Below are 57444 nucleotides of genomic sequence, written 5' to 3'. Positions count from 1 at the left end.
ATGCGAGCCACGCCGGAATCACTCGTCACAGCCGTCACCGACACCGAGGCGCTGCTCGAAGCGGTACCGCGTTGACTCCCGCGGCCGTCGAAACGCCGGAACCCGTCATGGACCGGGGAGAAGCGCCGGGCCGGCCACCAGGACCGGAAGAGAGCCGTGGAACGCACCCCGGACCGGGCCGGGACCACCTGAACCGGACGGTGCCTACGGCCGCCACACGTACCGGACGTCCGGCTCCCGCTCCTCGTTCCCGGACCCGTCCGTCCACTCCACGGGTGTGAAACCGTGCCGCTCGTAGAAGCGGTGCGCGGGCGCGTTGACCTGGAAGGTCCACAGGGAGAGCCCTTCGGGGCTGCGCTCCTTGGCCAGCGCGACGAAACGGTCACCGATCCCGCGCCCACGCCACTCGGGGGCGAGGTAGAGCTGTGCCAGTTCCTCGCCGTCCAGCACCATCACGCCGACGACCTCCCCGCCCGCCGCCTCCGCCACCCACGTCTCGCGCAGGGGCACGAGGACGTGACGGAAGTAGCCGTGCACCTCGTCGTCGGACCGGGGCCGGACCACGTCCGGCAGGGCGGCGGCGAAGGAGCGCAGCCAGACGTCGGCCGCGGTACCGGCGTCGGCGGGCAGGGCCCGCCGCACACGCACCGCTCGGTCACCGGTCATCACGCGGACTCCGATCCATGGGCTGCGGGCAACCCACCGATCATGCGGGTCCCGCCGCTCCGGCGCACCCGTATTTCCGCCGGACCGGCCGAGCGAGCCGAACGACGCGGGTCGGCGGGGAGTTCAGGGCCAGACGCCGGTGAAGTCGATCGCGCGAGCCCACTCGGGATGGTCTATCAGCGGATTCCGGTTGCCCTGGATCGCCGCGATGGCCGCGTTGCGGTGCAGTTCGTACTCGCTGACCGCCTCACCCTCGTGCCACTTCAGCAGGACGGGCAGCCGTTCCGCGGGGAACTCGCGCGCCGCGTCGCCGACCTGGCCCGGATAGCGGAGCAGGAAGTACAGCGTGGCACGGGCGACCGCGCCCCTGCCCTCCTCGGGCTCGAACCCCACGTCCTCGCGCATCCCGCAGTCCTCCCGGACCGCTTCGTCGAAGTCGGGGAAGTCGAAGTACGGGAAGTTGCCGCGGAAGCTGTTGCAGCCGACCTCGCACGCGAACAGGTGGTGCAGGTCGCCCCGCATCGGCTCCTTCCTGGTGAACCACGACTGCGGCACCACGTGCTCGCAGTTGAACGGCATGGACGCCTCCAGGGCGTCGAACTCCGCCTCGAACTCGGCCGGTCCCGCCGTGCTCTCCCGCAACAGGAGTTCCTGCACGCGGGCCAGCCGGGCCTCCGCCACGGCCGCGTCGGCCCGTATGAGCTCTTCGGCGGAGAAGTCCTTGCCCGAGTAGATGCTGCGCAGCCGGCCGTCCTTGTGCAGGTCGACCCACGGATAGACCATGCTCATCGGCTTGTACCGGGGCCGGGGCTCGTGGGTGTCGGTCAGCAGCCCGGTCAGCGCGCGGCGCAGCGCGCCGCCGCCGCTTCCGGTGTCGACGTCCGCGTAGTACGCGTCGCGTGCGGCGATGTCGGCGGTCCGGTCGTAGTAGGGGCCCTTCTGCGCGAGCCGGTGGCTGGTCAGGGCCGCGTCGACGTCCTTCTCGACCGCCGACACGATGTCCGGCCGCCCGGCCCGGGGCGGCTGGGGCGCGGCCGTCGGCGTCGGCGTGACCGGCGAGGCGACGAGGGTGACCGGCGAGGACAAGGGCGTGCCGAGACCGAGGCCGAGGGTGATCCGCAGGGGGATGGTGAACTGGGCGGCGCCGTCGGCCGCCTGCGCCTGTGCGCCGTCGGTCCCCGGCAGGGCGGACGTGCCGAGGGGGGAAGGCACCGGCGGCGCGCTCTCCCCGGGGGACGGGGCGAGCCCGGTGGTGAACACCTCGTCCCGCAGCCGGGCCGCCTCACCGGTCAGGGGCATCGCGCGCAGAGCCTCCAGCACGCGGCTGATGCGCACCCCTTCGTTGGCCCGCCACGCCAGTCGCTGCTCGCCCATCTCCGGCCGCCACACCGTGCCGTCGACGCTCAGGGGCCGGCCCTCGGCGTCCGTCTTCGGAACGGCCGAGTGGTGCAGCGCGACGACCTCCCACTGGTCGTTGAAGACCGCGGATCCCGAGGAACCCTCACGGGTGTCGGACTCGTAGTGCAGGAACCGGTCCAGCAGGTCGACGACCTGGTTCTCGCGCAGCGCGATCTGCTTGGGTTCGCCCCTGGGGTGCTGGATGATGTTGACGTACTCCCCGATGACGACCTTTCCCTGCGCCTCGCTGAGGGCCAGCCGGCCGAACGACGACAGCGCCTCGCCCTGCGCGCCGCGCGGGGCCACCGCGACGAGGCTGAAGTCCAGCGCCCGGTCGGTGACGAAGAACCGGAGCGGCTCCAGCTGGAAGACGGCCGGTACGAGGGGGCCGCCGTCGACGCCGTCCTGGAACGCGAACGCGACCTTGCTGCGGTTGGCCTCCTGCGCGCCGGGCAGCACGTGGTTGTTGGTGAGCAGCAGGGAGGGGGACACCATGAAGCCGGTGCCGTGCCCGCCGCCCGGTCCGCTGATGGTGATCCGGCCGACCGAGCGGGAGACCTGTACGCCCTCCTCCAGGAACGCGATGGGGGTGAGGTTGTTGCGCCCGATGAGGCGTTCCAGCCCCAGCACCTCGCTGGTGACGGTCTCCGGCGGCAACCGCAGGGTGCTTCCCGCGCTGCTGGCGGGTTCCGTCGGCGTCCGCTCGATCGCCCGGGCCATGGCCCAGTCGGTGCCGAGACGTGCCAGCCGCTTCTCGACCCGCTCGGGGGTGTCCGCGTACAGCGGTCCACGTGTCTCGAGGACCGCCCGGTTCCGTTCCCGTCGTTCGGTCCGGTTCTCATAGCGTGTCGCGGCCATCGTCAGTTGCGACAGATAGTCCGACTCTCGTTGGGAAGCGAGTTCCGCCGTGGCCATGATCCGCCTCCTGGCCTGTTGATGGTGTCGGCGATCGGGGGACAGGACTCTTCCGAGCCGTGTCCGAAGCTACGGAACCGCCGTCAGCGCGGCGTCATCGATCCGGTTGCACGGCACGGGCGGGGGGCCGAAACTGGTGACGACATCTCCTCCTCGGAGGACGCGGCGCCCCGGAGCCGCACCAGGACCAGGCAGACCACGAGCAGCGATGCGCCGGTGGCGAGACCGGACAGCCCCCGGAGACGCTCGCGCGGGACACGGTGAGCGAGGCGATGAGGCCGGTTCCCCCGCCTCTCCAGCTGCGGTTGCTCGGCCAGTTCCGGCTGGAACTGGGTACCGAGACCGTCGAACTGTGCCGCAACGGCCAGCGGCTCCTGGCCTTCATGGGGCTGCGGGGACGGGTGTCCCGCACGGTCCTCGCCGGCACGCTGTGGCCCGAGGCCACCGAGGAGCACGCCCGGGGCAGTCTGCGCACCACCCTGTGGAAGCTGCCGCGCGGGGAGCCTTCCCTGATCGGATGCCACGGGGACACACTGCTGGTCACCCCGGCCCTGCGCGTGGACGTCCACACCCTCACACGGACGGCGCTCGGCGTCGTGCAGGACCACGGTCCACCGCTCCACGCCCCGCCGCCACTGGAAGCCCTCACCGGCGAGGACCTGCTGCCCGGCTGGGACGAGGACTGGGTCCTGGTGGAGCGCGAACACCTGCGGCAACTGCGGCTGCACGCGCTCGACGCGCTGGCCGGGACCCTGACCCGGCAGGGCAGACCCGCTCTGGCGATGGAGGCCGCGTGGGCGAGCGTACGCGCGGAGCCCTTACGGGAGAGCGCCCACCGGGCCGTCGTGTCGGCGCACTTGGCGGAGGGCAACGTCAGCGAGGCCGTGCGCCACTACCACGCGTTCTGCCGGATGCTGAACGAGGAACTGGGCGTCGCGCCCTCACCGCAGTTCGCCCGGCTGCTCCCCGGGCGGCTGCCGGAGCGGACCGGGTGGACCGGGTGGACCGGGTGGACCGGCTGAGCGTCAGCCGGTGAGCGGCGGCGGCACCGCCCCCGGGTCAAGGGCACCGTGTCAGTGCCGTGCGAACTGGACGCGGGTCGGCTGTACGGCGTCCGGGCGTACGGCGATGCCGTCGACGGGCAGCTGCTCCCCGTAGACGTCGGTGAGCCTCAGGGCGCCGCCGCACCCGGTGCCGTCGGGGGAGAGGAAGTAGTTGTACTCGGTACGGGTCAGCCGCTGCCACCCGGAACCGGTGCCGACCTCCAGCCGGGCGAGCGGGTTGCGGTGGCCGATCGCCTGGATGCCGCACCAGTGGCTGCTGGAGCCGGTCTTGTAGCGGATCGAGACGGTGTCGGACGTGCCGGGGCTGAGCAGGCTCCACGTGACCGGGATCTTCCCGGCGGAGAGTCCGGCGAGCTTCGCGAAGGCCTCCCTGCTCAGGTCGAGCTGCCCGGGGGCGCAGGGCGCGGGGCACTCGTTGGTGATCCGGACCGTCACGGAGGCGCCGCCGGCCGCGCGGACCAGGACGTACGCCCCGCACGCCCTGGACGTCTCGTAGTCCGCGGTGTTCATGGCCGCGATCATGAGGTCGGGGCTCGGACCGTACAGGCAGGCGCCGTCGCCGTCCCCGGCGTCGTAGTGGGTGGCCACTCCGCTGTAGGTGGTCCCGGGCCTGATCCGCCCCGCCAGTGGTGCCCCGCCGGAGGCCGGGCGCGGGGCGGTCGCGGTCGTGGGGGTGCTGCCGCGCGACGGCCGGGCCGACGGCGTCGTCGCGGAGGGCTCGGGGGTCGGGGACACGGTGGACGGCTTCGCCTTCGGTGCCCGCCCGGTCGCCGTGGGCGGGACGCTCGGTCGCGTACCGGCATCGGTGGGGGCGGACGTGGCCGTGGCCCGCGCGGTGTCGGGCCCGTCGTCGGGAGTGAGGGCGACGGCCAGCGATACGAGGAGCCCGACGGCGGCCACGGCGACGGCCGGAACCAGGAGGCCGCGCCGCTTGCCGCGCGGGCGACGGTGGGAGGGGGATGCCACGGATGAGTCCTTACGCGGTACGGGAGAACACACGCTTCCGACCCGGTGGTCGTCACAGCCGCCGGAAAGGTTGCCGGGCTTTCAGATGCGGCCGGTTACCGCGCAGGCCGCGGTCGCGGGCGTCAACGACGTCACGCACAGCGAGGATTGGGTTACGGTGGGGGCATCGTTGCGGAAGTTCGGGGGGCTGTGATGGATCCCTATCTGCTCACACTGGCCGGTACCGCGGGCACGTCCCTGGTGGGACTGCTCGTCGCCGAGGGGTGGCAGCAGACGCGGGACGGGGTGGTGACCGTCTGGCGCCGCTTCCGGCCGGGGGCCGCCGAGGAAGTCGAGCGGGAGCTGGAAGCGTCCCGGACCGCCGCGCTCGACGCGGGTGAGGGGGACGGGCCCGACCCCGCCAGGCGGCTGGAGGGCCAGTGGGTCGGGCGGTTCGCCGCGCTGCTCGGTGAGCACCCGGAAGCCGCCGACGAGCTGCGGGACCTGGTGGAAGGGTGGCGGCAGCGGACGGCCGGTGGCCAGGAGATCCGCGGCGACGTGCACATGGAGGCGCGGGCGGAGGGCAACGGTCGCGTCTACCAGGCGGCGCGGGACCAGTACATCACCGAGCGATGAGTGAGCCGGGGAACTGGGAGGGCGACGCGCTGAGACCCGCCCGGACGTACGGCCGCGCCTCGGACAACGCACAGGTGATCCAGTCCGGCGGCAATCAGTACGTGACCAACATCCACATCGTCGAGGCCCAGGGCGAAGACGTTCGAGAGGCGCGTACGAGGGCCGACAAAGTGGTCCAGGCGCTTGCCCACGCCGTCGGGGAGTGGATGGCACGATGCCAGGAGCTGGAGGAACAGGCCAAGAGGGCCAAGGCCGAGGGGCGCGCCGAGGCGCACACCGAGTTCGCCGGGAAGCTGAGGGACGCCGAACTGCGCGTCATGCAGGCCCAGCGGATGATGCGGCAGGCTGAGGAGGAACGGGCCAGGGCCGAGGCGCTGCTGGCCCGGACGCAACAGGAGCTGGCACGTCAGCGACGGGAAGCCGAACGGGACCGGGACACCGCCCCCCGCCACGAACCCGTCGGCCTGGCGTCGGACCGGCAGGACACGGAAGAGTTCTCCGATCTCCTGGAGCGGGCCGAAAGCGAACTGGGCGCCGTGCGCGAGGAACTGCGACAGCTCAGTGAGGAGATCAACGGCCAGGGCGGCGAGCGGGACACCCCGCAGGTCATCGAGGGACAGTGGACACAGCGGTCCGGGACGGCCGAGCAGCCGACTCCCGCTCGGCTGGTCGCCCCGAACGGCGACGGTGGTGTCCCCGTCGGCCGCGCGCCGGGCGGGACTTCGAAGCGAACGCCCGTACCTGGTCCGCCCCGGCGGCTCCTGATCGCCGGGGGGTGGGCGCTCTGTGCGCTCCCGCCGTGGATTCCCATGCTCGCCGTCACGGTCAACCGGGCCGCCTATGCGTCGGACGCGAGCCTCTGGGAAGTGGTGCCGTTCACCTTCTTCACGGCACTCGTGGGTGTGGTGGGATGCCTTCTCGCACTGGTGTTGGCGGCGATCGTGACCTTGGGCTGGCTGGACCGGGACTCCGAGACCAATGCCGGCGTCTTCGCCTTTCTGCTCAGCGTCGTGGCGTCCGTGGCCCTGTTCGTGGCCGGGTTCTTCACGCCTCTCGACTGGCCGGGTCCCGCCGGAGCGTGGGGACGGGGCCTCGCGTCCTTCATGGGCCTGGGGTAGGCGCGTCCGGTTCCGCCCGCATCGTCACATCACGGAAACGTGACCGTTCGTTCCCCTTCCACCCCACCGATTACCGTGGAAGGCACGTTTCCTCCCGCCCGGTCGCCGTCGCCCGTGAGCTCGACCCGTTTCCGATGCGACGACTGGAGCCCCGTGACCCGCCCCGCCCGTGCCGTACCCCCGTGGCTGGCCCACGCCCTGCGCGCCCAGCGCGGACCGGTTCCGTGGAGCGCCGTCGTGCGCGGCGCGCTGGGCGGCGGGCCGCTGCTGCTCGCCGCCGTCCTCGCAGGGCGGCCCACACTCGGGGTCGTCGCCGCCATCGGCGCCATGTTCGCCGGGATCAACGACCGGCCGGGCAGTCGTCGCGCCTCCGTCGGACGCATCGGCGGGCCCGCGCTCGCGGGGGCGACCGGGCTGGTCGTGGGGACGTACGCCGGGGACCACGTCTCCGCCGTCCTGCTGACCCTGCTGCTGACCGGGCTCGGTCTCGTCGCCGGCGCGGTCAGCGCGCTGGGGCCCGTCGGGTCCTCCGTCGGTACGCAACTGCTGGTCGGCGCCGCCGTCGGCGCGGGGATGCCGCTGCCCGAACCGGGCTGGCAGCGGGCGCTCGCCTTCCTCGCCGGCGCGGGGTGGCTGCTCCTGCTGCGGCTCGCGCTGCCCACGCCCGGCTCGCTCGCCGGCGGCTTCCGGTTCGACGGGGAGCGGAACGCCGTCGCCGGGGTGTACGCCGCCGTCGCCGACCTGCTCGACGCCACCGGGACGGACACCGCCACCGCGCGGCGGGCCGCGCTCACCGCCGCGCTCGACCACGCGCAGGACGCGCTCGCCGGACCCCGGCTGCGGCGGTACGCCTCCTCCGCCGCCGAACGCCGGCTGCACGCCCAGTACGCCGCCGCCCTCCCGCTCGCCGAGGCCGCCACCGCGCTGGCCTGGGCCGGGGAGCCCGTACCGTCCCGCGCGTCCGAAGGACCCCGCCGCCTCGCCGCCGCCGTACGGGGCAGCACTCCCACCGGCCCGCTGCCCGCCCCCTCCCGCACCGTCCCCGCCCTGCGCGCCCTCGACGACGCCCTGCTGCGCGCCGTCGAGGCCTTCGACCGAGGCGACGGCGGCGACCTGCACAGCCGCAGGCGCTCCCGGACCGCCGGGGTGCGGACCGTCCTCGGCGCCCGGGGCCGGGAGTACGGGCTGCGGGTCGCCCTCTGTTTCGGGGTGAGCGCCGCCCTCGCCCAGGCCCTCCACCACGCCCGCTGGTACGGGCCGCACGAACACTGGTACTGGCTGCCCGCCACCGCCGTCTTCCTCGTCAAACCCGACCTCGGACCGCTCGCCTCCCGCGTCCTGTCCCGGGCCGCCGGAACCCTCCTCGGGGCGCTCCTGTTCGCCGGGTTCGCGGCCGTGCTGCCCCGCCCGGAGGGACTCGTCGCGCTGGTCGCGGTCAGCGGCGCGCTGATCCCCGTCGCCGCCCGGCACTTCGCCGCGCAGACCGCCGTCGTCACCGTGCTCGTCCTCGCCCTGGTGATGGCAGGCGGCGAACCCCAGGCCTCCCTCGGCCGCATCGCCGAGACCCTGCTGGCCTGCGCCGTCGTACTCCTCGTAGGACACCTCCCGACGCCGGGACAACGCGGCGACGCCATCCGCGCCCGGCTCACCGAAGCGGCCGGCGCCGCCCAGGCGTACCTCGACCACGTGCTCGGCGAGTCCGACGACCGCGCCGGCCGCTGGGCGCTGCGCCGCGAGGCCTACCGCACCCTCGCCGAGGCCCGCGCAGCCATCGCCCTCGCCTCCGCCGAACTCCCCCCGCTCGCCCGGCACGCCGACGGCACCGACGAGACCGCCGCCACCCTCGAACTGCTCGTCGACACCGTCACCGCCGGCGCCGTCCACCTCGACGACACCGGCCGCCTCGACCCCCGGCACGTCCGGCGGCTGACCGAGCTCGCGGACCGCCTGGGGAGCCGAGGGGATGTCGCGGTTCGGCTCACGCCGGGCCACGACCGCGCCGTACGGTGACGGGATGACGCCTGCTGCCACGGAGAGCCCGGCCGACCTCGTCATCACCGGATGCACCGTCCTCACGCACGACGACCGGGAACGGATCGGATTCACGCAGGACGCGGCCGTCGTCGTACGTGACGGGATCGTGGAGGAGGTGACGAGTGCCGGGGCGGCCGAGGGGCGGGCGGCCCGCGAGCGGATCGACGCGCGGGGGCAGGTCGCCCTGCCCGGACTGATCAACTGCCACACCCACGCCCCGATGGCCGTCCTGCGCGGCCTCGCCGAGGACCTGCCGACCGAGGAGTGGTTCAACGACGTCATCTGGCCGGTCGAGTCCAACCTCACCGGGCGGGACGTCGAACTGGGCGCGCTGCTCGCCTGCGCCGAGATGATCCGCGGTGGCGTCACCTGTTTCGCCGACCACTACTTCGCCATGGACGCGGTCGCCGCCGTGGTCGCCGGGTGCGGGATGCGGGCGCTGCTGGGGGAGACGTACTTCTCCTCCCAGGGGGCCGAGGGGCGGGAGCGGTCGCTGGCGTTCGCGCTGCGGCATCGAGGGGCCGCCGACGGCCGCATCACCACCGCCCTCGCCCCGCACGCCCCCTACACCGTCGACGACACCGACCTCGCCGCCACCGCGCGGCTGGCGCACGAGCACGGACTGCCCGTGCATCTGCACGCCGCCGAGAACCGCGACCAGACCGAGGCCAGCCTCGCCCGGCACGGCGTCACCCCCATCGAGGTCCTGCACCGCACCGGCGTCCTCGACACCGACGTGCTCATCGCCCACGGCACCGGCATCGTCGACAGCGACCTGCCGCTGCTGGAGCGCGCGGACGGCCGTACGGCCGTGGCCACCGCGCCCCGCGGCTACCTCAAGTTCGCCTGGCCCCGCACCACACCCGTACGCGCCCTGCGCGACATCGGCGTTCCGGTCGGACTCGCCACCGACGGCGCCGCCTCCAACAACTCGCTCGACGTGTGGGAGTCGATGGCGCTCACCTCCCTGATCCAGAAGTCCACCGAGGGCGACCCCCGGTGGCTGACCTCCCGGCAGGCCCTCCACCACGCCACCCTGCAGAGCGCCCGCGCGGTCGGCCTCGGCGAGAGCGTCGGGAGCATCGCGCCGGGCCGCCGCGCCGACCTCGTCCTCGTCGACCTCACCGGCCCGCACACCCAGCCCGTGCACGACCTCGCCGCGACCCTGGTGCACAGCGCCCGCGCCGCCGACGTCCGCACGACGGTCGTGGACGGCCGGATCCTCATGCGGGACCGGGAACTGCTCACGATCGACGTGCCCGAGGTGGTGCGGGAACTGGGGGAGCGACTGCCCGCACTGGTCGACCGGAGTCACGGGCGGCGGATCCAGGAGTACGACACCTGACACGGCAGGTACGACACCTGACACGACCGGTACGGCGACCGGCACGGAAAGTAGCCGTTTGGTGCGATCGGCCGAGAGTCCGGTCACACTTGGCGGTGAACGGGTGTCAACTACGTCTCAGTACCGTCACCGGGCGAGGCGCTCACCCCATGGTTGGCGTTTAACTCATACGAGTACAACGCAGCATGGAGGTGGCAGGGTGAACGGGCGAACGGTGATCGAACGCTTTCCCGCAGGTGGACCGCGTGGCTCATGGCCGGCGGAGGAGTTCGCCCACGCGCGCCGCCTGGAGGGTCTGCCCGCCGAGGTTGTCATGGACCTCGCGACCGACATGTTCCTGGTGATCGTCCGGGGGGACGGCGGGGGCGGTGACGTCGCGGCGTAGCGGGGCCGGGGGTGTCCGGGGGCGTACGGCTACGCGGTGACGGGGCGTGACCAGGTGGGGGTCGTGCCCGTCAGGCGGCACAGGGCGAGATAGAGCGGTATCGGCGGCGTGTAGGGGAGCGTGCCGTCGGGGCGGTGGATCAGACCGGGGAGGTCCGGGGCGCCGAGGGCGTCCGAGGGGCCGGGGAGGACCGCGCCGGTGGCGTAGTGGGCGGGGGCCGGCCACTCCAGGGCGTAGTCGGAATCGGACGGGACCAGCCACCACCAGTGCGCGTCATCGGCGTACACGCAGCCCACGCGGGGCAACCGGGGCATCACCAGCGGGCCGAGGCGTGCCGGTACCGCCACGGCGTCGCAGCCCATGGGCGCGGTCATGCCGTCGGGGACGGGGAGCCGCCGGGGGGCGGCGGGAGTGTGCCGTCCGCGCTGGATCCGCACCAGCGAGTCCAGGCTCAGCACGCGGGTGCCGGGTATGCCCGTCACGCCCGGCCCCGGGGGTGGGGGGTGCGCTGGTGCGGGGGGAGCGACGGGTTGTGGGTCCGCTTCCCCGCCGGGCCGTGGGTCCGGTTCTCCGCCGGGCCGTGGGACTGGTCCGGTTCGTTGCCGGTGTCGTCGTCCGGGGTGCCGGGCGGGCCCGGCTTCGGACGGGCGCCCCAGCCCAGGTCACCGGTGGGCTCCGCGGGACCGTGTCCGGTGTCACCGGTGTCCGCCGTGCGGGGGAGGTCGGCCCAGACCAGCAGTCCGGGGCCGTTCTCGTGCGCGCCCCACGAGTGACACAGGGCGTCGACGAGGAGCAGTCCCCTCCCGTGCTCGTCCTCCGGCCGCTGCCGGGTGTTCGCCCGCGGCTGGCCCGGCGCGCACCCTTCGTCGCGCACGGCTATGCGCACCAGCTCGCCACCGTCGTGCAGCTCGCAGACCACATGGCTGCTCGCCGTGTGCACGATGGCGTTGGTGACCAGTTCGGAGACGACGAGAGCCGCTGTGTCGCAGGTGTCCTCGCACACCGACCAGCCGGTCAGCCGTGCCCTCGTCAGGCGTCTGGCCTGAGCCGGGGAACCCGGATGAGCGGCCAGTTCGAAACGGAACCGGCGCTCGGCGGCGGACCCCGAGGGGTCGGCTGCCGAGGCGGCGCCGAGGCCGATGGACCCTGCGGCGGCGTCTGTTCCTAAGGGCGCGGACGGAATCACGCTTGCCACTATCGCCCCGCCGTGAACACTTGGCAAGTGTCACTCTGAAAAATGCAGAGTGCGGTGTGACGGTCTGGACGGGCGTGGCACACTGCTCGCAACAGCACCTCGGGCGGCGCCAGTTGGGATCGCCGAAGATTTGTCCGGATGTGAGTTCGGGCGAAACGGGTCTTCGGGTGGATCTTCGAGTGGCGCCGCCGGGCTGTCAGCTTTTGTTCGAGTCACGTTCGAGGGAGGTGGAGTGTGAGCGAACCCCGGTCCGCGCCGACGGTGGGGCAGGTCGTCCTCGGCCGGCGCCTGCTGGACCTGCGGGAACGCGCGGGGCTCAAGCGTGAGGAAGCGGCCCGCGTCCTCCGTGTCGCGCCCGCCACCGTCCGCCGCATGGAGATGGCCGAGGTCGCGCTCAAGATCCCGTACCTCCAGCTCCTGCTGAAGGCGTACGGCGTCTCCGACGAGGAGGCCGAGGCCTTCGTGCAGCTGGCGGAGGACGCCAACCGGCCCGGTTGGTGGCAGCGCTTCCACGACATCCTGCCCGGCTGGTTCTCGATGTACGTCAGCCTGGAGGGCGCGGCCTCCCTCATCCGCAGCTACGAACCCCATTTCGTCCCCGGGCTGCTCCAGACCGAGGACTACGCGCGCGGTGTGCTGCGCTCCGGGGCCGTCGGGCAGACCCGGCCCGAGGACATGGAGCGCCACGTCGACCTGCGCATGCAACGGCAGGAACTGCTCACCCGCGAGGACGCGCCCCGGATGTGGGTCGTGATGGACGAGACCGCGCTCCGCCGCCCGGTCGGCGGCCCGGAGGTGATGCGTGCGCAGATCGACAAGTTGCTCGAGGCCACGAAGCTGTCCAATGTGACGCTGCAGATCGCGACGTTCGCCGGCGGGCCCCATCCCGGCACGTACGGGCCGTTCGTGCTGTTCCGATTCGCCATGCCCGAACTGCCGGACATGGTCTACAGCGAGTACCTGACCGGCGCCGTCTACCTGGACGCGCGCGAAGAGGTGGCGACCCACCTCGAGGTCATGGACCGCATGGCGGCGCAGGCCGCTACGGCACATCGCACGAAGGAGATCCTCCGGGATCTCCGCAAGGAGCTGTGAATGGAACTCATGAAGCCCCTGAAGTCCCTGAAGTCCCCGCCCCGCCCGCGGGCGCGCACCCGAAGGATCTACAACGGCATGCCCGCGCGGGAACTGGGCAGCGAGGGCTGGCACAAGCCGTGGAGCGGCGGCAACGGAGGGAACTGCCTGGAGGCGATGAAGCTCGAGGACGGCCGGATCGCCGTACGCCAGTCCACCGACCCGGACGGGCCGGCGCTCATCTACACCTCCGCCGAGATGACGGCCTTCATCGAGGGAGCGAAGGCGGGAGAGGCGGATTTCCTGTTGTCCTGAGCCCTGTTGCCCGCTCCACCTTTTTGTTTTCCCTTTCTGAACGTGGCACCGACTTGATCACTAACAGTTGCAGAGACTTATGGAGTCCCTCATGACCGGGCAGCACCCCGTGGAGATCGACACGAGCAGGCCGCACCCCGCGCGGATGTACGACTGGTACCTCGGAGGCAAGGACAACTACCCGGTCGACGAGGCCATGGGCAAGCAGATGCTGGCCCTCGACCCCCGGGTGCCGGTGATGGCGCGGGTGAACCGCGCGTTCATGCAGCGGGCCACGCGCTGGCTGGCCGGGCAGGGGGTACGGCAGTTCCTCGACGTCGGCACCGGCATCCCGACCGAGCCCAACCTGCACCAGGTGGCGCAGGAGGTCGCGCCCGACGCCCGCGTCGTGTACTGCGACAACGACCCCATCGTGCTCGCCCACGCGGCGGCCCTGCTGCGCGGCACGGACGAGGGGGTGACCGAGTACCTCCAGGCCGATGTGCGCGAACCGGAGACCATCCTGGAGGGCGCGCGGAAGATCCTCGACTTCGACGAGCCGATCGCGCTGTCGCTCATCGCGCTGCTGCACTTCGTCTCCGACGAGGACGGGGCGCACGAGCTGGTCGGGCGACTGCTGGGCGCGCTGCCCTCGGGCAGCTACCTGGTCGTCACCCACGCGACGCCCGACTTCACTCCGGAGGAGTCGAAGGCGGCCACGGACAAGCTCAAGGCGGCGGGCGTCACCCTGGCGCTCCGCTCCCGCGAGGAGTTCACCCGCTTCTTCGACGGCCTGGACCTGATCGACCCCGGCGTCCAGGTCCCCCACCAGTGGCATCCGGAGCTGGGCGACCCGATCCCGGGCCAGGACGACGGCGTCATCCCGGGCTACGGCGCGGTGGCCCGCAAGCTGTAACCCGGCTGGAGTGGTGGGACCGCGGGTTCTTCGTTCCGGTACCACTCCATCAACGGCGGCCCGCTGTACCCCACGGCGGGCCGCCGTCGCGTCCGCCGCTCCCGCGGGCCGCCGCATGCCGCCGTTCCCGCGGGCAGTCGTGCCGCTGGGGCGGCACGGGTGGGCGCTGGGGGCACCCCCTCTGGGGGAGGCACCCCGGCAAGCGCCGGGCCGCGCAACCCCACCCCCGGCCCCCACCAACACGGCGCACCCCGCAAGCGCCGGCCCGCACCACCACCGGGCACCGCGGGATCACACCCTCATCGGACGATCGTCCGGAGCGATCGGTGCCGGCAGACGACTGGGCGCATCCGTCAGATAGCGGTCGACCGCCGCCGCGACCGCCCGCCCCTCGGCGATGGCCCACACGATCAAGGACTGGCCGCGAGCGGCATCCCCGGCAGCGAAGACACCCGGCACATTCGTGGCGAAGCCCGCATCCCGCGCGACCGTGCCACGAGGTGACAGCTCCACTCCCAGCCGGTCGACGAGCCCGTCCCCCCGGTCCGGCCCGGAGAACCCGAGCGCGAGCAGAACGAGATCCGCCGGCAGCACCCGTTCCGTGCCCGGCACGGTCCGGCGTCCGGCGTCCACCTCGACCAGGTGCAGCGCACACACCCGCCCGCCCCCGTCACCGGTGAAGCGCAGCGTGGACGCCGCGAACAGCCGCGCGTCCGCGTCCGCCGCCGGCGCCGTCCGCAACTCACCGGCCTCCTCGTGCGCCGCGGACAGCCGGTACAGCCTCGGATACGTCGGCCACGGCTCGGCGTCCTCGTCGCGCTCGGAGCCCGGCCGGGCATAGATGTCGAGCTGGGTGACCGACGCGGCCCCCTCCCGCACCGCCGTACCCAGACAGTCCGCCCCCGTGTCACCGCCACCGACGATGACGACATGCCGGCCCGCGGCCGACAGCGGCGACGACTCCAGATCCCCCTCGCACACCCGGTTCGCGAGCGGCAGGTACTCCATCGCCTGGTGGATCCCCGCCAGTTCGCGCCCCGGCACGGCGAGCTCCCGCCACGCCGTCGCCCCCGTCGCGATCACCACCGCGTCATACCGTGCCCGCAGCTCCGTCGCGTCCACATCGCGCCCGACCGCCGCGGACGTACGGAACTTCGTCCCCTCGGCCCGCATCTGCTCCACCCGCCGCTCCAGATGCCGCTTCTCCATCTTGAACTCGGGTATGCCGTACCGCATCAGCCCGCCGATCCGGTCGCTCCGCTCGTACACGGCGACCGTGTGCCCCGCACGGGTCAGCTGCTGGGCCGCGGCCAGCCCGGCCGGGCCCGAGCCGATGACCGCGACCGTCCGGCCGGAGAGCCGCTCCGGTGGCGCCGGTGGCGCGAAACCCTCCTCCCAGGCCCGGTCGGCGATGGCACACTCGACGTTCTTGATGGTGACCGCCGGCTGGTTGATGGCGAGCACACAGCCCGCCTCGCAGGGTGCCGGACACAACCGGCCGGTGAACTCCGGGAAGTTGTTGGTGGCGTGCAACCGCTCCGCCGCCGCCCGCCAGTCCTCCCGCGAGACCAGGTCGTTCCACTCGGGGATGAGATTGCCGAGCGGGCAGGCCTGGTGGCAGAACGGCACACCGCAGTCCATGCAACGGTCGGCCTGCGCACTGACGATGGGCAGCAGCGCTCCCGGGACGTACACCTCGTTCCAGTCGCGGACCCGTTCCTCGACGGGCCGGCGCGGCCACTCCTCGCGGGGCGTGGTCAGGAAACCCTTGGGATCGGCCATGGCCGTGTTCCTTGCGTGCGCGGGTGACAGGCCGTGCGTCGTCGGGCGGCACTCCTTGGCCACGATACGTCCGCTCACCCGCCTCCGCAGAGCGCCGGGACAGCGCTTTCCGGGAGCCGGCCGGCCGAGTCCCTCAGACGAGGGCCAGGAGGTACGCCACCGCCGCCCCGGCCGAGGCGAGCGCGCGGACGTGGTTCCACATCGTCCACTCGCGCACGTAGACCGGCCAGTACGCGACCGCCTCCGGGCCGCCCGGTTCGAGCCGGGCCAGCGCCTCGTTGCGCGGTATGTTCGCGACCACGGTCAGCCCGAACGACCCCGCCAGGTACAGGACACCGCCCACCAGCAGCTCGACCGTCCCCTCGTCCGGCCACAGTACGAACGTCACCACCGTGACCACCGCGCACAGCATCGCCGTACCGAGGAACAGCAGCATGAAGGCCGGACGCACCGCCGCCACGTTGACCGCCTGCATCGCGGCCACCCCCTGCGCCGGCGGCAGCGCCGCGAGCCCTCTCATCACGAACGTCGAGAAGGCACAGAAGACCCCGGCCGTCAGCCCGGTCCCGAGCACCCCCAGCACCGTCAGCACGAAGTACGGCCCGTCGATCACGTCGTCACCCCCGTTTCCCGGCCGGGCTCCTTCCCGGCCACCACCGTCACCATCAGTGAACGCGCCCCTCGGCACTCCGGCCATGGCCCAGGAGCGCGGGCGCATGCGCGAACGTCCAGGGGCGTCGGACGCGCCCCGGGCGCCACCCGGTCCGCCGGGCATCGGACCCGTACAGCCGGGCGCCACCCGGTCCGCCGGGCGCCCCTGGTCCGGCCGGGAGACCCGCGCGGCCGGGGGACCCGCGCGGCCGGACGGGCCGCCGGCGCATCATGGCCGTGTGCGACTCGAAGCGATCACCTGGGACCGGCTCGGCGACCTCCTCGCCGAGCGCCTGCTGGAGCTGAAGACGGCCGACGGCGGACCCTGGCCGCGGGTCGCCCTCGACGGTGCCCCCGCCGCGCGTCCGGGGGATCTCGCCGAGCGGGTCGCCGAGGCGCTGCGGCTACGCGGCAGGCCCTCCCTGGTCGTCGGCACCGAGGGCTTCCTGCGGCCCGCCTCCGTCCGGCTCGAGTACGGCCACCAGGACCTGGAGTCCTACTACGGCGGCTGGTACGACACCGGCGCCCTCTGGCGCGAGGTGTTCGGCCCCCTGGAACCCGGCGGGAGCGGACGCGTCCTGCCCGACCTGTGGGACCCCGTCACCGACCGCGCCACCCGCAGCCCTTATGTCCGACTCCCGCCCGGCGGAGTGCTGTTGCTGCACGGCCCCCTTCTGCTGCGCCACTGGTTCCCCTTCGACCTGAGCGTCCACGTCCTCCTCTCCCCGGGCGCCCTGCGCCGCCGTACTCCCGAGGCCGAGCACTGGACCCTCCCCGCCTTCGAACGCTACGAGCAGGAGACCGACCCCGCCGGCGCGGCCGACGTACTGGTACGGGCCGACGACCCGCGCCATCCGGCCTGGCGGGGCTGACACCGCCGGGCGCCACCCACGGGCCGTCCGGTGAGGACCGAGGACGCCAGGACCGCGGAAGGAGTCCCGAGGCCGGTCTCAGAGCCAGCGGCTGCGCCGGAACGCCCGGTACAGCAGCAGACACGCCACGGATATCACCCCGATGACCATGCCGTAGCCGTACCGCCAGTGCAGCTCCGGCATGTGGTCGAAGTTCATGCCGTACATCCCGCAGACCATCGTCGGCACCGCCACGATCGCCGCCCAGGCGGTGATCTTGCGCATGTCCTCGTTCTGCGCGACCGTGACCTGCGCCAGATGCGCCTGGAGGATGGAGTTCAGCAGCTCGTCGAAGGCCGCTATCTGCTCCTTCGCCCGCAGCAGATGGTCCGAGACGTCACGGAAGTACGCCTGTATCTCCGGGGCGACCACCCGGATCGGCCGGGTGGCGAGCTCCTCCAGCGGCCGGCCCAGCGGCACCACCGCCCGCTTCAATTCGAGGAGTTCACGCTTGAGCTGGTAGATGCGACCCGGATCGACCCGCTCGCCGTGCTCCGCGAACACGTCCGTCTCGACGTGGTCCATGTCGTCCTGTACCGAGTCGATGACGGTGAGATAGTCGTCGACCACGTGGTCCGCGATCGCGTGCAACACCGCGGACGGGCCCTTGGCGAGCTGTTCGGGATCGGATTCCAGCCCCTCGCGCAGCGGTCCCAGCGAGCCGTGCCGGCCGTGCCGCACCGTGACCACGAAGTCCTCACCGAGGAACACCATGATCTCGCCGGTGTCCACCACCTCACTGTTCGCGGTGAGTTCCTCGTGCTCGACGTAGCAGACCGTCTTGAACACGGCGAACAGCGTCTCCCCGTACCGCTCCAGCTTGGGCCGCTGGTGCGCCTCGACCGCGTCCTCCACCGCCAACGGGTGCAGATCGAACAGCTCCGCGATACCGGCGAACTCCCGGGTGGTCGGCTCGTGCAGCCCCAGCCAGACGAAACCTTCGCCGCTCTTGCGCACCTGCTTCACCGCGTCCACCAGATCGCCACGCGCGGCGGTGCGGTGACCGTCCTGGTACGTCACGCAGTTCACCACCGAGGAGCCCAGCGGGGACCGGGCCGGATGACTCAGGTCCACACGGGGCCGCCGCCGGGCCAGCCGCGCCACCCGGCGCAGTCCGCCGACCCTGCCGAGGTTCGTGACCTTCCGCAGATTCCCTGCCATGGACATCCGGCTCTCCTTGCGTGGTTCCCCCGCGCCGTTCTGCTTCCCGCGCCTTGCCGCGCCAGTCTGCCAGCACCGGACGAGTTGCGTGCGGGGCTGTGGGCAGGGGTCATTCCGCTTTGTTCCCGCCTGTGGACAGAGGCGGTTCGCCCCTTGTGACACCCGTTCGTCAGACGGGCGCGGGCGGGCGGCCCCCTATGTGTTCCACCGCCTGCGCGCCCGCCCGGCACCCCTCCTCCACCGCCTTCTCCGGGCCGGCACCCGCGAGCAGGGCCGCCAGGAACGCGCCCGTGAACGCGTCACCGGCGCCCGTGGTGTCCCGGGGCGCCGCCGGTACGGCCGGGACACGGGCGTACACCTCCCCGGACCGGGCGAGCAGTGCGCCCCCGGCACCCTGCTTGGCCACCACCAGCGGAACGTGCCGGCTCAGCCGCGCCGCGGCGTCCGCGACATCGGACGCCCCCGTGAGCAGGCACGCCTCGTCACGGCTGGGCAGCAGGACGTCCACGCCCTCGACCAGCGACAGGAACCGGTCGGCACCCAGCCGCGCGAGGAACCCAGCCGACGCCGGATCCAGACTCACCGGCACCCCACGGGCCCGCGCCGCCTCCAACGCCACCGCGACCAAGGCCCTGCCCGGCTCGGTGAACAGCAGATAACCCGACAGGTGCAGCCGCGCCACCCCGTCCAGCAACGCGTCCGACCAGTCACCGGGCTCCAGCCGCAGCGACGCGCCGCTGTCGGTGAGGAACGTCCGCTCGGCCGCCGCGCCCTCGTCGACCAGGCAGATCACCGTCCCCGTCGGCGCCTGTCCGTCCACGACCAGAAGCGGGCGGACCCCGCAGGCGGTCAGCTCCCGTTCGTGCCAGGCCGCCGCGTCCTCGCCCACCCGTCCGAGGAGCCGCACCTCCGTACCGTCCCGACGCGCCGCCCAGCAGGCCACATTGGCGCCCGCGCCGCCCGGCAGCGTCCGGATCGCCGCCGCCGTGTCCGTCCCCGGCGCGAGCGGCTCCCGGTGCCGGGCGACCACATCCGTGATCACATCGCCGGCCACCAGCAGCGCCCCGCCCCGCACGGCGTCCGTCACTCCCGGCCGGCCCAGGACGCCGCGACCCGCGCGGCCAGACGCACGTTGCCCCGGACCGCCGCCAGGTTCGCGGCGAGGGACGCGCCGTCGGTGCGGCGGACCAGATGGCCGAGCAGGAACGGCGTGACCGCCTGCCCGGTGACGCCCTCCGTCTCGCACGCGTGCAGTGCCTCGTCGAGCACGCGCGCGTGCAGCCCGGGATCCAACTGCTCCGCCTCGGGAACGGGGTTGGCCACGATCAGCGCCGACTCGGGCCCGCCCAGCGCGTCCTGCGCCCGCATCACCTCCGCGACCTGCGCCGGAGTGTCCAGCCGCCAGTCCACGGGGTGCCCCGAATCGGACAGGTAGAAGCCGGGGAAGCGGTCCGTGCCGTATCCGGCGACCGCCACCCCCAGTGTCTCCAGCCGCTGCAGGGTCGCGGGCACGTCCAGGATCGACTTCACGCCCGCGCACACCACGGTGATCCGCGTCCGCGCCAGCAGACCGAGATCGGCCGACTCGTCCTGGGTCACCGTCCACTGCCGGTGCACACCGCCGAGGCCTCCGGTCGCGAACACCCGTATGCCCGCGAGCGCCGCCAGCAGGGCCGTGGCCGACACCGTGGTCGCCCCACTCGCCCCGGCGGCCACCGCGAGCGGCAGATCACGATGGCCCAGCTTGCGGATGCCGTCCTCGCCCGCGACCCGTTCCAACTGTTCCTTGCCCAGGCCGATCAGGGGCCGCCCGTCCAGCACGGCGATCGTCGCCGGTACCGCGCCCTCCTGCCGTACGGCCGCCTCCAGCTCCAGCGCCACCTGGAGATTGCGCGGCCGGGGCAGTCCGTGGGCGATGATCGTGGACTCCAGGGCCACCACCGGGCGGCCCGCGGCGATCGCCTCCCGTACCTCTTCGGACACCATGAGCACCACGCGTCTGCCTCCTGTCTGCCGGTTCTCCCTCATCTCTGGCGGGTCGGGCACGGGGCCAAACCCCTTGCGCGCCGTCACGGACGTCGCGGAGGCTGGGGGCCATGACGGACAACACGACTCGCCTCGACCACATCGTCCTGTGGGTGAACGACCCCATCGCCGCCGCCGGTTTCTACGAGAAGGCCGTGGGCCTGGAGCCCGTCAGGCTCACCGACTACTCCGTCGGTGAGGCGCCGTTTCCCTCGGTGCGGGTGAACGAGGAAACGATCCTCGATCTCATGCCGCGGGCGAAGGCGGAACGCATGGGCATGGTTCCCGGCGCCGCCGAAAGCTCGGGGCATCCCGTCAACCACGTCTGTCTGTCCCTGCCGGCCGACGCTTTCGATGCCCTCCGCGACCGCCTGGAGGAGAGCTCCGTACCGGTGTCGGACGTCTCGCGCGACTCCTTCGGGGCGCGCGGCCTGGCCAAGCGCAGCTTCTACTTCCGCGACCCGGACGGCAACGTCTTCGAGGCCCGCCACTACGACTGACCCAAGCCCTCGCGATCGCGGGCAGTCGTGCCTCCCCAGTGCCCCAAGGGCCTGGGAGGCACCCCGGGGCGGCACGGGTGGGCGCGACGGCGCCCGGCGAGCGCAGTGAGCGGATCCCCGAGCCGTCAGAACAGGGGCTCGGGGAGGACGCCCTCCAGGGCGAGGAGGTGGCGCTTGGTTTCCAGGCCGCCGCCGAACCCGCCGATGCCCCCGCCGCTCTCCACCACCCGGTGGCACGGCACGACCACCGGCAACGGATTCGCGCCCATCGCCGTGCCCACGGCCTGGGCCGCGCCGGGCTGGCCGACCCGCCGGGCCAGATCGCCGTACCCGACGACCGAGCCGAACGGCACCCCGGAGGCCAGCTCCCGCAGCACCTCGCGGTTGAAGCCCGAGATCAGCGACCAGTCCAGCGGCAGCTCGAAGTCCCGCCGCTCACCCGCGAAGTACGCCTCGACCTGGCGTATCACCTCGGCCAGCAGCGGGGAGCCGGGCTCCTCGACGGGCTCGGCGCCGAGCCGCGACGCCAGCCGCTCCAGCGCACCGTCGCGCACCTCGTCGGTGGCGTGGAACACGACGTTGACCAGGCCCTCACGGGTCGCGGCCAGCAGCAGCGGGCCGATGCCGGTGCCGACGACGGCCCACACCACCCGCTGCTCGTACTGCCCATGGCTGTCCATGCGCACCACCGTACGGCCCGCCACTGACAACGCCCCGAGAGCGTGGCGGACGCCTCAGCCGCGCACCGCGTCCCGCACCACGTCAGGCGTGTCGGTGATGATCCCGTCGACCCCGAACCCGGCGACCCGCCGGGCGGCGGCCGCGTCGTTCACGGTCCAGGCGCACACCTCCAGCGGCTTGCCGTGCGCCCCCTTGAGGGCGTGCACGGCGGCGACGTAACCGGCGGAGAGGGAACCGTGCGAGGGATTGATCTGGTCGGTGAAGTCCGCGTACGCGGGCAGGTCCGACACGGGCGGCGTCCCGAGGAAGCCCGTCTTCACCGCGGGCCGCAGATCGTGGACCGTCCGTACGCTGTCCGCGCTGAAGCTCTGCACGATCAGCCGGTTCCGCACGTGCGGGCGGTCCAGCCAGCCCTCGTTGCCCAGCACCTTGACGATCTGCCGCTCTATGCCGGGATACAGCTGAGGGTTCTTGATCTCCAGCAGCAGCTTCTGGCGGTGCCGCTCGACGCGGTGCAGGAACTGCTCCAGCGTCGGCACGCGCGCGCCCGCGTACGCGGAGCCGAACCAGCTGCCCGCGTCCAGCCGGGCGATCTCCGCGGCGGTGAAGTCCTTCACCTTCCACGGAGCCCGGTCGGGGAAGACCTCCTCGACGTCGGTGGTGCGCTGGAGGCTGTCGTCGTGCAGGACGACGAGTTCACCGTCCCTGGTGCGCTGGACGTCGTTCTCCACCCAGTCGACGCCGAGCGCGGCGGCCTTGTCGACGGCCGCCAGGGTGTTCTCGGGCGCATAAGCGGACGCGCCCCGGTGGGCTATCACCAGGGGCCGCGCGGAGCTTTCCGCGGCCCGCGCGGGGGAGAGCGGGAGCAGGAGGGCGGCGGTGCCCAGGAACGCGGCGGCCGAGGCGGTGACAGCGCGTGCGTGCATGTGTACTCCTCGCGTCGAGCGATCACGGTCGGCTCAACTGTGACAGCAGAGGGTCGACGTGAGGCGAGTGCGGGATGGCCGCGGATTGAACGGTGTCGCCCGAATTCCGCACACTGGTGCCACACACCTGGGGCAAGGACGTGTTTCTTTGCCGGAAAATCGTTCGACCATTCCGGTGGGGTCATACTCTCTGCGTCATCCCTGGCCGCCGTCACGGCGCCGGGAGGGGGGTATATCGGGACGTTGCGGGATACACGGGTCGGGAAGGGCAGCCGCGCATGCAAGGCACGGTCGACGGATTCAGCTACGGCCTGGTCACACCGCTGGTGGCCTTCCTCATGGCCTGTCTCGGCGGTGCCCTGGGCCTGCGCTGCACCGCCAGGGCCGTCAGGGGGTCCCGTTCCTGGCGCCCCGGCTGGCTCGCGCTGGGGGCCGCGACCATCGGCTCCGGCATATGGACGATGCACTTCGTCGCGATGACGGGCTTCACCGTCGAGGGCACGCCGATCCACTACGACCGGCTGATCACGTTCGCGAGCCTGGCCGTCGCCGTCGTCATGGTGGGCATCGGGATCTTCATCGTCGGCTACAAGGGCGCCTCCGGAACGGCTCTGTTCACCGGGGGCACCATCACCGGCCTCGGCATCGCCTCGATGCACTATCTCGGCATGGCCGGCATGAGCCTCGACGGACGCCTGGAGTACAACGTCCTCACGGTCGCCGCGTCCGTGGCCATCGCCATGGTCGCCGCCAGCGCCGCCCTGTGGGCGGCCGGACAGGAGCGGGGCCTCCGGTGGAGCGTGGGCGCCAGCGTCGTCATGGGGCTCGCGGTCACCGGGATGCACTACACCGGCATGGCCGCACTCGAGGTGCACGTCCACGGCGCGGCCGAGCCCGCCGCGGGGGAGCCGGCGGCCGCCCTGCTCGGGCCGATGATGGTCGGCCCGCTCGCCTTCCTCGTCCTCGCGGGCGTCGTGGTGGTCTTCGATCCGCTGATGGTCGCCGGCGGGTCCGCCGCGCCCCCCGCCGAGCACAAGCCCGGCGTCCCCGCTCATTCCCCGGCCCACCACTCCCCGGCGCGCTCGCGGCTGCGGGCCCGCGGCCCCGTGGAACACCGCTCCCGGACCCCGCAGCGCCGCTGATTCCGGACCCGTTGTCAGTGGGGGGCCGTACGGTGGATGGCATGCGGCCCGTTTCCCAGATCGAACGCACGGTGGCGCCCTTCGAGGTCGTCAGTCCCTACCAACCGAGCGGCGACCAGCCGACGGCCATCGCCGACCTCGCCCGGCGCATCCAAGCAGGTGAGAAGGACGTCGTCCTGCTCGGCGCGACCGGCACCGGCAAGTCCGCCACCACCGCGTGGATGATCGAGAAGCTCCAGCGCCCCACCCTGGTCATGGCGCCGAACAAGACCCTGGCCGCCCAGCTGGCCAACGAGTTCCGCGAGCTGCTGCCGAACAACGCCGTCGAATACTTCGTCTCGTACTACGACTACTACCAGCCCGAGGCGTACGTCCCGCAGTCGGACACCTACATCGAGAAGGACTCCTCGATCAACGAGGAGGTCGAGCGGCTTCGCCACTCCGCGACCAACTCGCTGCTCACCCGCCGCGACGTCGTCGTGGTCGCCTCCGTCTCCTGCATCTACGGCCTGGGCACCCCGCAGGAGTACGTGGACCGCATGGTCCCCCTCCGCGTCGGCGACGAGCTCGACCGGGACGAGCTGCTGCGCCGCTTCGTGGACATCCAGTACACGCGCAACGACATGGCCTTCACCCGCGGCACCTTCCGCGTCCGCGGCGACACCATCGAGATCTTCCCGGTCTACGAGGAGCTCGCCGTCCGCATCGAGATGTTCGGCGACGAGATCGAGGCGCTGTCCACGCTCCACCCGCTCACCGGCGAGATCATCAGTGACGACCAGCAGCTGTACGTCTTCCCGGCCTCCCACTACGTCGCGGGCCCCGAGCGGCTGGAGCGCGCGGTCAACGACATCGAGAAGGAGCTCGGCGAGCGCCTGACCGAGCTGGAGAAGCAGGGCAAGCTCCTGGAGGCCCAGCGCCTGCGCATGCGCACCACGTACGACATCGAGATGCTCCGCCAGATCGGCTCCTGTTCCGGCGTGGAGAACTACTCGATGCACTTCGACGGCCGCTCTCCCGGCTCCCCGCCGAACACCCTGCTGGACTACTTCCCGGACGACTTCCTCCTCGTCATCGACGAGTCGCACGTCACGGTCCCGCAGATCGGCGCGATGTACGAGGGCGACGCCTCCCGCAAGCGCACCCTCGTCGACCACGGCTTCCGGCTCCCCTCCGCCCTGGACAACCGGCCGCTGAAGTGGGAGGAGTTCCAGGAGCGCATCGGGCAGGCCGTCTACCTGTCGGCCACCCCCGGCCAGTACGAGCTCTCCCGCGCGAACGGCACCGTCGAACAGATCATCCGCCCCACCGGCCTCGTCGACCCCGAGGTCGTGGTCAAGCCCACCGAGGGCCAGATCGACGACCTGGTGCACGAGATCCGCACCCGCGTGGAGAAGGACGAACGCGTCCTGGTCACCACGCTCACCAAGAAGATGGCCGAGGACCTCACCGACTACTTCCTGGAACTCGGCATCCAGGTGCGCTACCTGCACAGCGACGTCGACACCCTGCGCCGGGTCGAGCTGCTGCGGGAGCTGCGCAGCGGCGAGTACGACGTCCTCGTCGGCATCAACCTGCTGCGCGAGGGCCTCGACCTGCCCGAGGTGTCCCTGGTGGCCATCCTCGACGCCGACAAGGAGGGTTTCCTGCGCTCGGGCACCTCCCTGATCCAGACCATCGGCCGCGCGGCGCGCAACGTCTCCGGCCAGGTCCACATGTACGCCGACAAGATCACCCCGGCGATGGAGAAGGCCATCGACGAGACCAACCGCCGCCGGGAGAAGCAGGTCGCGTACAACCAGGCGAACGGCATCGACCCGCAGCCCCTGCGCAAGAAGATCAACGACATCGTCGCCCAGATCGCCCGCGAGGACATCGACACCGAGCAGCTGCTCGGCTCGGGCTACCGCCAGACGAAGAAGGACGGCGGCACCAAGGCGCCCGTGCCCTCCCTGGGCACCAAGGCGGCCAAGGGCGCGAAGAGCACCAAGGGCAAGGCCGCCGAGACCGTGCCGACCGACCGCCCCGCCGCCGAACTCGCCGAGCAGATCGAGGAACTCACCACGCGGATGCGGGCCGCCGCGGCGGACCTCCAGTTCGAGATCGCGGCCCGGCTGCGCGACGAGGTGTCCGAGATGAAGAAGGAACTGCGGCAGATGCAGGAGGCCGGCCTGTCCTGACGGCCGCGCACGCGATGTGTTGCAAGAACGACACAAAGTGCGGACCTGGGTACGTCGCTGTCAGTGCCCCTGCGTAGTGTTCTGGTCAACCGCGATTGCGCGGCAACAGGGGAAGTTCGAGAGGGGAATCAGCGCGTGACCGTCAACATGACCAAGGGTCAGGCCATCAGTCTGCAGAAGAACGACGGCGGCAGCCTGACCGCGGTGCGCATGGGTCTCGGCTGGCAGGCGGCTCCCCGTCGCGGCCTGTTCGGCTCGCGCACCCGTGAGATCGACCTGGACGCCTCGGCCGTCCTGTTCGCGGACAAGCAGCCGGTCGACGTCGTCTTCTTCCGCCACCTGGTGAGCGACGACGGCTCGGTGCGCCACACCGGTGACAACCTCGTCGGCGGTGTCGGCCAGGGCGGCGACGACGAGGCCATCCTCGTCGACCTCTCGCGCGTCCCGGTCCACATCGACCAGATCGTCTTCACCGTGAACTCCTTCACGGGCCAGACCTTCCAGGAGGTGCAGAACGCGTTCTGCCGCCTCGTCGACGAGACCAACGGCCAGGAGCTCGCCCGCTACACGCTGGCCGGCGGTGGCGCCTACACGGCCCAGATCATGGCGAAGGTGCACCGCACGGGCACGAACTGGACGATGACGGCCCTCGGCAACCCGGCCAACGGCCGCACCTTCCAGGACCTGATGCCGGCGATCCTGCCGGTCCTCTAGGCACCGCGCCCGAGGCCGGGCCGGGACACGGCACGCGACACACCACACGCGACACAGGGGGACGAAGGCGATGACGGCCGAGCTGGTGCGGGGACAGAACCACCCGCTCTCCCAGTCCCGTCTGGAGATCCGGATCTCGGCCGGCACGCCGGTCGTGGCCGTGGCCGCGCTCGGCGACGAGAATGGCCGGATCCACGGAGTGGAGTGGGTGGCCCACCCGGGCGCACCCACCCAGCCCGGTCTGGAGGTGTCGCGGCAGGCGGCCGCCGACCACCGTCTCGCGGTGGACCTGGACGCCATGACGGACGCGGTCCACCGCGTCAGCGCGCTGCTCGCCCTGCCCACCTCGGGCGGTGGCCCCGTCCGGTTCGGCGCCGTGGCAGCCCCCTTCGTCGCCGTCACCGGCCTGGACGGCAGCGAGATCGCCAGCTACACCATCACGGGCCTGGAGGCCGAGTCGGCCGTCGTCGCGCTGGAGCTCTACCGACGGCAGGGTGCCTGGAAGGTACGCGCCGTCGGCCAGGGCTACGCGGGCGGTCTGGCCGACCTCCTCACCGACCAGGGCCTGCCCGAGGCCGTACAGCTCGCCGGGACCATCAACGAGGCCGTCGCGCGGGGCCTCGCCCGCTCCGTGCAGGCGCCCCCGCCCCGCCCGGCCGACGGTGACCGCTCCCGTCAGCCGGCCGCTCCCGCGGTCGGCCCCGACCAGGGCGGCACCGCACCGCAGGGTGCCCCAGGCCCCGTACCGCCGTCGTACGGCGGGCAGCCGGCCGGCGGACCGGGACAGACCGGACCGCAGCCGTCGTACGGCGGAACCGGTGCCGCGGACCCGTCCGCCACCACCGGCGGCCCGATCGACTACAGCCACCCCGGCCGGCGGAACTCCGCCCCGCCGCCGCCCCCGCCCACCGCGCCGCCGGCGCAGCCCGGACAGCCCGCGCAACCCGTCGCGGGGGACGCGACCGGCTGGTCCATGGAGGAGCGGCTCTACAACCAGGTCTGGGGCATGTTCGAGGACCTGGCCCGCACCACCGCCGCCTACCGCAGCGCCGTCGACTTCGCCGAGTCCCGCATGGACAAGGAGCTGGAGCAGGCCCTGTCCGATCCGCGCAGCCGGATCGGCGGTCAGGGCGACGCCGCGCGCGAAGCCGCCCGGGCCCGGCACGCACACCTCGTCGACCAGGCGCGAGAAGTCCTCGACCGGGACCTCGCCCAGCTCGTCGCCGAGGCCGACGTCGTCGAACCCGCGCTGCCCCCGGCCTTCGCCCGCTGGGACAGCCCCGCCTGGCACGCCTACCGGGTGCCGATGGAGATACCCATGGCGCTGCGCCTGGGCGACCTGCGGCTGCCCGAGGCCGACCGGATCAGCATCCCGATGCTGCTCCGGCTGCCGCTGGAGCGCGGCCTGTGGATCGACAGCGGACGGGCCGACTCGGTCGACGGGTCGTTCACCGACTCCCACGACATGCGGCGCCTCGCCATGGAGACGGCGGTGGCGCACGCGGCCCGGCTGCTCGCCGTCTACCCGGCGGGCGAGTTCACCGTGCACGTCATCGACCCGGCCGGATCCGGGGCGCAGCCGCTGGCCCCGCTGACGCGGACCGGTGTGCTGGCGGCCCCGCCCGCCCAGGGCGCCGCAGGGGTGACGGAGGTGCTGGGCCGACTCACGCAGCGGGTCGACCTGGTGCAGATGGCGCTGCGCGGAGGCGCCCCCGACGCGCTGCCGCCCGGCTTCGACACCTCCCAGCAGCTGCTGATCGTCAACGACTTCCCGCACGGCTTCGACGACCGGGCCGTGAACCAGTTGCGCTACCTCGCCGACGAGGGCCCGTCCGTCGGGGTCCATCTGATGATGGTCGCCGACCGCGAGGAGTCCGCGGGCTACGGTCCGCTCCTCGACCCGCTGTGGCGTTCGCTGCTGCGACTGACTCCCGTGCCCGACGATCATCTGGCCGATCCGTGGGTCGGACACGCCTGGACGTACGAGCCGCCGCTCGTGCCGCCGGGCAGCCAGGTCCTCCACCAGGTGCTCACCCAGGTCGCGGCGGCCCGCCGCTCATGGGACAGGTGACGTCCCCGCACCTTTGACCAAGTTCGCGTAAAGCCCCGCCACCTGGGGCTTTGTATCTTTCTTTACCTGCCTCTTTACCAATCCTTGGTGGTTGGGTACTGTTGACCGCACGGAGGGGAGTACTCCCTGTCTGTGCGGCGACCCCGTCAATACGGATCAGGCCAGATCCCGGGGCGTCGGCCCGAAGGACCGTCCGGACGCATCCCAGCGCCGGAGGCCCGGGTGGAAGAGACCTCCGGCAGCGACGACGCTGACATTTGCCGTGTGACGTATCTGCCGGAGGCGCAGTGGATGTTTCCCCGACCCTATGGGTCCTGACGATCGCGGGCCTGTGCGCCCTCATCGCGGCCGACTTCTTCATCGGCCGCAAACCGCATGACGTATCCATCAAGGAAGCCGGGATCTGGACCGTCGTCTGGATCGTCCTGGCCGCGCTCTTCGGGTTCGGCCTGCTGATCTGGGGCGGAGGACAGGCCGGAGGCGAGTTCTTCGCCGGCTACATCACCGAGAAGTCGCTGAGCGTCGACAACCTCTTCGTCTTCGTCCTAATCATGGCGAAGTTCGCGGTGCCGTCGCAGTACCAGCAGCGGGTGCTCCTCATCGGCGTCCTCATCGCCCTGGTGCTGCGCGCGATCTTCATCGCCGCCGGCGCAGCGATCCTCGCCAGCTTCTCCTGGGTGTTCTACATCTTCGGAGCCTTCCTGATCTGGACCGCCTGGAAGCTCATCCAGGAGGCCCGGGCCGACGAGGAGGACGAGGAGTACGAGGAGAACAAGCTGCTCAAGGCCGCCGAGCGACGCTTCGGCGTGGCCGACCGGTACCACGGCACCAAGCTGTGGATCGAGCAGAACGGCAAGCGGGTCATGACCCCGATGCTCGTCGTCATGCTCGCCATCGGCACCACGGACGTCCTGTTCGCGCTCGACTCGATCCCCGCGATCTTCGGCCTGACGCAGGACCCGTACATCGTGTTCACGGCGAACGCGTTCGCGCTGATGGGTCTCAGGCAGCTGTACTTCCTCATCGGCGGCCTGCTGAAGAAGCTGGTCCACCTGTCCTACGGCCTGTCGATCATCCTCGGCTTCATCGGCGTGAAGCTGGTGCTGCACGCACTGCACGAGTCCGGGGTACACGTCCCCGAGATCAGCATCCCGGTCTCGCTGGGTGTGATCTGCGCGGTCCTGATCGTCACCACGATCACCAGCCTGCGGGCCTCCCGCAAGCAGGAGGAGGCCGAGGCGGCAGCGGGCCGGGACGAGGGCTCCGTGAAGAACGACATCGACGTCTGATCCTGTCGGACACCGGAACGCCGGGACCGGGAGCGGAGGTCAGCACATCGCCGACCACCGCTCCCGGTCCCGTTTGTTCCCACCCCGCGCCGCGCGCCGGCGCCGACCGAACACGACTCGTACGAGGAGGCCATGCGTGACCATGATGACCCCGAGACGATCAGGATCGCGGAGCGGAGGGGCACGCCGTGCGGCGGTGACACCCCCCGCGCCCCCTACGGTCGGCCGGTGGTCGGAGGGCTGTGGTGAGGTGCGCCGCCCGTTCACGTCTGCGACGATCGCCCCATGACCGCTCGGCTCAGGTCACTCACGGCACAGTGGACGACCCTGGTGCCGGTGTTCGCCGTAGTTCTGCTGATCCTGACCTGGGGACGCGAACTGCCCGGCTGGATCGTCGTACTGGTGACCGCGGTTCTCGCGGGATCCGTGCTGGCGGCCGTGCACCATGCCGAGGTGGTCGCGCACCGGGTCGGTGAGCCCTTCGGCTCCCTGGTCCTCGCGGTCGCCGTCACCGTCATCGAGGTGGCGCTGATCGTCACGCTGATGCTCGACGGCGGGGACAAGAGCGCGACGCTCGCCAGGGACACCGTGTTCGCGGCCGTGATGATCACCGTCAACGGCATTCTCGGACTGAGTCTGCTGGTGGGCTCACTGCGCCACGGCACGGCGGTGTTCAATTCGGAAGGCACCGGCGCGGCCCTCGCCACGGTCGCGACACTGGCGACCCTCAGCCTGGTGCTGCCGACGTTCACCACGAGCAAGCCGGGCCCGGAGTTCTCCACCGTGCAGCTCACGTTCGCGGCGCTCTCCTCACTGACCCTCTACGCCTTGTTCGTGGCGACCCAGACCGTCAGACACCGCGACTACTTCCTGCCGATCGTCAAGCAGAGCGAGGCGGCCGCCCCCGAGCAGGAGCACGCCGAGGCGCCCTCCACGCGCACCGCCCTGATCAGTCTCGGGCTGCTGGGCCTGGCCCTGGTCGGCGTGGTCGGGCTGGCCAAAGGGGTCTCGCCCACGATCGAGTCCGGAGTGGAGGCCGCCGGGCTGCCCCACTCCGTCGTCGGTGTGATCATCGCCTTGCTGGTCCTCCTCCCGGAGACCATCGCCGCAGTGCGCGCCTCGCGCCGCAACCAGGTGCAGACCAGCATGAACCTCGCGCTCGGCTCGGCGATGGCCAGTATCGGCCTGACCATCCCCGCCGTCGCGCTGGCCTCCCTCTGGCTCCCCGGTCCGCTCGTCCTCGGGCTCGGCAACACCCACATGGTGCTGCTCGCCCTGACCATGGTGGTGGGCGCGCTGACCGTGGTCCCCGGACGGGCCACACCACTGCAGGGAGGCGTGCACCTGGTGCTGCTCGCGGCCTATCTGGAGCTGGCGATCAACCCCTAGCGGGGAAGCACGGCCTGACGCTGTCCGACGGCGTGGGACGCGCCCTCCCCGGGATCCGTGGGGCGCCCGGAGACCTGGTTCTCCGGGCGGCCCACGAGCAGTGCCGGAAAGCGTCCGAGGCACGGCCACGCGGTCGCCCGGTGCGGGCCGGGGCAGGGCTCAACGGCCGTGCGCCGCACCGTGATAAACCGGGTCCGAGCAGCGGTTCCGGCGAGGACCGCCCCACCCCGACGGACCGGAGGAACCGTGCCCCGCAACCTGGCCAACGCCCCCATCATGATCCTCAACGGCCCCAACCTGAACCTGCTGGGACAGCGCCAGCCGGAGATCTACGGCTCCGACACGCTCGCCGACGTGGAGGCGATGTGCGCCGAGGCGGCGGCGGCACGGGGCGGCACGGTGGATCTGCGCCAGTCCAACCACGAGGGCCGGCTGGTGGACTGGATCCACGAGGCGCGGCTGAACCACTGCGGGATCGTCATCAACCCCGGTGCCTACTCGCACACCTCCGTCGCCATCCTGGACGCCCTCAACGCCTGTGACGGCCTGCCCGTGATGGAGGTCCACATCTCCAACATCCACCGGCGCGAGTCCTTCCGGCACCACTCCTACGTCTCCCTGCGCGCCGACGGGGTCATCGCGGGATGCGGGGTGCAGGGGTACGTGTTCGCGGTGGAGCGGATCGCGGCGCTGGCCGGCCCGGGACTGACCGAGGCGTAAGCCCCGTTCGCCATGGCGGGCGCTCCCCACCAGGACCGGCTCGCCGCCGCTCACCAGCCCCGCGCGTGCCACTCCGGCAGATGCGGGCGTTCCGCGCCCAGGGTGGTGTCGTTGCCGTGCCCGGGATAGACCCAGGTCTCGTCCGGGAGGACATCGAAGATCTTGGTCTCGACATCATGGATCAGACTGGCGAACGCCTTCGGGTCCTTGTGGGTGTTGCCCACACCGCCCGGGAACAGGCAGTCCCCGGTGAACACATGCGGATGCCCGTGGGGGTCGTCGTAGACGAGGGCGACCGAGCCGGGCGTGTGCCCGACCAGGTGGCGGACGGTGAGCTCCACCCGGCCCACGCGGATGACGTCGCCGTCGTCGAGCGGCACGTCGGTCGGCACCGGGATGCCCTCGGCGTCCTCCCGGCCCGCGTGGGTGCGGGCGCCGGTGGCCGCGACGACCTCGGCCAGCGCCTGCCAGTGGTCGCCGTGCCGGTGGGTGGTGACGACGGACGCGATGCCGTCGTCACCGATCGTCCCCAGCAGGGTCTCCGCGTCGTTGGCCGCGTCGATCAGCAACTGCTCGTCGGTGGCCCGGCAACGCAGCAGATAGGCGTTGTTGTCCATGGGGCCGACCGCGACCTTGGTGATCATCAGGTCCTTGAGTTCGTGCACGTCGGCTGGGCCGCCGACCGTCACCCGACCGCTGTACGTCATGACCGCCAGCCTATAGCGGGAACCCGCGTGGGACAGGTGCTACAGCGGGGGAAGCGACGGGAGGTCCCCGCCCTTGACCGTCAGGGCGGCGCCGTCCCGGCGGCCGGCCAGCCAGCCGAGCAGGTCGGCGGCCGTTCCCTCGACCGCGACCGGGCCGCCGGCCTCCTCGCCGCCGGTGGTCCAGATCCTGCCGTCCACAGTGGCGAGGGCGGTCGACGGCACGTCCCGGTGGCCGGCGAACCGCGCCGCGAGGAAGTCGATCTCCCGCTCCGTGAAGTCCGCCGGCAGGTCCTCCAGCTCGTAGCCGATCCCGAGGTCCACGTGGTGCAGCTCCACCTCGATCCACCGCCGGAACGGCACCCGCTCCGCCCGGTCCGTGACCCCGTTGCGCAGCTCCACCGTGCGCGACCAGTCCGCCGGGGCCGCGCCCACCGCGCGGAAGCGCTCCCCGCTCTCCCGCAGGTCGGCGAGGTGCACGTCGAGGGGACGCGGCGCGTCCCGCTCGATGTCGGCGTCCCGGGCCTCGCCGGAGACGTACATGGGGCGGCCCTCGAGGACGTTCACCAGAGCGTCCGCGTTGCGGGCCAGGTGGGCCAGGACATGGCCGCGGGTCCAGCCGGGCAGCCGTGACGACTGGGTCACAGCCGCGTTGTCCAGTGCGGCGACCGCGGTGAGCAGCCGCTCGGTCGCTGCTTGTACAGACGCCAGGTCATCAGCGTGATCAATCATGGTGCTGACCCTAGCCCTGTCACACCATCGGGTGAAGGTGGTGGAGCAGTGCCCTAAATCGAATGCACGTGCTATATGGTCGTGTTCGGCGTCGGGCATGCTGGAGAGCCGGGGTTTGTTGACAACCCGTGAATCCGAACCGGCGTTGTCAGTGGCTCCCCCTAGTCTGAGAAAGACGGGGGCCTCGCCCCTGTCACTTCTCTCAAGAAAGGTGCGGACCGGCGTGGCCGACCGTCTCATCGTCCGTGGAGCGCGCGAGCACAACCTCAAGAACGTCTCGCTCGATCTCCCGCGCGACTCGCTCATCGTCTTCACGGGCCTGTCGGGGTCGGGCAAGTCCTCGCTGGCCTTCGACACGATCTTCGCCGAAGGGCAGCGGCGCTACGTGGAGTCGCTCTCCTCGTACGCCCGGCAGTTCCTCGGCCAGATGGACAAGCCGGACGTCGACTTCATCGAGGGCCTGTCCCCGGCGGTCTCCATCGACCAGAAGTCGACCTCCCGCAACCCGCGCTCCACGGTCGGCACCATCACCGAGGTCTACGACTACCTGCGCCTGCTCTTCGCGCGCATCGGCAAGCCGCACTGCCCCGAGTGTTCCCGGCCGATCTCGCGCCAGTCGCCGCAGGCCATCGTCGACAGGGTCCTGGAGCTGCCCGAGGGAAGCCGTTTCCAGGTGCTCTCCCCGCTGGTGCGCGAGCGCAAGGGCGAGTTCGTCGACCTCTTCTCCGACCTCCAGACCAAGGGCTACTCCCGCGCGCGGGTGGACGGCGAGACGGTCCAGCTCTCCAGCCCGCCCACGCTGAAGAAGCAGGAGAAGCACACCATCGAGGTGGTCGTCGACCGCCTCACGGTCAAGGACAGCGCCAAGCGCCGCCTCACCGACTCCGTCGAGACCGCCCTCGGCCTGTCCGGAGGCATGGTCGTGCTCGACTTCGTCGACCTCCCCGAGGACGACCCCGAGCGCGAGCGCATGTACTCCGAGCACCTGTACTGCCCGTACGACGACCTGTCCTTCGAGGAACTGGAGCCGCGTTCCTTCTCCTTCAACTCGCCCTTCGGCGCCTGCCCCGAATGCACCGGCATCGGCACGCGCATGGAGGTCGACCCCGAGCTGATCGTCCCCGACCCGGACAAGAGCCTCGACGAGGGCGCCATCCACCCGTGGTCGCACGGCCACACCAAGGACTACTTCGACCGCCTGATCGGCGCCCTCGCGGACGCGCTGGGCTTCCGCACCGACATCCCGTTCGCGGGCCTGCCGCAGCGCGCCAAGAAGGCCCTGCTGCACGGCCACAAGACCCAGGTCGAGGTCCGCTACCGCAACCGCTACGGCCGCGAGCGCCGGTACACCACGGCCTTCGAGGGCGCCCTCCCCTTCGTCAAGCGCCGGCACAGCGAGGCCGAGAGCGACGCCAGCCGCGAGCGCTTCGAGGGCTACATGCGCGAGGTGCCCTGCCCCGCCTGTGAGGGCACCCGGCTCAAGCCGGTCGTCCTCGCCGTCACGATCATGGGCAAGTCCATCGCCGAGGTCTCCGGGATGTCCATCAGCGACTGCGCGGACTTCCTGGGCGAGCTCAGGCTCACCGCCCGCGACAAGAAGATCGCCGAGCGCGTGCTCAAGGAGGTCAACGAGCGGCTGCGGTTCCTGGTCGACGTCGGCCTGGACTACCTCTCGCTCAACCGCGCGGCGGGCACGCTCTCCGGCGGCGAGGCCCAGCGCATCCGCCTGGCCACCCAGATCGGCTCCGGACTCGTCGGTGTGCTCTACGTCCTCGACGAGCCCTCCATCGGCCTGCACCAGCGGGACAACCACCGGCTGATCGAGACCCTGGTCCGGCTGCGCGACATGGGCAACACGCTCATCGTCGTCGAGCACGACGAGGACACCATCAAGGTCGCCGACTGGATCGTCGACATCGGCCCCGGCGCCGGCGAGCACGGCGGCAAGGTCGTGCACAGCGGCTCCCTCAAGGAGCTCCTCGCCAACGCCGAGTCGCAGACCGGCCAGTACCTGTCCGGCAAGAAGGCCATCCCGCTGCCCGACCTCCGCCGCCCGCACGACCCCTCGCGCCGGCTCACGGTGCACGGTGCCCGCGAGAACAACCTGCGGGACATCGACGTGTCCTTCCCGCTGGGCGTCTTCACCGCGGTCACCGGCGTGTCCGGCTCCGGCAAGTCCACGCTGGTCAACGACATCCTGTACACCCACCTCGCCCGCGAGCTGAACGGCGCGCGCAGCGTCCCCGGCCGGCACACGCGCGTGGACGGCGACGACCTCGTCGACAAGGTCGTCCACGTCGACCAGTCGCCCATCGGCCGCACCCCGCGCTCCAACCCGGCGACGTACACGGGTGTCTTCGACCACGTCCGCAAGCTGTTCGCCGAGACCACCGAGGCGAAGGTCCGCGGCTACATGCCCGGCCGCTTCTCCTTCAACGTCAAGGGCGGCCGCTGCGAGAACTGCTCGGGCGACGGCACCATCAAGATCGAGATGAACTTCCTCCCGGACGTGTACGTCCCGTGCGAGGTCTGCCACGGCGCCCGCTACAACCGGGAGACCCTGGAGGTCCACTACAAGGGCAAGTCCATCGCCGACGTCCTGAACATGCCGATCGAAGAGGCCATGCACTTCTTCGAGGCCGTCCCGGCCATCGCCCGCCACCTGAGGACGCTCAACGACGTCGGTCTCGGCTACGTCCGGCTCGGCCAGTCCGCGACCACCCTGTCCGGCGGTGAGGCGCAGCGCGTGAAGCTCGCCAGCGAGCTGCAGAAGCGCTCCACCGGCCGCACGGTCTACGTCCTGGACGAACCGACCACCGGTCTGCACTTCGAGGACATCAGCAAGCTGCTGAAGGTCCTGTCCGGCCTGGTCGACAAGGGCAACACGGTCATCGTCATCGAGCACAACCTCGACGTGATCAAGACCGCCGACTGGGTCGTCGACATGGGCCCCGAGGGCGGTTCCGGCGGCGGCCTGGTCGTCGCGGAGGGCACGCCCGAGCAGGTGGCGGGCGTTCCGGCCAGCCACACCGGCAAGTTCCTGCGGGACGTCCTGGGGGCGGAGCGGATCAGCGACGCCGCGCAGGCACCGGCCCCGCGCAAGACGGCGACGAAGAAGACGGTCGCGGCCAAGGCCACCACCAGGAAGACGGCCACCAAGGCGGTCGACGGTACGGCCGCCAGGAAGACGGCCACCAAGGCCGCCGCGAAGAAGACGACGCGGGCGACCAAGGCCTGACCGGGCCCGCACCCGTCCACGCGCGTGTGCCGCACGGAAACCCCGTGCGGCACGGCGCGTACGCGCGTCAGGAGGCCTCCGGCTCCAGTTCACGGGCGTACGGCGGCTCCGCGCCCGCGCGTGAGCAGGTGATCGCCGCCGCGCGCGCCGCGAAGCCGAGCAGCTCCGCCCAGCCCTCGCCGCCCAGCGCGGCCACCCCCGCGTCACTGAGCGCGTCCCGCACCGCGAGTCCGTGCAGCAGTGCCGCGTTCACCGTGTCACCGGCGCCGATCGTGTCCACCACCTCGACCCGTTCACCCGGCACGGCGTACTCGCCGCCGTCGCGGGTGAACACGGTCAGCCCGTCACCGCCCCGGGTGACCACGACCGCCGCCGGACCGGCCGCCAGCCACTCCTTCGGGGACCCGCCGAGCCACTCGGCGTCCTCCGCGGACAGCTTCAGCAGTGACACCGACGGCAGCCAGCTCCGGAACCGGGCCCGGTAGGCGTCGGGGTCGGGGATGAGACCCGCCCGGACGTTGGGGTCCAGCGCGGTGAAGACGCCTCGCGCGAAGGCGGCGCGCATCAGCTCCTCGTAGGCGCTCGCGCCCGGCTCCAGCACGAGCGAGCAGGTCCCGAAGGACACCGCGCGGGTGCCGGCCGGCAACGTGCCGGGGGCCGTGAACAGCCGGTCCGCGGTCCCCTCCACGTAGAAGGAGTACGCCGCGGAGCCGTCCGCGCCGACCGTGGCCACGGCCAGCGTCGTCGGCTCGTCACCGCGCTGCACCGACGACACGTCCACACCGGTCTCCCGCAGCCGGTCCAGCAGTGCCGCACCGAAGGCGTCACGCGACACCCGGGAGCAGAACGCGGTGGGGGAGCCGAGGCGGCCCAGCGCCACCGCCGTGTTGAACGGGCCGCCGCCGAGCGCCGGCGTCAGTGCCGCGAGCGCACCCGTGCCGCGCGGTACCAGGTCGATCAATGCCTCACCGGCTACGACGATCACGAGGAGTTCCCTTCTTCGAAGGATCGGGCTTCTCGGTCTGCGGGGGCCGCTCCGGTCCGTCCGGGCAGCCACAGGACGTGCGGTGCACGAAGGCGCACGGGAGCCGTTCGGTCCGCGCGGGACGGTCCGGTTCGGCGAGGCGGTCCAGGAGGACGCGCACGGCCCGGGCGCCGATGTCCCTGCTGGGCTGGGCGATCGCCGTGAGACGGGGCGAGAACAGGTCCGCCCAGGCGAAGTCGTCGAAACAGCACAGCGCGATGTCCTCGGGGACGGACAGGCCGTGCGCCCGTAGGGCCCGCAGCGCGCCGATCGTCATGACGTTGTTGGCGGTGACCAGCGCGGTGGGACACGAGCCGAGGGACAGCAGCCCCGCGGTGACCCGTTCCGCTCCCGCGGCCGTGGAGTCACCGTGCACCAGGAGCCGTTCGTCGTACGGCAGCCCGGACGCCGCGAGACCGTGCCGGTAGCCGGTGATCCGCTCGGCGGTCGTGCTGAGCCCCGGCAGCCCCGCGACCAGGGCGATACGGCGGTGGCCGAGACCGGCGAGATGCGTGACCAGTCGGGCCGTCGGCTCCGTGCTCTCGGCGCAGATCTGGTCGAAGGGCGGGCCTTCACCGCCCCCGGGCGTGTGAACCAGCCGGTCCAGGAGCACGGCGGGTACCCGATGGCGCCCGAGGTAGGCGAGCATCTCGCGCGGCTGCGCGGAGGGCGCGACGATCACGCCCTCCACGCGGCGCTCGTGCAGCAGCTGGACGACCTTGCGCTCGTGCACCGGGTCGTCGTGCGGGTCGGTGATGAGGATGCTGTAGCCGTGGTCCAGGGCGGCGGCCTCGACGCCCTGGAGGATCTCCGTGAAGTACGGGTTGCTGATCGCGGACACCGCCAGCCCGATCGAGCGGGTGCGGGACGTCACCAGGGAGCGGGCCAGGGTGTTCGGGGTGTAACCGAGCTCCTCGATGGCGTCCAGGACCGCTTGGCGGGTGTGGGGCAGCACCGGCCGGGTGTCGTTCAGTACGTGCGAGACGGTCGCGACCGAGACCCCGGCGCTCCGCGCCACATCCGCCATGGTCGCCATCGTGCGCTCTCCTCCGTGCCGGCGCGTTCGTCTCCAGGGTGAGGACCGTATCCCATCCGACGGCGGGCGTAAACGCTTGCGCAATCGTTTACGCGAACGCTTGCGCACAGGCCCCCAGCTCCAACCGGAACAAGCACCCCCGGTATCGTCCCCGGTATCGACCCCGCACCGCCGTCCCGCCAGTGGAGCCCTCATGCCCGTCCCACCCGCAGCGAGCCGCCGCACCGTCCTGCGAGGCGCGGTCCTCACCCCCGTCGCCGGCCTGGGCCTCGCCGCGTGTGGGGGCGCCGACGACGCGCCCGCCCCGCTGACCGGCCCCGTCGAGCTGGGCCCCGAGGGCGAGGTCGCCAAGGGCGGCGCGAAGCTGTACCGGGACCACAACGTCGTGGTCAGCCGGAGCGGGGACGGCACCCTCAAGGCGTACAACACCGTCTGCACACACGCGGGATGCCCCATCAACAAGCTCGAGGGCACGAAGCTGATCTGCCCCTGCCACGGCAGCGAGTTCGACGCCACCACCGGCAAGGTGCTGCGCGAGCCGGCCGTGGCCCCCCTGAAGACGCTGGCCGTCGAGGTGGAGAACGGCACGCTGGTCGCCAGGCCGCAGGCCTGACCGGGGTCAATCCCAGTCCCAGGCGATCCCCACGTAACCCGACCGCACGCGCGGTTCCACCAGGTGCACCGAGCGGTGCCGCCCGCTGAGGGCCAGCTCCTGACGGCCGCCGCGCGGTGCCGCCGCCGAGTGCTGGGTGAACCGGTGGCAGCGCACCGGGAGAACCCCGGAGCCGAAGCACACCTGGAGCGCGTACTGGCCGCCGGGGGACTCCGCCCCGCGCACGTACTCGTGCGAGACGCCCGCCGTGCCGTCCTCGACGGCGTAGCGGAAGAGGAAGGTGTCACCGGCCCGCAGCCGGGTGTCGAAGAGCAGCTCGGCCGCGAGCACCCCGGTGTCGTGGTGCCAGCGCACACGCCCGGTGCGGCAGTTCTCCAGCGCTTGCACGGTCATCCGCTCCGGCACGGCACCGAGGTCGCCGTGGTGGACGGCCACATAGCGGTCGACGCCGTCCCGGTGGGCGCGCACGATGTGGTGCGACTCGCGCTCCGCCAGTTCGCGGCGCGCCCCGATCCGTATCCGTTCGTGGTGCCCCAGGGTGTGCAGTCCGCCGTCGCACGGGGCGCCGAACTCGGCCAGCAGTCGTTCCCGTACGTCCGAGGCCTCGACCAGGGAGCGGTAGGACCGCCCCGGGGAGTGCCGGTCCGCCGCGTGCTCGTCCGGCTGGGCGAGCAGCCGGATCAGCGACTCCTCCGGCAACTGCAGGATCTCCTCCAGCGCCCGTACGGCGCGCAGCGACTCCGGGCGCTGCGGGCGGCGGGCGCCCTGTTGCCAGTAACTCAGACTGGTGACGCCGACCTTCACGCCGTGGCGCGACAGATGGTGCTGCACCCGCTGCAACGGCAGCCCCCGCGCGGCGATCGCCGCGCGCAGGGCGACGTGGAAGGGGCCGCCGCGCAGGGCCGAGTCCAGTTCCGCGGTGACGAGGTCCGCGTGCGGTGTGGCGTGCGGCATGCAGGGGCCTTTCTGTGAAGTCCGCGACGGCTGGTCAGACCGTCGCGCGGGCACCCCGGAACCGCCCCCGCCGGCGCGGCGGAGTCTTCACGTCCGTACGCCGTCGTTCAGGTCCCGGAGTTCCCCCGCATTGAAGCGTGTTGACCAAGCCCCGACAACACCTGACACCCGACAGCGGCCCGCCCCGGCCCTACGGCGCGCCGGTCCCGCCCCGGCCTTACGACGCGCCGCCCCCGTCCCGGTCCCCCAACCGCGGCCGCAGGCGCTTCGCGCGCACGATGTCGGGATCGCGCGGGTCGAGGAGGTCGAGGAGGCCGGACGTCTCGTCCGCGTACCGGCGGGTCCGGGCCGGCCGTCGTGTTTTCTCGATCCGTGTCCGTCGCATCCGACCAGCCCTCCGACTCGTGACCGCCCTCGTGGCCGTCCGCCGATCACCCGAGGGACGGAACCCCCACCTTCCCGCTTCCCGCACGCCGTAACCCATCCGGACCCGGCCGGGCCCCCGCGTCCACAGGCCCGCCGCGGTGTCGGTCCCCGCCAGTAGGGTGTGAGACATGGCCGACCCCTCCAGCTACCGCCCCAAACCGGGTGAGATCCCCGACTCGCCGGGGGTCTACCGGTTCCGCGACGAGCACCGCCGGGTGATCTACGTCGGAAAGGCGAAGAGCCTGCGCCAGCGCCTGGCGAACTACTTCCAGGACCTGGCCGGGCTGCACCCGCGCACCCGCTCCATGGTCACCACGGCCGCGTCCGTGGAGTGGACGGTGGTGTCCACGGAGGTCGAGGCGCTCCAGCTGGAGTACTCCTGGATCAAGGAGTACGACCCCCGGTTCAACGTCAAGTACCGCGACGACAAGAGCTACCCGTACCTCGCGGTGACGATGAACGAGGAGTTCCCGCGCGTCCAGGTGATGCGCGGTCACAAGAAGAAGGGCGTCCGGTACTTCGGCCCGTACGCGCACGCGTGGGCGATCCGGGACACCGTGGACCTGCTGCTGCGCGTCTTCCCGGTGCGCACCTGCTCGGCCGGGGTCTTCAAGAACGCCGCCCGCACCGGCCGCCCCTGTCTGCTCGGCTACATCGACAAGTGCTCGGCACCGTGCGTGGACCGCATCTCCGCCGAGGACCACCGCGCACTGGCCGAGGAGTTCTCCGACTTCATGGCCGGCCGCACGGGCACCCACCTCCGCCGTCTGGAGCGGCGGATGACGGAGGCGGCCGAGGAGATGGAGTACGAGCGGGCCGCCCGCCTGCGCGACGACATCGGGGCCCTGAAGAAGGCCATGGAGAAGAGCGCGGTCGTGCTCGCCGACGCGACCGACGCCGACCTGATCGCGGTCGCCGAGGACGAGCTGGAGGCGGCCGTCCAGATCTTCCACGTGCGCGGCGGACGCGTGCGCGGCCAGCGCGGCTGGGTCACCGACAAGGTCGAGGAGATCACCACCGGCGCCCTCGTCGAGCACGCGCTGCAGCAGCTCTACGGCGAGGAGACCGGCGACGCGGTCCCCCGGGAGGTCCTGGTCCCGGCCCTGCCCGACCCGGTGGAGCCGGTCCAGCAGTGGCTCACCGGGCGGCGCGGTTCCGGTGTCTCCCTGCGCATCCCGCAGCGCGGGGACAAGAGGGCCCTGATGGAGACCGTGGAGCGCAACGCCCAGCAGGCGCTCGTGCTGCACAAGACCAAGCGCGCCTCCGACCTGACCACGCGCTCGCGCGCGCTGGAGGAGATCACCGACGCCCTGGAGCTGGACAGCGCTCCGCTCAGGATCGAGTGCTACGACATCTCGCACCTCCAGGGCGACGACGTGGTGGCCTCCATGGTCGTCTTCGAGGACGGACTGGCCCGCAAGAGCGAGTACCGCCGCTTCCAGATCAAAAGCTTCGCGGGGCAGGACGACGTCCGCTCCATGCACGAGGTGATCACCCGCCGCTTCCGGCGCTACCTCGCGGAGAAGGAGCGGACGGGGGAGTGGACCGACGGCGAGGAGCCCGGGGCGGAGGACCCCTCCGCAGGCCTCGCCGAGCCGCCCGCGAACACCCTCACGGAGGACGACGGCCGCCCCAGACGCTTCGCCTACCCGCCGCAGCTCGTCGTCGTCGACGGCGGCGCGCCGCAGGTCGCGGCGGCCCGGCGGGCGCTGGACGAGCTGGGCATCGACGACATCGCCGTGTGCGGCCTCGCCAAGCGGCTGGAGGAGGTCTGGCTGCCGGGCGAGACCGACCCGGTGGTGCTGCCGCGCACCAGCGAGGGCCTCTACCTGCTCCAGCGGGTCCGCGACGAGGCCCACCGGTTCGCGATCACCTACCAGCGCACCAAGCGCGCCAAGCGCTTCCGGGCCGGCCCGCTGGACGACGTGCCCGGCCTCGGCGAGACCCGCAAGCAGGCACTGATCAAGCACTTCGGTTCGGTGAAGAGGCTGCGATCGGCGACAATCGACCAGATCTGCGAGGTTCCGGGCATAGGCCGCAAGACGGCTGAGGCGATCGTCGCAGCGCTCGCCCGGGCGGTGCCCGCCGCCCCCGCCGTGAACACGGCGACGGGCGAGATCATGGACGACACGGGCGAGATCATGGACGACACGGGCGAGATCATGGATGACATGGGAGAACCCGGGCAGGCGACGGGTTCTCCCGGGGAGCCCGTGACCACGGGCGCCCCGGACGAACGACGGGGGCAGGAGCGATGACCGAGCACGAGACGGGGCCCGCGCCGGAGCGGGACCGGACCCAGCAGGAGACGGGCGGGGAAGGCGCCGGCCCGGCCGCCGCCCGCCAGGACGACGGAGCACAGGTGAGTACGGGCAAGGAAAAGGCCGGGGTGCCCGAGGTGGCCATCCCCGAGCTGGTGATCATCTCCGGCATGTCCGGGGCCGGCCGCTCGACGGCCGCGAAGTGTCTGGAGGACCTCGGCTGGTTTGTCGTGGACAACCTGCCGCCCGCGCTGATCCCCACCATGGTGGAGCTCGGCGCGCGTTCCCAGGGCAACGTGGCGCGGATCGCGGTCGTCGTCGACGTCCGCGGCCGGCGCTTCTTCGACAACCTCCGCGAGTCCCTCGCCGACCTCGACGCGCGGGGCGTCACCCGGCGGACCGTCTTCCTGGAGTCCTCCGACGACGCCCTGGTGCGCCGTTTCGAGTCGGTGCGCCGTCCGCACCCCCTCCAGGGCGACGGCCGTATCGTCGACGGCATCGCGGCCGAACGGGAGCTGCTGCGCGAGCTGCGCGGCGACGCCGACCTGGTGATCGACACCTCCAGCCTCAACGTGCACGAGCTGCGCGCCAAGATGGACGCCCAGTTCGCCGGCGAGGAGGAGCCCGAGCTGCGGGCCACCGTCATGTCCTTCGGCTTCAAGTACGGCCTCCCGGTCGACGCCGACCTGGTCGTGGACATGCGGTTCCTGCCCAACCCGCACTGGGTACCCGAGCTGCGCCCGTACACCGGCCTCAACGAGGAGGTGGCGTCGTACGTCTTCAACCAGCCCGGCGCCAAGGAGTTCCTCGACCGGTACGCCGAGCTGCTGCGGCTGATCGCCGCGGGCTACCGTCGTGAGGGCAAGCGCTATGTGACCATCGCCGTCGGCTGCACCGGCGGCAAGCACCGGTCGGTCGCCATGTCGGAGAAGCTCGCCGCCAGGCTCGCCGCCGAGGGCGTGGAGACGGTGGTGGTCCACCGGGACATGGGACGGGAATGACACGACGTACTCCGCGGCTGAGCCGGCTGCGCAGAGCGGTCCCCGAGGGACGCGCGAGCCGGCCGGCCGAGACCCGTGGCGCGAGACCGCGCCGCCGGGGCGCCCAGCCCAAGGTCGTCGCCCTCGGCGGCGGCATGGGCCTGTCCGCCTCGCTCGCCGCGCTGCGCCGGATCACCGGCGACCTCACCGCCGTCGTCACCGTGGCCGACGACGGCGGCTCCAGCGGGCGCCTGCGCGACGAACTGGGCGTGCTGCCGCCCGGCGACCTGCGCAAGGCCCTGGCCGCGCTGTGCGGCGACGACGACTGGGGCCAGACCTGGGCCCGCGTCATCCAGCACCGCTTCCAGTCCCAGGGCGATCTGCACGAGCACGCGGTCGGCAATCTGCTGATCGTCGCCCTGTGGGAGCAGCTCGGCGACCACGTCCAGGCGCTGGACCTGGTGGGCCGGCTGCTCGGCGCGCACGGGCGGGTGCTGCCCATGTCCGCCGTGCCGCTGGAGCTCCAGGCCCTGGTCAAGGGCCACGACCCCGAGCGGCCCGACGAGGTCGGCACCGTCCGCGGCCAGGCCACCGTCGCCCTCACCCCGGGCGAGGTGCAGTCCGTGCACCTCGTGCCGAACGACCCGCCCGCCGTCCCCGAGGCGGTCGCGGCGGTCCTCGACGCCGACTGGGTGGTGCTCGGCCCCGGCTCCTGGTTCTCCTCGGTCATCCCGCACCTGCTCGTGCCGGAACTGCTGGACGCCCTCATCGAAACCAAGGCGCGCCGGGTACTCTCCCTTAACCTCGCCCCGCAGCCAGGAGAAACCGAGGGCTTCTCCCCGCAGCGTCATTTGGAGGTTTTGGGACGACACGCCCCTAAACTCGCCCTGGACGTGGTGCTGGCCGACGAGGCTGCCGTGCCCGACCGCGACTCGCTGACCGATGCCGCCCGGCGGTTCGGCGCCGCGGTCGAGCTGGCCCCGGTGGCCAGGCCCGACGGAAGCCCCCGGCACGACCCGGAGCTGTTGGCCGCCGCGTACGACCGTATTTTTCGGATGCATGGAAGGATCGGCCCATGGCGATGACGGCAGCGGTGAAGGACGAGATCTCCCGGCTCCCCGTCACCCGGACCTGCTGCAGGAAGGCGGAGGTCTCCGCCGTTCTGCGGTTCGCCGGCGGCCTCCACCTGGTGAGCGGGCGCATCGTGATCGAGGCGGAGCTGGACACCGCGATGGCGGCCCGCCGCCTCAAGCGGGACATTCTGGAGATCTTCGGCCACAGCTCCGAACTGATCGTGATGGCCCCGGGCGGACTCCGCCGCGGCTCGCGCTACGTCGTCCGGGTGGTCGCGGGCGGCGACCAGCTGGCCCGTCAGACCGGCCTGGTGGACGGCCGCGGCCGCCCGATCCGCGGTCTGCCCCCGCAGGTGGTCTCCGGGGCCACCTGTGACGCCGAGGCGGCCTGGCGCGGTGCCTTCCTGGCCCACGGCTCCCTCACCGAGCCCGGCCGCTCCTCCTCCCTGGAGGTGACCTGCCCCGGTCCCGAGGCCGCGCTCGCCCTGGTCGGCGCCGCCCGCCGGCTGTCGATCGCCGCCAAGGCGCGCGAGGTGCGCGGCGTGGACCGGGTCGTGGTCCGCGACGGCGACGCGATCGGCGCGCTGCTCACCCGGCTCGGCGCGCACGAGTCGGTGCTGGCCTGGGAGGAGCGCCGGATGCGCCGCGAGGTGCGCGCCACGGCGAACCGGCTGGCCAACTTCGACGACGCCAACCTCCGCCGCTCCGCCCGCGCGGCCGTGGCGGCCGGCGCCCGCGTCCAGCGCGCCCTGGAGATCCTCGCCGACGACGTCCCCGAGCACCTCGCCGCGGCCGGCCGGCTGCGCATGGAGCACAAGCAGGCCTCCCTGGAGGAGCTGGGCGCGCTCGCCGACCCGCCGCTCACCAAGGACGCCGTGGCCGGCCGGATCCGCCGGCTGCTGGCGATGGCCGACAAGCGCGCCTCCGACCTCGGCATCCCCGGCACGGAGGCCAACCTCGGCGAGGAGCTGGACGACAAGCTCATGGTCTGACGGCCGATCAGGGAACCGGCGTCGGCACCCACTTGGGTGACCGGCGCCGGTTCTCACGTGTCGCGACGGCACCCTTGACTCGATCATGATGTGTCATGAGCCTGGCATCTGTTCGCCGCTGTGGTGGACCACTTCCAGGGGGGCTCATGAGACACAGAGCGAGATCGATCCTCGCTGTCGGCACGCTCCTGATCGGCGGAGCGAGCCTCGCACCCATCGCCCAGGCACAACCCGGAAACCCCGCGGCCTCCGACACCGACGAGGTCAAGGTCTTCCGCGCCGACGTCACCAAGGAGCAGGTGTCCCTGCTGCTGGCGGCGGGGCAGGACGGCCACGAACTCGGTGAGCGGGTGCCCGACAAGGGCACGGCCACCGTGGAGGTCTACCTCACCGAGGGGCAGGCCGAAAAGCTGGAGGAACAGGGCGTCGACCTCACCGAGCACACACTCTCCGCCCAGGCCGAGACCCGTGTCGAGGACGCCGCCGAGGGCGTGTTCCGCCCGTACAGCGGAGAGGGCGGTCTGCGGGAGGAGATCCTGCGCACCGCGCGGGAGAACCCCGACCTCACCAAGGTCGTCTCCATCGGCAAGACGGTCAAGGGCCAGGACATCCTCGCCCTGAAGCTCACCAAGAGGGCCAAGAAGACGAAGGACGGGTCGAAACCGGCCGTCCTCTACCTGTCCAACCAGCACGCGCGCGAGTGGATCACGCCGGAGATGACCCGGCGGCTGATGCACCACTACCTGGACTCGTACCGGACGGACAAGCGGATCAAGAAGATCGTCGACACCACCGAACTGTGGTTCGTCCTCTCCGCCAACCCCGACGGCTACGACCACACCTTCGCCGACGAGGACAACCGCCTCTGGCGCAAGAACCTGCGGGACGTCAACGGGGACGGCGCCATCGGCACCGGCGACGGCGTCGACCTCAACCGCAACTTCCCCTACAAGTGGGGCTACGACGACGAGGGCTCGTCCCCCAACCCCACCAGCCAGACCTACCGCGGCGCGAGCCCCGGCTCCGAGCCCGAGACCAAGGCCATCGACGCCTTCCAGAAGCGGATCGGCTTCACCTACGGCATCAACTACCACTCGGCGGCCGAACTCCTCCTCTACGGGGTCGGCTGGCAGGTGGCCACGCCGACCCCCGACGACGTCCTCTACGAGGCCCTGGCCGGCACGCCCGGCAACTCCGCGATCCCCGGCTACCACCCACAGCTCTCCTCCGAGCTGTACACCACCAACGGCGAGGCCGACGGCCACGCGGCCAACGTCAACGGCATGGCGATGTTCACCCCCGAGATGTCGACCTGCCAGACCGTCTCCGAGGCCGACCCCGACGACGAGTGGAACGCCGAAGACTGCCAGTCGGGCTTCAACTTCCCCGACGACGAGAAGCTGATCCAGCAGGAGTTCGCGAAGAACATCCCGTTCGCGCTCTCCGTCGCCGAGTCCGCCTCCCACCCCGACCGGCCGTCCTCCTCGGTCGGCCTGGAGGCCGCGGACTTCACCCCGGCGTCCTTCGGCACGTCGTACGCGCGCGGCGCCGACCAGGAGGTCTCCGTCGTCGTCCGCAAGGCCGTGCGCGACAAGGAGCTGAAGTACCGCGTCAACGGCGGCCGTACGCACGACGTGGACCTCAGGCCATGGAAGGGCGGGGAGCGGTACGGCGGTGAGGACAACCTCTACTTCGACGAGTACCGGGCGAAGGTGAGGCACGGCGAGCCCGGCGACAAGGTCGAGGTGTGGTTCACCGGGGAGAGCCGCGGGGGCAGGAACGTCTCCAGTGAGCACTTCACCTACACCGTCGCCGAACGGCCCCGCGCGGACGTCCTCGTCGTCGCCGAGGAGGGCGCGAAGAGCACGCAGGCCCAGAAGTACGTCGACGCGCTGAAGGCCAACGGCCGCCGCGCGGCGGTCTGGGACGTCGCCGAGCAGGGAGCCCCGGACGCGCTCGGCGTGCTGAGCCACTTCGACACGGTCGTCCACCACACCGGCGCCGGCACCCCGGGCATCGCCACCCAGCTCCAGCTGCGGGCCTTCCTCAACGAGGGCGGCCGGCTGATCGAGGCGGGCGAGCAGGCCGGCGGCAGCGTCGACCTCGGCGGCGGCACCCTGTCCGACGACTTCAGCCAGTACTACCTGGGCGCCTACTCCCGCACCTCCACCCCCGGAGCCACGGCGTTCACCGGCTCCGGCGGCCTGGACGGCTTCACCGGCCCGCTCGGCGACACGCCCGGCAATCCGCTGGACGAGGCCGGCACCTACGGGGTCACCTCCGACGAGCTGCCCGCCGAGCGGTACCCGCAGTTCGCGAGCGCCGGCGCCGGGCAGTTCCCCGGCACGGTCAACCCGTACGGGCCCTACGCCGGCTCGTACATGGCGGCCGCCGTGCACACCGACGACGGCTACAAGCGCCTCACCCGCACCATCGACCTCACCGGCACCGCCGCGGCCGACAGGCCCACCCTGCGCACCCAGCTGCTGTGGGACACCGAACCGGGCTACGACCACGTCATCGTCGAGGCGCGCACCACCGGCGCCGACGACTGGACGACCCTGCCCGAGGCGGGCGGCGCGACCCGCACCACCGTGCCGAGCGAGTGCGCGGCCGGGTTCTACATGGGCGAGCACCCCTGGCTGGAGCACTACCTGACCCTGGGCGACGACGGCTGCGCCGCGACCGGCACCACCGGTTCCTGGAACAGCCTCACCGGCTCCTCCAGCGGCTGGCAGCAGGTGGAGTTCGACCTGAGCGCCTACGCCGGGAAGACGGTCGAGGTCTCCCTCGCCTACGTCACCGACCCGGGCAGCGGCGGCCACGGCGTCCTCGCCGACGAGGCCTCGCTCGTGACCGGCGGCACCGCGGCCGGCACCGAGGGCTTCGAGAGCTCGCTCGGCGCCTGGACGGTGTCCGGACCGCCCGCGGGCAGCCCGGCCGTCCTGAAGGACTGGACGCGCACCGGAGCGCTGTTCCAGACCTACGGAGCGGTCACCACCGGCGACACCGTGCTGCTGGGCTTCGGCCTGGAGCACCTCACCTCCGCGGCCGACCGGACCGCACTGCTGAGGAAGGCGCTGGCCGCCCTGGACGGGTGACACCGCGCGTCAACGCACACGGACGATCCGTAGCGAAATCGAGTGACGACGGAGCGTCGGACCGGGCGGTCCGCACCCTACTGACGGGTACGGGCCGCCCTGCCGGGTATGGGGCAACTCGATGTCACGGCCGGGGCCCCGGAGAGGTAGGGTCGACAGTGGTCGGGGACATCCCAAATACAGCTCGCCGGCGACGAGAGCCGGCGTACCAACGAGGAGATCGGTTCGTGACGATCCGCGTAGGCATCAACGGGTTTGGCCGCATCGGTCGCAACTACTTCCGGGCTTTGCTGGAACAGGGCGCCGACATCGAGATCGTGGCCGTCAACGACCTGGGTGACACGGCGACGACTGCGCACCTGCTGAAGTACGACACCATCCTGGGCCGCCTCAAGCAGGAGGTCACCCACACCGCCGACACGATCACCGTCGACGGCAAGACGATCAAGGTGCTCTCCGAGCGCAACCCCGCCGACATCCCGTGGGGCGAGCTGGGCGTCGACATCGTCATCGAGTCGACCGGCATCTTCACCAAGAAGGAAGACGCCGAGAAGCACATCGCCGGCGGCGCCAAGAAGGTCATCATCTCCGCCCCGGCGAAGAACGAGGACATCACCCTCGTCATGGGCGTGAACCACGACCAGTACGACCCGGCGAACCACCACGTCATCTCCAACGCCTCCTGCACCACCAACTGTGTGGCGCCGATGGCGAAGGTGCTCGACGAGAACTTCGGCATCGTCAAGGGTCTGATGACCACGGTGCACGCGTACACGAACGACCAGCGCATCCTGGACTTCCCGCACAAGGACCTGCGCCGCGCGCGTGCCGCCGCCGAGAACATCATCCCGACCACCACCGGTGCCGCCAAGGCCACCGCCCTGGTGCTCCCGCAGCTCAAGGGCAAGCTGGACGGCATGGCCATGCGCGTCCCGGTCCCGACCGGCTCGGTCACCGACCTGGTCGTCGAGCTCTCCCGCGAGGTCACCAAGGAAGAGGTCAACGCCGCCTTCCAGAAGGCCGCCGAGGGCGAGCTCAAGGGCTACCTCGAGTACACCGAGGACGAGATCGTCTCCTCCGACATCGTCAACGCCCCGGCGTCCTGCACCTTCGACTCCTCCCTGACCATGGTCCAGGAGGGCAAGAGCGTGAAGGTCATCGGCTGGTACGACAACGAGTGGGGCTACAGCAACCGCCTCGTCGACCTGACGGTCTTCGTGGGCAACCAGCTCTGATCGCGGAGCGGGCAGCCTGATATGAGTGCAGGGCTCGGCCGGTGCGGCAACGCGCTGTCCGAGCCCTGACGCACGTATCGGAACGGTCGCCCGCTTTCGATCACGAGCGAACACGAGCGAACACGAGCTCTAGCCAGGGAGCCCCTATGAAGACGATCGACGAACTCCTCTCCGAAGGCGTCGCGGGCAAGCGGGTCTTCGTCCGCGCCGACCTCAACGTGCCGCTGGACGGCACCACCATCACCGACGACGGCCGCATCCGCGCCGTGCTGCCCACCGTCGAGGCCCTCGCCGAGGCGGGCGCCCGCGTGGTCGTCGCCTCCCACCTGGGCCGCCCCAAGGGCGCCCCGGACCCCGCCTTCTCGCTCGCCCCGGCCGCCGCGCGCCTCGGGGAACTCCTCGGCGCCGACGTCGCGTTCGCGACCGACACGGTCGGCGAGTCCGCGACCGCCACCGTCGCCGGCCTGGCCGACGGACGGGTCGCGGTCATCGAGAACCTGCGCTTCAACGCCGGTGAGACGGCCAAGGACGACGCCGAGCGCGGCGCCTTCGCCGACCGGCTCGCCGCCCTCGCCGACGTGTACGTGGGCGACGGCTTCGGCGCGGTGCACCGCAAGCACGCCTCGGTCTTCGACCTCCCGGCACGGCTGCCGCACTACGCCGGCCACCTCATCGCCACCGAGGTCGGCGTCCTGCGGAAGCTCACCGACGACGTCCAGCGGCCCTACGTCGTCGCCCTCGGCGGCGCCAAGGTCTCCGACAAGCTCGCCGTCATCGACGAGTTGCTCGGCAAGGCCGACCGCATCCTCATCGGCGGCGGCATGGCGTACACCTTCCTCAAGGCCCAGGGCCACGAGATCGGCACGTCCCTGCTGCAGGAGGACCAGATCCCGGCCGTCCTGGAGTACCTGGAGCGCGCCGAGAAGAACGGCGTCGAGCTGGTGCTGCCCGTCGACACGCTGGTCGCCGCGGAGTTCCCCGACATGAAGACCAAGGCGCCGTCCCATCCCACCAACGTCGCCGCGGACGCCATCCCGGCCGGTCACATGGGCCTGGACATCGGCCCGGAGACCCGCAAGCTGTACGCCTCGAAGCTCGCCGACGCCGCCACCGTCTTCTGGAACGGCCCCATGGGCGTCTTCGAGCACCCCGATTACGCCGAGGGCACCAAGGCGGTCGCCCAGGCCCTCCTCGACTCCCCGGGCTTCACCGTGGTCGGCGGCGGCGACTCCGCCGCGGCCGTCCGCATCCTGGGCTTCGACGAGCAGGCATTCGGCCACATCTCGACCGGCGGCGGCGCCTCCCTCGAATACCTCGAGGGCAAGACGCTCCCCGGCCTCGCCGCACTGGAGGACTGACCTCAATGACCACCCGCACGCCGCTGATGGCGGGCAACTGGAAGATGAACCTCAACCACCTCGAGGCCATCGCCCACGTCCAGAAGCTCGCCTTCGCCCTCGCCGACAAGGACTACGAGGCCGTCGACGTCGCCGTCCTGCCGCCCTTCACCGACCTGCGCTCCGTGCAGACCCTGGTCGACGGCGACAAGCTGAAGATCACGTACGGCGCCCAGGACATCTCGGCGCACGACGGCGGCGCCTACACCGGCGAGATCTCCGGCCCGATGCTGGCCAAGCTGAAGTGCACCTACGTCGCCGTCGGGCACTCGGAGCGGCGTCAGTACCACGCCGAGACCGACGAGATCGTGAACGCCAAGGTGAAGGCCGCCTACAAGCACGGCATCACCCCCATCCTCTGCGTCGGCGAGGAGCTGGAGGTCCGCGAGGCGGGCAACCACGTCGCCCACACCCTCGCCCAGGTCGAGGGCGGTCTGAAGGACCTCCCGGCCGAGCAGGCCGAGACGGTCGTGATCGCCTACGAGCCGGTGTGGGCCATCGGCACCGGCAAGGTCTGCGGCGCCGAGGACGCGCAGGAGGTCTGCGCCGCCATCCGCGGCAAGCTCGCCGAGCTGTACAGCCAGGAGCTGGCCGACAAGGTCCGCATCCAGTACGGCGGCTCGGTCAAGTCCGGCAACGTCGCCGAGATCATGGCGCAGGCCGACATCGACGGCGCCCTGGTCGGCGGTGCCTCGCTGGACGCCGACGAGTTCGTCAAGATCGTTCGTTTCCGCGACCAGTGAGTATGCGGTAATCACGTTTCGTCGTACCCTTGCGGGGTCCAGCACTGTGCTGGGCCCCGCGTCGTCCATCCGAATCCGAGGAAGTTGGTCCAGCCGTGGTTATGGGGTTCTCCATCGCCCTGATCGTCTTCAGCCTGCTGCTGATGCTGCTGGTGCTGATGCACAAGGGGAAGGGCGGCGGCCTCTCCGACATGTTCGGTGGTGGCATGCAGTCCTCCGTCGGCGGCTCCTCGGTCGCCGAGCGCAACCTCGACCGGATCACCCTCGTGGTCGGTCTGCTCTGGTTCGCGTGCATCGTCGTGCTCGGCATCACCATGAAGATGAACAACTGATCCGAGGGCGCGTCGCGCACCCATTTCCCAAGCATTCCGCACGTAAGGCCCCATGTTCGGTACGCGCAGCTGAGCGCGGCCTATCATGGGGCCTGCGTCTGGATACGGGGTCGGTAACTCCCCACACTGGACGTGCGTTGGGCCTTACGTAGACTGAGGCGCTCGCAGCGAAGCGGAACGCCGACTCGCTTCGCGGCACCATCACGCAGGGAGTTACGACCGTGGCAAGTGGCAACGCGATCCGGGGAAGCCGGGTCGGGGCGGGCCCGATGGGCGAGGCCGAGCGCGGCGAGTCCGCGCCCCGGCTGCGCATCTCCTTCTGGTGCTCCAACGGGCACGAGACACAGCCGAGCTTCGCGAGCGACGCGCAGGTGCCCGATACCTGGGACTGCCCCCGCTGCGGATTCCCGGCCGGGCAGGACCGCGACAACCCGCCGGACCCGCCGCGCACCGAGCCCTACAAGACGCACCTCGCCTACGTGCGGGAGCGGCGCAGCGACGCGGACGGCGAGGCGATCCTCGCCGAGGCGCTCGCCAAACTGCGGGGCGAGATCTAGAAACCGCGGGGCGAGACCGGGAAACCGCGGGGCGAGATCTGGACCGGTCCGCTTCGGTTTCCCTCCGTCTTCTTCTTCCGTCCTGTTCACCGCTGATCAATTAGGTTGGACACAGCGGGGACTCCCAAGGAAGAAGGCTGAAGTCCGAGATGAACGCAGACGGTCGTACCAGGCTCAACCAGATGCCCGAGTGGACCGCACTGGCCAAGCACCGTGAGGAGCTCGGCGAGGTGCGGCTGCGCGAGCTGTTCGCCGCCGACCCCGGCCGCGGCACCGGGTACGCCCTCCGGGTCGGTGACCTGTACGTCGACTACTCCAAGCACCTGGTCACCGACGACACCCTGCGGCTGCTGAGGGAACTGGCCGTCGCCACCGACGTGTTCGGGCTGCGCGACGCCATGTTCCGCGGCGAGAAGATCAACACCACCGAGGACCGGGCCGTCCTGCACACCGCGCTCCGGGCCGCCCCGGACGCGGTGACCGAGGTCGACGGGGAGAACGTCGTCCCGGCCGTGCACGCCGTCCTCGACAAGATGGCCGACTTCGCGGGCCGCGTCCGCTCCGGCGAGTGGACCGGTCACACCGGCAAGCGCATCCGCACCGTCGTCAACGTCGGCATCGGCGGCTCCGACCTGGGCCCCGCCATGGCGTACGAGGCGCTGCGCGCCTTCACCGACCGCGACCTCACCGTCCGCTTCGTGTCCAACGTGGACGGCGCCGACCTGCACGAGGCCACCCGGGACCTGGACCCGGCCGAGACGCTGTTCGTCATCGCGTCCAAGACCTTCACCACCATCGAGACGGTCACCAACGCCACCTCCGCGCGCACCTGGCTGCTCGACGCACTGGGTGACGAGGAGGCGGTCGCCAAGCACTTCGTCGCCCTGTCGACCAACGCCGAGAAGGTCGCCGAGTTCGGCATCGACACGGCCAACATGTTCGAGTTCTGGGACTGGGTCGGCGGCCGCTACTCCTACGACTCCGCGATCGGCCTGTCGCTGATGATCGCCATCGGCCCGGACCGCTTCCGGGAGATGCTCGACGGTTTCCGCCTCGTCGACGAGCACTTCCGCACCGCACCCGCCGAGTCCAACGTCCCGCTGCTGCTGGGCCTGCTGGGTGTCTGGTACGGCAACTTCCACGACGCGCAGTCGCACGCGGTCCTGCCGTACTCGCACTACCTGTCGAAGTTCACCGCCTACCTCCAGCAGCTCGACATGGAGTCCAACGGCAAGTACGTCGGCCGGGACGGGCGCGAGGTCGACTGGCAGACGGGACCGGTGGTGTGGGGCACGCCGGGGACCAACGGACAGCACGCCTACTACCAGTTGATCCACCAGGGTACGAAGCTGATCCCGGCGGACTTCATCGGCTTCGCCGAGCCCGTCGCCGAGCTGAGCGACGAACTCAAGGCCCAGCACGACCTGTTGATGGCCAACTTCTTCGCCCAGACCCAGGCCCTGGCCTTCGGCAAGACCCCGGACGAGGTGCGTGCCGAAGGGGCGCCGGAGGAACTGGTCCCGCACAAGACGTTCAAGGGCGACCACCCCACGACCACGATCCTCGCGCGGGAGCTCACACCGTCCGTGCTCGGCCAGCTCGTCGCGCTCTACGAGCACAAGGTGTTCGTGCAGGGCGCGATCTGGAACATCGACTCCTTCGACCAGTGGGGCGTCGAACTCGGCAAGGTCCTCGCCAAGCGCGTCGAGCCCGCTCTCACCGAAGGCGCCGACGTGCCGGGCCTGGACGCCTCCACCAAGGCCCTGGTCGCCACCTACCGGGAGCTGCGCGGCCGGCAGTGAGCACGGTGCGGGAAGCGGGCGGCGGGACCGCCGCCCGCTTCCCGTGGGATCCCCGGAGATCACCACGGCGGCCGACCGGCCCGGAACCGGGCCTCAGGCCACCGCGCTCAGGGTGTCCGCGAGACGGCGGCGGGCCGCTCGCGCGGCCGGCAGGGCGGCGAGAGCGGCGGCCCCCAGCACCGCCGCCGCGCCGAGCGGCACGAGCAGCGCGGGGGAGGGCAGCTGGGCGATCCCGGCGCCGATGCCGCTCGATCTCCCCTGGGCGTCGATCAGCCAGCGCGCCAGCGGCAGCCCCAGGGCCGTGGCGAGGAGCACGGCCGCCAGGGCCGTACCGGCCGTGGCGGTGACCGTGACGGCGGTGATCTGCCGGGGGGTCAGGCCGATGGCCTTGAGCGCCAGCAGATCGCGTTCGCCCTCGCGGACCGTGCCGCCGATCGCCGTCAGCAGCTCGATCAGCCCGATCAGCGCGAGGACCACGACCAGCCCGAGGACGACCGCGCGCAGCGGGGACAGCTCGTCGGCGGGGTTGGCCACGGTGTGCACGTCCAGGTGGCCGCGGCCCGCCGCGGTCAGCCGCTCGGCGACCGCGGCCGGGTCCGCGCCGGAGTCCAGCCGGAGCTGGTAGAGGGCAGGACGCAGGTCCGGGTCGTTGGCGCGGAGGGTGTCCAGCGAGGTGGAGATGGTCCGGCCGGCGTTCTCCGGCTCGATGCTGCGGCCGACGATGTGCAGGATCTGCGGCCGGTCGCCGACGGTCATCCGCACCCAGTCGCCGACCCGTACGTGCAGCAGGTCGAGCAGCCCCTGCCCGGCCACCGCCTCGTCCGGCCCGCGCGCGGCGCGCCCCTCGGCCAGCGTGAACGGGTACGGCTCCGCACGGGTGCCGAGGCCGCGCAGGGCGATGGTGGCGGTCTGGCCGGGGACCAGCGCGGCCACCTCCACGCCCGGGTAGGCGGCGGCGACCTGAGGGTCGCGCTCCAGCAGCGCGCGGATCTCCCGGTCGCCCAGCGAGGCGTCCGCGCGGACACCGAGCGCCGTGGGCAGCCCCATCCGCTCCGGACTGCTGTGGAAACGGTCGATGGTGGTCCAGGCGCTCAGCGCCACCACGATCAGCAGCAGCGGCAGCGCCAGTCTGCCCACCGCGCCCAGCGAACGCGGCCGGCGGGCGAACGCCTTGTGCCAGCCCAGGACCAGCGCCGGCGGCACCCGCGCCCCCAGCGCCCGCCGCGCCACACCGGTCAGCCGCCCGGCCGGGTGTGCCGCCGGTCGCGGCACCGGCACCGGCGGGACCCGTCCCGCCCGCCAGGCGGCCAGCCCGGTGGTCGCGCCGATGAACAGCACCGCCCCGACCGGTACGACGAACAGCGCCGCGGTGTGTCCGGGCAGCCCCTGCCACACGTCGACCGCGTCCCCGAGCCGTCCCGGCACCGCGCCGCCCAGCGCCTCGGTGAGCACGGCGGCGGCCACGGCACCGAGCAGGGCGTAGAGCAGGTGCTGGACCAGGAAGACGCGGACGACCTGGCCGGGTGTGAAACCGATCGCCTTGAGGATCGAGATGTCCCGCAGATGCCCCCGGATCCGGGTGGTGATCGCTCCGTGCACGGCGAACCCGGCGGCGGCCAGCGCGCCCAGACCGAACAGCCCGAGCACCTGCCCGAGCAGCCGGTTGTCGCCCTGCGCCTCGGCGCGCGCCTGCTGCCAGGTGGCCACCTCGCCGATCGCCCCGGCGCCCAGCTCGGTCACCGCCCGCTGCACGGCGTACCCGGTGTCGCCCGGGTCGGTCAGCCGCAGCCCGACCACCCGGCCGCCCGGGTCCGGCACCGCCGACGGCAGGGCCCACACCAGGCCCGCCCGCTCACCCGGCCGGTAGCGCGGCTCGGCGCTGTCGGCGACGCCCACCACGGTCAGCCGCCGCGCGGTACCGGGCACGGTGAGCGTGTCACCGGGGGCGGTCAGCAGCGCACGCGCGAGCCGGCTCTCCAGGACCACGCCGTCGGGGGTCGCCGGGTCCAGCCAGCGCCCCGAGGTGATCAGCGGGCGGCCCACCCCGGGCGTCCCGGAGGTGCCGCGCAGTTCCACGGAGGCCCGGCCGCCCACCGAGGCGAGGGTGAGCGCGGCCG

The 57444-nt window shown here is 71.8% G+C and carries 51 protein-coding genes (2 of these 51 running past the window's edge); 32 read left to right on the top strand and 19 right to left on the bottom strand.

Annotated features, from left to right (window positions below):
• On the top strand, positions 1–75 hold the 3' portion of the coding sequence (locus KUM38_RS37095) for a nucleotidyltransferase domain-containing protein (RefSeq protein WP_308409141.1). 690 nt of this gene lie to the left of the window's left edge; the window shows 75 of its 765 coding nt (coding positions 691–765); its start codon lies beyond the left edge, outside the window; its stop codon occupies positions 73–75.
• Positions 76–204: 129 nt separating this feature from the next.
• On the opposite strand, the gene KUM38_RS37090 is transcribed toward KUM38_RS37095, so the two are convergent.
• Together KUM38_RS37090 and KUM38_RS37085 are read right to left on the bottom strand one after the other, a co-directional pair.
• Positions 205–666, bottom strand: coding sequence for a GNAT family N-acetyltransferase (locus tag KUM38_RS37090; RefSeq protein ID WP_217136386.1), 462 nt, complete (start codon positions 664–666; stop codon positions 205–207).
• 123 nt (positions 667–789) lie between these two features.
• Entirely contained in the window at positions 790–2979 is a 2190-nt protein-coding gene (locus tag KUM38_RS37085; protein WP_217136384.1) for an endonuclease, read from the bottom strand.
• Positions 2980–3251: 272 nt separating this feature from the next.
• On the opposite strand from KUM38_RS37085, the gene KUM38_RS37080 reads away from it, so the two are divergent.
• Positions 3252–4001: a BTAD domain-containing putative transcriptional regulator gene (locus tag KUM38_RS37080; RefSeq protein ID WP_217136838.1), complete on the top strand. Its 750-nt coding sequence runs from the start codon at positions 3252–3254 to the stop codon at positions 3999–4001.
• Positions 4002–4052: 51 nt separating this feature from the next.
• On the opposite strand, the gene KUM38_RS37075 is transcribed toward KUM38_RS37080, so the two are convergent.
• Positions 4053–5009 carry an expansin EXLX1 family cellulose-binding protein gene (locus KUM38_RS37075; protein WP_217136382.1) on the bottom strand — a complete coding sequence of 319 codons (957 nt, stop codon included), beginning with the start codon at positions 5007–5009 and terminating at the stop codon, positions 4053–4055.
• Positions 5010–5201: 192 nt separating this feature from the next.
• On the opposite strand from KUM38_RS37075, the gene KUM38_RS37070 reads away from it, so the two are divergent.
• From KUM38_RS37070 to KUM38_RS37050, 5 genes are all read left to right on the top strand, one after another.
• Positions 5202–5624, top strand: a complete 423-nt coding sequence (locus tag KUM38_RS37070) for a hypothetical protein (protein WP_217136380.1) — start codon at positions 5202–5204, stop codon at positions 5622–5624.
• The gene (locus tag KUM38_RS37065; RefSeq protein WP_217136378.1) at positions 5621–6742 is read left to right on the top strand and encodes a hypothetical protein; all 1122 of its coding nucleotides are present in this window, start codon (positions 5621–5623) and stop codon (positions 6740–6742) included. Before KUM38_RS37070 ends, KUM38_RS37065 begins: the two co-directional genes overlap by 4 nt.
• Before the next feature lie 153 nt (positions 6743–6895).
• Positions 6896–8752, top strand: a complete 1857-nt coding sequence (locus KUM38_RS37060) for an FUSC family protein (RefSeq protein WP_217136367.1) — start codon at positions 6896–6898, stop codon at positions 8750–8752.
• Positions 8753–8756: 4 nt separating this feature from the next.
• A complete protein-coding gene (locus KUM38_RS37055) occupies positions 8757–10121 on the top strand; it encodes an amidohydrolase (RefSeq protein WP_217136364.1) in 1365 nt (454 codons plus the stop codon).
• Positions 10122–10320: 199 nt separating this feature from the next.
• The gene (locus KUM38_RS37050; RefSeq protein WP_217136363.1) at positions 10321–10506 is read left to right on the top strand and encodes a hypothetical protein; all 186 of its coding nucleotides are present in this window, start codon (positions 10321–10323) and stop codon (positions 10504–10506) included.
• A gap of 29 nt (positions 10507–10535) precedes the next feature.
• On the opposite strand, the gene KUM38_RS37045 is transcribed toward KUM38_RS37050, so the two are convergent.
• Positions 10536–10988: a hypothetical protein gene (locus tag KUM38_RS37045; protein ID WP_217136360.1), complete on the bottom strand. Its 453-nt coding sequence runs from the start codon at positions 10986–10988 to the stop codon at positions 10536–10538.
• The gene (locus KUM38_RS37040; protein ID WP_308409140.1) at positions 10985–11692 is read right to left on the bottom strand and encodes an ATP-binding protein; all 708 of its coding nucleotides are present in this window, start codon (positions 11690–11692) and stop codon (positions 10985–10987) included. The genes KUM38_RS37045 and KUM38_RS37040 overlap by 4 nt, the downstream gene beginning before the upstream one ends.
• A 243-nt stretch (positions 11693–11935) precedes the next feature.
• On the opposite strand from KUM38_RS37040, the gene KUM38_RS37035 reads away from it, so the two are divergent.
• The 3 genes from KUM38_RS37035 (at position 11936) to KUM38_RS37025 (ending at position 13985) form a co-directional block, all read left to right on the top strand.
• A complete protein-coding gene (locus KUM38_RS37035) occupies positions 11936–12796 on the top strand; it encodes a helix-turn-helix transcriptional regulator (RefSeq protein ID WP_217136356.1) in 861 nt (286 codons plus the stop codon).
• Complete coding sequence (locus KUM38_RS37030; protein ID WP_217136354.1) at positions 12797–13090, top strand: DUF397 domain-containing protein; 294 nt, start codon at positions 12797–12799, stop codon at positions 13088–13090. It begins immediately after the preceding gene.
• Between the two features lie 91 nt (positions 13091–13181).
• Complete coding sequence (locus tag KUM38_RS37025; protein ID WP_217136352.1) at positions 13182–13985, top strand: SAM-dependent methyltransferase; 804 nt, start codon at positions 13182–13184, stop codon at positions 13983–13985.
• A gap of 291 nt (positions 13986–14276) precedes the next feature.
• Here KUM38_RS37025 and KUM38_RS37020 read toward each other — a convergent pair whose 3' ends face one another.
• On the bottom strand, positions 14277–15767 hold the full coding sequence (locus tag KUM38_RS37020) for a glutamate synthase subunit beta (protein ID WP_217136350.1): 1491 nt from the start codon (positions 15765–15767) through the stop codon (positions 14277–14279).
• A gap of 133 nt (positions 15768–15900) precedes the next feature.
• Positions 15901–16380 carry an anthrone oxygenase family protein gene (locus tag KUM38_RS37015; protein WP_217136348.1) on the bottom strand — a complete coding sequence of 160 codons (480 nt, stop codon included), beginning with the start codon at positions 16378–16380 and terminating at the stop codon, positions 15901–15903.
• Between the two features lie 277 nt (positions 16381–16657).
• Between KUM38_RS37015 and KUM38_RS37010 the strand changes: the two genes are divergently transcribed.
• Positions 16658–17290, top strand: coding sequence for a uridine kinase (locus KUM38_RS37010; RefSeq protein ID WP_217136345.1), 633 nt, complete (start codon positions 16658–16660; stop codon positions 17288–17290).
• A 78-nt stretch (positions 17291–17368) separates the two neighbouring features.
• Here KUM38_RS37010 and KUM38_RS37005 read toward each other — a convergent pair whose 3' ends face one another.
• From KUM38_RS37005 to KUM38_RS36995, 3 genes are all read right to left on the bottom strand, one after another.
• Positions 17369–18496 (bottom strand): magnesium and cobalt transport protein CorA, encoded by a 1128-nt coding sequence (locus KUM38_RS37005; protein WP_217136343.1) that lies wholly within the window; start codon positions 18494–18496, stop codon positions 17369–17371.
• A 163-nt stretch (positions 18497–18659) separates the two neighbouring features.
• Positions 18660–19592 carry a PfkB family carbohydrate kinase gene (locus KUM38_RS37000; RefSeq protein WP_217136837.1) on the bottom strand — a complete coding sequence of 311 codons (933 nt, stop codon included), beginning with the start codon at positions 19590–19592 and terminating at the stop codon, positions 18660–18662.
• Positions 19574–20485, bottom strand: coding sequence for a pseudouridine-5'-phosphate glycosidase (locus tag KUM38_RS36995; protein ID WP_217136341.1), 912 nt, complete (start codon positions 20483–20485; stop codon positions 19574–19576). Before KUM38_RS36995 ends, KUM38_RS37000 begins: the two co-directional genes overlap by 19 nt.
• A gap of 101 nt (positions 20486–20586) precedes the next feature.
• Here KUM38_RS36995 and KUM38_RS36990 point away from each other — a divergent pair, with 101 nt between their 5' ends.
• Entirely contained in the window at positions 20587–21015 is a 429-nt protein-coding gene (locus KUM38_RS36990; RefSeq protein WP_217136339.1) for a VOC family protein, read from the top strand.
• Between the two features lie 125 nt (positions 21016–21140).
• On the opposite strand, the gene KUM38_RS36985 is transcribed toward KUM38_RS36990, so the two are convergent.
• Together KUM38_RS36985 and KUM38_RS36980 are read right to left on the bottom strand one after the other, a co-directional pair.
• The gene (locus tag KUM38_RS36985; protein ID WP_217136338.1) at positions 21141–21695 is read right to left on the bottom strand and encodes a methylated-DNA--[protein]-cysteine S-methyltransferase; all 555 of its coding nucleotides are present in this window, start codon (positions 21693–21695) and stop codon (positions 21141–21143) included.
• Positions 21696–21749: 54 nt separating this feature from the next.
• The gene (locus KUM38_RS36980) at positions 21750–22622 is read right to left on the bottom strand and encodes a glycerophosphodiester phosphodiesterase family protein (protein WP_217136337.1); all 873 of its coding nucleotides are present in this window, start codon (positions 22620–22622) and stop codon (positions 21750–21752) included.
• A 278-nt stretch (positions 22623–22900) separates the two neighbouring features.
• Between KUM38_RS36980 and KUM38_RS36975 the strand changes: the two genes are divergently transcribed.
• From KUM38_RS36975 to aroQ, 7 genes are all read left to right on the top strand, one after another.
• Positions 22901–23764 (top strand): MHYT domain-containing protein, encoded by an 864-nt coding sequence (locus KUM38_RS36975; protein ID WP_217136336.1) that lies wholly within the window; start codon positions 22901–22903, stop codon positions 23762–23764.
• Positions 23765–23805: 41 nt separating this feature from the next.
• Positions 23806–25944 (top strand): excinuclease ABC subunit UvrB, encoded by a 2139-nt coding sequence (uvrB, locus tag KUM38_RS36970; RefSeq protein WP_217136335.1) that lies wholly within the window; start codon positions 23806–23808, stop codon positions 25942–25944.
• Between the two features lie 135 nt (positions 25945–26079).
• Positions 26080–26658: a TerD family protein gene (locus KUM38_RS36965; protein WP_217136334.1), complete on the top strand. Its 579-nt coding sequence runs from the start codon at positions 26080–26082 to the stop codon at positions 26656–26658.
• A gap of 70 nt (positions 26659–26728) precedes the next feature.
• On the top strand, positions 26729–28729 hold the full coding sequence (locus KUM38_RS36960) for a TerD family protein (RefSeq protein WP_217136333.1): 2001 nt from the start codon (positions 26729–26731) through the stop codon (positions 28727–28729).
• Positions 28730–29016: 287 nt separating this feature from the next.
• Positions 29017–30018, top strand: coding sequence for a TerC family protein (locus tag KUM38_RS36955; RefSeq protein WP_217136332.1), 1002 nt, complete (start codon positions 29017–29019; stop codon positions 30016–30018).
• A gap of 285 nt (positions 30019–30303) precedes the next feature.
• Positions 30304–31407 (top strand): calcium:proton antiporter, encoded by a 1104-nt coding sequence (locus tag KUM38_RS36950; protein ID WP_217136331.1) that lies wholly within the window; start codon positions 30304–30306, stop codon positions 31405–31407.
• A gap of 246 nt (positions 31408–31653) precedes the next feature.
• Positions 31654–32127 (top strand): type II 3-dehydroquinate dehydratase, encoded by a 474-nt coding sequence (aroQ, locus tag KUM38_RS36945; RefSeq protein ID WP_217136329.1) that lies wholly within the window; start codon positions 31654–31656, stop codon positions 32125–32127.
• A gap of 50 nt (positions 32128–32177) precedes the next feature.
• Here the strand turns inward: aroQ and KUM38_RS36940 are convergent, their stop codons facing one another.
• Positions 32178–32834 (bottom strand): MBL fold metallo-hydrolase, encoded by a 657-nt coding sequence (locus KUM38_RS36940; RefSeq protein ID WP_217136328.1) that lies wholly within the window; start codon positions 32832–32834, stop codon positions 32178–32180.
• Positions 32835–32873: 39 nt separating this feature from the next.
• Entirely contained in the window at positions 32874–33563 is a 690-nt protein-coding gene (locus tag KUM38_RS36935; RefSeq protein WP_217136326.1) for a maleylpyruvate isomerase family mycothiol-dependent enzyme, read from the bottom strand.
• A gap of 223 nt (positions 33564–33786) precedes the next feature.
• On the opposite strand from KUM38_RS36935, the gene uvrA reads away from it, so the two are divergent.
• Positions 33787–36801, top strand: a complete 3015-nt coding sequence (gene uvrA / locus KUM38_RS36930; protein ID WP_217136325.1) for an excinuclease ABC subunit UvrA — start codon at positions 33787–33789, stop codon at positions 36799–36801.
• Positions 36802–36868: 67 nt separating this feature from the next.
• Here the strand turns inward: uvrA and KUM38_RS36925 are convergent, their stop codons facing one another.
• Together KUM38_RS36925 and KUM38_RS36920 are read right to left on the bottom strand one after the other, a co-directional pair.
• Entirely contained in the window at positions 36869–37786 is a 918-nt protein-coding gene (locus KUM38_RS36925; RefSeq protein WP_217136323.1) for a carbohydrate kinase, read from the bottom strand.
• Positions 37767–38861, bottom strand: coding sequence for a LacI family DNA-binding transcriptional regulator (locus KUM38_RS36920; protein ID WP_217136322.1), 1095 nt, complete (start codon positions 38859–38861; stop codon positions 37767–37769). The genes KUM38_RS36925 and KUM38_RS36920 overlap by 20 nt, the downstream gene beginning before the upstream one ends.
• A 193-nt stretch (positions 38862–39054) precedes the next feature.
• Between KUM38_RS36920 and KUM38_RS36915 the strand changes: the two genes are divergently transcribed.
• The gene (locus KUM38_RS36915) at positions 39055–39474 is read left to right on the top strand and encodes a Rieske (2Fe-2S) protein (protein WP_217136320.1); all 420 of its coding nucleotides are present in this window, start codon (positions 39055–39057) and stop codon (positions 39472–39474) included.
• A gap of 6 nt (positions 39475–39480) precedes the next feature.
• Here KUM38_RS36915 and KUM38_RS36910 read toward each other — a convergent pair whose 3' ends face one another.
• Both KUM38_RS36910 and KUM38_RS36905 read right to left on the bottom strand, forming a co-directional pair.
• A complete protein-coding gene (locus KUM38_RS36910; RefSeq protein ID WP_217136318.1) occupies positions 39481–40428 on the bottom strand; it encodes a hypothetical protein in 948 nt (315 codons plus the stop codon).
• A 217-nt stretch (positions 40429–40645) separates the two neighbouring features.
• Entirely contained in the window at positions 40646–40813 is a 168-nt protein-coding gene (locus KUM38_RS36905) for a hypothetical protein (RefSeq protein ID WP_217136316.1), read from the bottom strand.
• A 169-nt stretch (positions 40814–40982) separates the two neighbouring features.
• On the opposite strand from KUM38_RS36905, the gene uvrC reads away from it, so the two are divergent.
• From uvrC to pgi, 11 genes are all read left to right on the top strand, one after another.
• Complete coding sequence (uvrC, locus tag KUM38_RS36900; RefSeq protein WP_217136314.1) at positions 40983–43112, top strand: excinuclease ABC subunit UvrC; 2130 nt, start codon at positions 40983–40985, stop codon at positions 43110–43112.
• Positions 43109–44116 (top strand): RNase adapter RapZ, encoded by a 1008-nt coding sequence (gene rapZ, locus KUM38_RS36895; protein WP_217136312.1) that lies wholly within the window; start codon positions 43109–43111, stop codon positions 44114–44116. Before uvrC ends, rapZ begins: the two co-directional genes overlap by 4 nt.
• Positions 44113–45180, top strand: coding sequence for a uridine diphosphate-N-acetylglucosamine-binding protein YvcK (gene yvcK, locus KUM38_RS36890; RefSeq protein ID WP_217136310.1), 1068 nt, complete (start codon positions 44113–44115; stop codon positions 45178–45180). Before rapZ ends, yvcK begins: the two co-directional genes overlap by 4 nt.
• On the top strand, positions 45171–46160 hold the full coding sequence (gene whiA, locus KUM38_RS36885) for a DNA-binding protein WhiA (protein ID WP_217136308.1): 990 nt from the start codon (positions 45171–45173) through the stop codon (positions 46158–46160). The genes yvcK and whiA overlap by 10 nt, the downstream gene beginning before the upstream one ends.
• A 146-nt stretch (positions 46161–46306) precedes the next feature.
• Complete coding sequence (locus KUM38_RS36880) at positions 46307–49261, top strand: M14 family metallopeptidase (protein WP_217136305.1); 2955 nt, start codon at positions 46307–46309, stop codon at positions 49259–49261.
• 227 nt (positions 49262–49488) lie between these two features.
• Positions 49489–50496 carry a type I glyceraldehyde-3-phosphate dehydrogenase gene (gene gap, locus KUM38_RS36875; RefSeq protein ID WP_217136303.1) on the top strand — a complete coding sequence of 336 codons (1008 nt, stop codon included), beginning with the start codon at positions 49489–49491 and terminating at the stop codon, positions 50494–50496.
• Between the two features lie 146 nt (positions 50497–50642).
• A complete protein-coding gene (pgk, locus tag KUM38_RS36870; RefSeq protein ID WP_217136300.1) occupies positions 50643–51854 on the top strand; it encodes a phosphoglycerate kinase in 1212 nt (403 codons plus the stop codon).
• Between the two features lie 5 nt (positions 51855–51859).
• The gene (gene tpiA, locus KUM38_RS36865) at positions 51860–52636 is read left to right on the top strand and encodes a triose-phosphate isomerase (RefSeq protein WP_217136298.1); all 777 of its coding nucleotides are present in this window, start codon (positions 51860–51862) and stop codon (positions 52634–52636) included.
• Between the two features lie 101 nt (positions 52637–52737).
• The gene (gene secG, locus KUM38_RS36860; RefSeq protein WP_030224637.1) at positions 52738–52968 is read left to right on the top strand and encodes a preprotein translocase subunit SecG; all 231 of its coding nucleotides are present in this window, start codon (positions 52738–52740) and stop codon (positions 52966–52968) included.
• 221 nt (positions 52969–53189) lie between these two features.
• Positions 53190–53525, top strand: coding sequence for an RNA polymerase-binding protein RbpA (locus KUM38_RS36855; protein WP_003957010.1), 336 nt, complete (start codon positions 53190–53192; stop codon positions 53523–53525).
• A 149-nt stretch (positions 53526–53674) separates the two neighbouring features.
• A complete protein-coding gene (pgi, locus tag KUM38_RS36850; protein WP_217136296.1) occupies positions 53675–55327 on the top strand; it encodes a glucose-6-phosphate isomerase in 1653 nt (550 codons plus the stop codon).
• Positions 55328–55420: 93 nt separating this feature from the next.
• On the opposite strand, the gene KUM38_RS36845 is transcribed toward pgi, so the two are convergent.
• Positions 55421–57444 carry the 3' portion of an ABC transporter permease gene (locus tag KUM38_RS36845; protein ID WP_217136294.1) on the bottom strand. The gene runs 259 nt beyond the window's last position, so the window shows 2024 of its 2283 coding nt (coding positions 260–2283); its start codon lies off the right edge, out of view; it ends in the stop codon at positions 55421–55423.

Source organism: Streptomyces sp. AC558_RSS880 (assembly GCF_019049255.1).
Classification (GTDB): domain Bacteria; phylum Actinomycetota; class Actinomycetes; order Streptomycetales; family Streptomycetaceae; genus Streptomyces.
Note: the sequence above shows the minus strand (reverse complement) of the source record. Positions and strands in the feature narration are given on the sequence as shown.

Excerpts from the sequence above, each read along its gene's own strand:
- KUM38_RS36920 (WP_217136322.1), bottom strand. The coding sequence starts at position 38,861 with ATGGCGACCATGGCGGATGTGGCGCGGAGCGCCGGGGTCTCGGTCGCG.
- KUM38_RS36940 (WP_217136328.1), bottom strand. The coding sequence starts at position 32,834 with ATGACGTACAGCGGTCGGGTGACGGTCGGCGGCCCAGCCGACGTGCAC.
- rapZ (WP_217136312.1), top strand. The coding sequence starts at position 43,109 with ATGACCGAGCACGAGACGGGGCCCGCGCCGGAGCGGGACCGGACCCAG.
- uvrB (WP_217136335.1), top strand. The coding sequence starts at position 23,806 with ATGCGGCCCGTTTCCCAGATCGAACGCACGGTGGCGCCCTTCGAGGTC.
- uvrC (WP_217136314.1), top strand. The coding sequence starts at position 40,983 with ATGGCCGACCCCTCCAGCTACCGCCCCAAACCGGGTGAGATCCCCGAC.
- KUM38_RS36915 (WP_217136320.1), top strand. The coding sequence starts at position 39,055 with ATGCCCGTCCCACCCGCAGCGAGCCGCCGCACCGTCCTGCGAGGCGCG.
- KUM38_RS37030 (WP_217136354.1), top strand. The coding sequence starts at position 12,797 with ATGGAACTCATGAAGCCCCTGAAGTCCCTGAAGTCCCCGCCCCGCCCG.
- tpiA (WP_217136298.1), top strand. The coding sequence starts at position 51,860 with ATGACCACCCGCACGCCGCTGATGGCGGGCAACTGGAAGATGAACCTC.
- KUM38_RS36880 (WP_217136305.1), top strand. The coding sequence starts at position 46,307 with ATGAGACACAGAGCGAGATCGATCCTCGCTGTCGGCACGCTCCTGATC.
- KUM38_RS37080 (WP_217136838.1), top strand. The coding sequence starts at position 3,252 with ATGAGGCCGGTTCCCCCGCCTCTCCAGCTGCGGTTGCTCGGCCAGTTC.
- KUM38_RS37085 (WP_217136384.1), bottom strand. The coding sequence starts at position 2,979 with ATGGCCACGGCGGAACTCGCTTCCCAACGAGAGTCGGACTATCTGTCG.
- KUM38_RS36990 (WP_217136339.1), top strand. The coding sequence starts at position 20,587 with ATGACGGACAACACGACTCGCCTCGACCACATCGTCCTGTGGGTGAAC.
- KUM38_RS37090 (WP_217136386.1), bottom strand. The coding sequence starts at position 666 with ATGACCGGTGACCGAGCGGTGCGTGTGCGGCGGGCCCTGCCCGCCGAC.
- KUM38_RS36985 (WP_217136338.1), bottom strand. The coding sequence starts at position 21,695 with ATGGACAGCCATGGGCAGTACGAGCAGCGGGTGGTGTGGGCCGTCGTC.
- KUM38_RS37025 (WP_217136352.1), top strand. The coding sequence starts at position 13,182 with ATGACCGGGCAGCACCCCGTGGAGATCGACACGAGCAGGCCGCACCCC.
- KUM38_RS36910 (WP_217136318.1), bottom strand. The coding sequence starts at position 40,428 with ATGCCGCACGCCACACCGCACGCGGACCTCGTCACCGCGGAACTGGAC.
- secG (WP_030224637.1), top strand. The coding sequence starts at position 52,738 with ATGGGGTTCTCCATCGCCCTGATCGTCTTCAGCCTGCTGCTGATGCTG.
- KUM38_RS36905 (WP_217136316.1), bottom strand. The coding sequence starts at position 40,813 with ATGCGACGGACACGGATCGAGAAAACACGACGGCCGGCCCGGACCCGC.
- pgk (WP_217136300.1), top strand. The coding sequence starts at position 50,643 with ATGAAGACGATCGACGAACTCCTCTCCGAAGGCGTCGCGGGCAAGCGG.
- KUM38_RS36975 (WP_217136336.1), top strand. The coding sequence starts at position 22,901 with ATGCAAGGCACGGTCGACGGATTCAGCTACGGCCTGGTCACACCGCTG.
- KUM38_RS37065 (WP_217136378.1), top strand. The coding sequence starts at position 5,621 with ATGAGTGAGCCGGGGAACTGGGAGGGCGACGCGCTGAGACCCGCCCGG.
- KUM38_RS36980 (WP_217136337.1), bottom strand. The coding sequence starts at position 22,622 with ATGCACGCACGCGCTGTCACCGCCTCGGCCGCCGCGTTCCTGGGCACC.
- KUM38_RS37070 (WP_217136380.1), top strand. The coding sequence starts at position 5,202 with ATGGATCCCTATCTGCTCACACTGGCCGGTACCGCGGGCACGTCCCTG.
- KUM38_RS37055 (WP_217136364.1), top strand. The coding sequence starts at position 8,757 with ATGACGCCTGCTGCCACGGAGAGCCCGGCCGACCTCGTCATCACCGGA.
- yvcK (WP_217136310.1), top strand. The coding sequence starts at position 44,113 with ATGACACGACGTACTCCGCGGCTGAGCCGGCTGCGCAGAGCGGTCCCC.
- pgi (WP_217136296.1), top strand. The coding sequence starts at position 53,675 with ATGAACGCAGACGGTCGTACCAGGCTCAACCAGATGCCCGAGTGGACC.
- KUM38_RS36950 (WP_217136331.1), top strand. The coding sequence starts at position 30,304 with ATGACCGCTCGGCTCAGGTCACTCACGGCACAGTGGACGACCCTGGTG.
- KUM38_RS37020 (WP_217136350.1), bottom strand. The coding sequence starts at position 15,767 with ATGGCCGATCCCAAGGGTTTCCTGACCACGCCCCGCGAGGAGTGGCCG.
- KUM38_RS36960 (WP_217136333.1), top strand. The coding sequence starts at position 26,729 with ATGACGGCCGAGCTGGTGCGGGGACAGAACCACCCGCTCTCCCAGTCC.
- KUM38_RS37005 (WP_217136343.1), bottom strand. The coding sequence starts at position 18,496 with ATGTCCATGGCAGGGAATCTGCGGAAGGTCACGAACCTCGGCAGGGTC.
- whiA (WP_217136308.1), top strand. The coding sequence starts at position 45,171 with ATGGCGATGACGGCAGCGGTGAAGGACGAGATCTCCCGGCTCCCCGTC.
- KUM38_RS36935 (WP_217136326.1), bottom strand. The coding sequence starts at position 33,563 with ATGATTGATCACGCTGATGACCTGGCGTCTGTACAAGCAGCGACCGAG.